We start from the raw sequence: 56775 nt of genomic DNA on the forward strand, positions 1-56775 counted from the left end.
AGCAAGCGTGACGTCGGCGCCATCCGCACCACAGGGCGGGGCCCCAACGGCAGATCTGCTGCGCAATGGCGGCAATTTTCAACCTCACATAACAGGGTTTCCAAAGCACCTGCCATCAGGTCAGCGTTCCCAAAAGTTCATCGACAAATTGCGGCACCAGCATGCTGGCCGGGCCATAACGACGTTCCGTGAACAAACTCGCGCCCTCCGACGGCTCCAGGTTGATTTCAACCGTGTCCGCCAGGCCCTGATCCCGGACCAGGGCGGCAAAGCCCGCCGCCGGATAAACCGCGCCCGATGTGCCGATCGAGACAAACAGGCCGCAGCGGCTCAAATGTTCCAGGATCCTGTCCATCGCGTAAGGGATTTCACCGAACCAGACCACATCCGGCCTCAACCCGCCCTTATACCCGCAAAAGGGGCATAGGATCCCAATGCCCAGATCTTCTTTCCAACCGGTGCCCTCACCACATAATTCGCAGCGAATTTTCATCAATTCCCCATGCATATGGATCAGGTTGCGGCTGCCCGCCCGTTCATGCAGATCATCCACATTCTGGGTGACCAACAGCACCTCGCCAGGCCAGCCCTGTTCCAGCCTGGCCAGCGCCTCATGGGCACCATTGGGCCGGATGTCCGGTTCCTGCAACCCGCGTCGGCGGTGATTGTAAAACTCATGCACCCTGTCAGGATTCCTCTGGAAGGCTTCTGGTGTTGCCACCTCCTCCAGATCCACTTTGGCCCAGACCCCGTCAGGATCGCGGAACGTGGAGAGCCCCGATTCCTTGGAAATACCTGCCCCGGTCAGAATGACCAATAGCGCATTATGATCCGGCATTTTCATTTCGTTATCATCATCTTTCGGGGATCTGTTACCGGTTTTCCCGGACCGGCCCCTATGCTACCAGTGGTGCATCCGTCCTTTCAAACCCCGGGGAGAATTAAAAAAATGATCCGGATCCTTTTTGTCTGTACCGGGAATATCTGCCGATCACCCACGGGAGAGGGGGTTTTCCGCCATTTGCTTGCCGAAGCCGGCCTCTCAGACCGGATTGAGACGGATTCCTGCGGTATGGGTGCCTGGCATGTGGGCGAGGCCCCGGATCCGCGCACCGTGAAGGCGGCCCGGGCCCGGGGCATTGATCTTTCCGATTTGCGTGCGCGCAAGATCCGCGCGGCCGACTTTCATGATTTCGATTATCTGCTGGCCATGGACCGGGGCCATTACGATGAAATGGTGGCGCAGGCCCCCGTCGGCACAGAGGCTAAGATCCGGATGTTCCTGGAACCGGTCGCAAAGGGCAGCGCAAACGCCGATGTACCGGACCCCTATTATGGCGGGGCGGATGGGTTTGAGCTGGTATTGGATCTGATCGACGAGGCAAGCCGGGCCTGGATCGATCAATTGAAACAGGTCCGGTAATCTATGCATCCGGGCCATCGGCAAAGGATTGAACAAGCCTGCGCCAGGGGCATGGCCAGGGCGGATTTTCTGCCCGGCGGCTGTGTCGGCGAGGTCTGGAAAATCACTTTTGACGATGGCAGCCATGCGGTTGCCAAGACGGCGGCCGGTGACAGCACCCTTGATATCGAAGCCTATATGTTGCGCTACCTGGCAGATCATTCCGATCTGCCGGTCCCGGGTGTGATCGAAGGGGCCAAAGACCTTCTGGTGATCGATTATGTTGAAAATTCCAGCGGCATGGGGCCATCGGCCCAGGAACATGCCGCAGACCTGCTGGCGGCCTTACATCAGGTGACCGCCCCCCGTTATGGCCATGAACGCGATACCTTGATCGGGCCGCTGCGCCAGCCCAATCCCTGGACCGAGCGCTGGCACGATTTCTACCGGGAACAGCGCCTATTCTATATGGGCCGTGAAGCGCTTGAAACCGGCGGCATCGGCATGGAAACCTATGAGAGGATCGAGCGACTGGGAGCCAGGCTGGCGGAGTTTCTGCCCGAAGGCCGCCCGGCCAGCCTGCTGCATGGCGATTGCTGGGGCGGCAACGTCCTGACCCGGGGCAATCGGATCGCCGCCTTTATCGATCCCGCCATTTATCATGGGGATGCCGAGGAAGAGCTCGCCTATACCACACTCTTCAATACTTTCGGGCCGCGTTTCTTTGACCGCTATCGCGAGCATAATCCGCTGGAACCAGGCTTTTTTGAAACAAGGGTGCCGCTTTATACGCTCTATTCCCTACTGGTGCATGCCAGGCTGTTTGGCGGCGGCTATGGTACGCAGGCCGATACAATCCTGCGCCGTTATGTGGGATAACTTGCCTAGCGGGGCCTCGAAAAAATAGACAAACGCCCAAAGATTTGAGAAGCTTAAGCAATACCGGGCGCTTCGGCACCGGCCCGTCGCCCGGGGGAAACGGGTGCTTGGGCGCAACTCCCATACGGCTGACGGCATCAGGGGATGCCTGCCAGACGACCCGTCTCCGTCGAAACATGGTTTCTAGCGAAAGGGGTATCTCCATGCGGGTAGCGTCTCTTCTTACCACCAAGGGTTCGGACATTATTTCGCTTCGCGATGACGCGACCATCAATGACGCGGTGAAGCTGTTGTGCGAGCGGAAGATCGGCGCAACCATTGTCCTTGGCCCCGAAGGAAAATTGGCGGGTATCCTATCGGAACGCGATATCATCCGCGGCATGGGGGTTTCCGGCGGGGCCGGGATCGGCGACAAGCCGGTTTCCAGCCTGATGACCACGTCCGTCGAATGCTGTCATCCGGATGATACGGTGGACAGCATCATGCAGCGCATGACCATGGGCCGGTTCCGGCATATGCCGGTCATGGAAGAGGGCAAGCTGGTCGGGGTGATTTCCATCGGTGACGTGGTTAAAAACCGGATTTCCGATCTGGAACTGGAAGCCAACGCCATGCGCGATTACATCGCCGGTGCCTGAGACCTTTCGATCCCCAGGTCATTTCGATCATCGGGCCATTTCGATTCCTTAGGCTGATTTCAGCCGCCAATCGCCACCGGCGCCGGAAAATTCAGGCTTTCCTGGCAATAGGGACATAATGCCCCCAGGCTACCATCCTGGATCATCGCCTTAAGCGCCTGTATCAGGCCCGGTATCAGATTCGCGTGTTTTTTATGCAGGCAAAGGTAAACCGGCACCCGTTCCAACGGCGGCTGATGAATGACTAACCCGGTGATACCGGCCTTTTCCATGGTGGCCCGCGCAATGGCAAAATCCGAGAGCGCCACATCGACCCGGCCCCTCTGTAACATTTCCAAAAGAGAAAGGGGATTTGGCACCCGGATCGCCTCCTCGAGACCGTGATCTGAGAGCGTATAGGCCTGCTCGCCCAGCCAATAACCCACCGTCCGTCCCTTGAGATCGCGCCAATGCCGGATCGCCGGATAGGCTTCCCGCGTGACCGCCATCCGGGTCGCATTGGCGATGGCTTCCGGTACATAAACCAGGTTCGGATAAGCGTCGATCACCCTTATTGCCCGCAGATAATGGCCATCCCGCTGTCCCGCATCGGTGAGCGCGATGCCACGTTTCGGCGGCAGGATCTCAATTTCCACCGCGCGCCCGATCCTCCGGAAGGCTTCAACCACGACCTGGTCCAGCATACCGCTGCCATCCTTGGCGGTCAGCTCCGCCGGCAGGCCGGAATTAACCTGCAAGGGCGGTTCCGCCAGACCGGCGGCGGTAAAAAAAACTGAAAAAACCCAGGAAAGGAAAAGCGTCCTCATACCATCCTGTCTCATCATTGCCCCTTAGGTTTCGAAGTGTCCCATGGTGGCCTTAAGGATTGGTGAAGGAAAAAGAAAAACGGGCCTGCATGAACAGACCCGTTTTGCTTTGGCTGGGGCGGCTGGATTCGAACCAACGATCACGGGATCAAAACCCGATGCCTTACCGCTTGGCTACGCCCCACCATGCGGTGCGGCGCACTTTATGAAAAAACATCTGAAAGCTCAAGCACCGATTTCATTGTTTTTTACGCTTTTATGATGGTCGGCCCGACAGCCGTTCTTTCAGCGGATATTTGAGGCCTGCAGCCAAAGGTCCGGCCACGCATTTCCAAGGCTTTCCGCCGCTTTTTCCGCCGCTGCCTGATCTTCGTAGAGCGCAAAACAGGTGGCCCCGCTGCCCGACATGCGCGCAAGCAAGCAATGATCGGTGCGGCCAAGGGCCACCAACAGGTCTCCAACCTCCGGCACAAGAGACACTGCCGGCTCCGACAGATCATTGTTCCGTGTGGAAAGCGCGTTGATAAAATCCGTCCTGGTGGCAAGTTCCCCCGGGGTCAATCGGGCATTGTCGGAAAAGCTGCTGGTGCGGGCCTTAAATACCGCCGGGGTCGAGAGGCCAATCCCGGGATTGGCCAATAAAATACCCAGTTTCGGTATATCAGGGGCTGCGGTCAGATCCTCGCCAATCCCGCCCATATAGGCCGATCGGCTTTCCAGGCATACCGGCACATCGGCGCCTAATGCCAAGGCGAGTGCTTCCAGCCTGCCCTGCTCCAGGGTCAACTCCCACAAGCGCATCAGTGTTTTGAGCACCGCGGCGGCATCCGCCGATCCGCCGCCGACACCGGCGGCGACCGGAATGAATTTTTCCAGATGAATCGCGGCGCCCGCAGTGACACCGGCTGCCTGTTGCAGGGCGCGGGCCGCCCGCAGCACCAGATTATCCCCGCCATTCGGGATGGCCGCTGCAAAAGGCCCGCCCACCGACAGGGTTAGATCCGGTGCAGGGGAAACCGTGACCCGATCCCCGAATTCTGTGAAGACCACCAGGGAATCCAACAGGTGATACCCGTCGTCACGACGGCCGGTCACATGCAGATAAAGATTGACCTTGGCCGGAGCGACCGCCGTCACGCGTTCTTGTTTCATCGGATGTTTCAGCCGCCGTTCGACAGACCATATTCCAGTTTGCGTGCGACCTCGTCCGCGCTGACTTCTTCATTGCCTTCAAGGTCGAGGCCCAAAACACGTTCCCACTGGAAGCGGGCTTCCCGATAGCGGCCCACCTTCCAATAAGCATCGCCCAGATGATCATTGATCACCGGTTCCATGGGTTCCTGGAAAACCGCGCGCTCCAGTTCTTCGACAGCATCCTCATAGCGGCCAAGGCGGTAATAGGCCCAGCCCAGGCTGTCGATGATATAGCCGGTGCGGCGCAGTTCCACCGCCCGGTGCAGCATGCCCAGTGCCTTGTCGAGATTGATATTCTGATCAACCCAGCTATAGCCGAGATAATTCAACACATCCGGCTGATCGGGGCTGAGTTTGAGCGCATGCAGGAAATCCTGTTCCGCATCATTCCAGCGATCCAGGCTGGAGAGGGCGATACCGCGCCGATGGTAATAGTTCCAATGGCCGGGCTGATCGGTCTTCAACCGGTCCACCAGGCGATCCAAAGCCGAAAGCATCAAATCATATTTCGCTTCGGAATGGTGGATCCGGCTCAGCGCATCCAGCGGCCCCAATTGTCCGGGGCGTTCCAAAGCCATCTCTTCCAGATCATCAATCGCATCGATTTTTTCGCCCATATTAAAACGGCTGAGCGCGGTTTGGATCCGGGACTGCCATTGCCGGTAATCCGTTTCCGGAACCCGTTCATACATGGCGATGGCCTGGGCATAATGGCCGCTATTGTCGAGCAACTGGCCAACGGTGAGTATGCCATTGACCTGCGTCGGATCCAAGCTTACCGCAAGCCGGGCCAGATCCATCTTCACGGCCCAGTCATTATGGCCCTGCGCGATCAACAAAGTGCCTTCGGCCACTGCCTGCAACGGGGTTTCCGTCAGCGGCTCCAGGTTTTTGTCCCGCATCAGGCGGGCCATGTCATCTTCCAGTTCCACCGCATTCGGATTACGCGCCAGCATATCACTTAAAAGGCTGCGTGCCTCGTCAAAGCGATCCTGGCGCAGATAGGTTCGGACCAAGGCACGCTGGGTACCGGAATAGAGGGTCATGGGGTCGGTGGCCCCGCCCAAATAGGCTTTTTCCGCGGCAGCCCAATCGCCGTAATATTCGTGGAGCTTGCCTTCCATGATATCGGCAATCGGCTTTGCGACAGAACGAAGACGGCTCAACGCCTCAAAGGATTCTTCGCGTTTATCCTGCACCGCCATCAGCCAAGCATTGGCCATCGGCAGGATCACATGGCTCAACGGATCCCGCTGGGCTTTGGTCAAAAGCTGGTCGGCTAGCGCATATTCGCCTTCCTTCAGCGCTTCCAACCCCAAAAACAAGGGTGCAAGACCTGTCGTACGGCCAGTCTCCGCCACAAGAATAGCCGCCAGTTCACGGGCCCTGTCCAGGTTGCCCGCCCGCCAGTTGCTTTGAAAGGCCAATAGCGAAATTTGCGCGTTATCGGGGCTCTCGCGCAGGGCAGCATCCAAGTAGACGCTTGCGGTTGCATAATCAGAAGAACGCAACGCATGAAGGCCGGAAAGATAATTGCCATAGGGATTATCAGCCAGCTCCGGCTCCGCGGAGAGCCCGTTGCCCGAAACGGCCAGGCATCCGCTGAGCAACCCCGCTGTCAGCAGGGATCGCATCAAGGTCCGAAATCGAGGCCTGTTGGAAAAGACTGTCACGGGCATCACCATTCCTGATTTTTTTGATCTTGTTTCTACCGGGCGTATCCTGCCAGCCTATCCTCGGCTGTTCAACTGCCGCCTTGCCGATCGATAATTTCACGGATATGCGGGGCAAATTCCCGCACCACCTGGTCGTAGGTATCGCGCTTGAATGGCACAATCTGCCGGCTCAGTTCCATTAAGGGGGTCCATTGCCATTCGGAGAATTCCGGATGATGGGCATCCAGGCGCACATCGCCATCCTCACCTTCAAACAACAGCAGGAACCATTTTTGGGTCTGGCCCCGATACCGGCCCTTCCAGATCTTGCGGGACAGCTCTCGCGGCAAATCATAGGAAAGCCAGTTTTCGGATTCAGCAAGAATGCGGGCCTTGTCCGTGCCAATCTCTTCCGCCAGTTCCCGCAAAGCCGCCTCAGCCGGTGTCTCACCCTCATCAATACCGCCCTGCGGCATCTGCCAATGATCACCGGGAGTATCAATCCGGTTGCCGACGAAAACATCGCCAGCCCGGTTGATCAGCATCAGCCCGACACAGGGCCGATAAGGCCGGTTATCCGTATCCGCACTCATCCGTCAGTCCTGCTCCCTCAAAACAATAATGTCCGCCGCCATGAATCTAATCGCCTCAGCTGCCGCCCGCGGTTTTTTCAAGGCCGGACGCCAACACCGCGGACAGGGGGATCAACGCAATCCCTTTTTCCGCCAGGTCCCGGCTCCAGCTTTCCAACCGATCAATACCATTTGGATGATTGTAGGCAAGTCCAATGGCATAGCCCTGTGTCTTTGCCCGGGATTCCAAGCGCGCAAGATTGGTCAAAAGCTGACCGGTCCCAGATGGTCCGTCCAGCACGATATCCACGCTCAGTGAAGGCACCTCCATTTCACCGGACAATTCCGGTACGATGCTGACCACTGCTTCAGATGTCTCGAGATACATCAGGCCGCGTCGCTGCAATTCCGCAAAGACCGGACGCAGGATGTCCTTGCTGGAATTGAATTTCGAACCGAGGAAATTCACCATCCCGATGTAGCCGGTGGCCCGGCTCATGATCCAATGTAGTTTTTCGACATTTTCCTCACCGTCAAGCGAAGTCATCAAGGCATAGGGACCTGGATCGCTCATCGGAAAATCATGGGGTTCCATCGGCAGGGTCAACAGCACCTCGTGGCCTGCTCCGCGCGCTTTATCAATCCACTCACTGATTTTCCGGGAATAGGGCGCAAAGGCCAGCGTCATGGCCCCCGGTAATTCTATCGCTTTGTCGGTCACCTGATCGGAGAGGCCCAGATTGGTCACAACAATCGCTATACGTGGCCGTGTTTCCAACGGATTAAAGGGTCTGGAATAAACCCGCCAGGGCAGCCGGCCGTCCACCGCGATCATCGGCAATGGTCCCACATCGGACTCTTCCACAAGGTTGGGATCCGGATGAGGAATGAGCGCACCGCCATAGGGATCTTCCCCGCTCCCTGTTCCTGGCGGGACTTCCTGCGGTTGTTCAACAGCTGCGGTGTTTGTGCCATCCCCCGTTTCGGTCCCCGCCCTATTGTCAGTTTCCTCGGCAGGCTTATCCGCATCGGACAGTTGTTCACCCGATCCAGCCGTATCCTCTGCCATTTGCGGATCCGTCTCTTCCCCATCAGCCTCATTTCGCCCTGGCATCAGGGCAAGCAGGGGGTTTTCCGCTTCGGCGGGGGCCGATTGATCATCCCCATCGGACGCCTCAACCCGGCGGGTTTCCCGGATGGTTATCGGTTCCAGGGCAATCATCGGCCGCTTGGCCCGCATTTCGGCCGCAATTTCATCTTCGTGGGAAGTGAGATAGATGGCCGTACCGGCAACACCGCCCACCAGGATCAGATAGGCAATGCCCACCGACATCCATGGAAAAATCTTCTGGAACCGGGTTTTTTCCAGGTAATCCAGATCATCTTCATCCGCCGCATCCGCGCCATCCTTCCCTTTAAGGAAGGACAGGTTGACCTTGGGTATCTTGGCTTTCAGATCCAGCGCAAACCGTTCCCCGTCGGACATCCGACGACGTTATTCGTTACCGATACGGGATGTGCATGGTTTTCCACGCACATCCCCTTGAAGTTTACAGTTTATCTGTTCAACGGGTATCCGTCATCCCGCTATAAAGAGAAATGGCCTTGATCAGATCCACCGCCCGGGAAAGCTGATAGTCAGCCGGTGTGGTTTCACCGGTTTCAGCTTCAGCCTCTTCGGTATTTTCCGCAGGGGCATTTTCACTATCCAGTGCGCCGCGCAGATCTGCTTCGGAACGGAAATTGTTATTCAGGACTTCCAGACGCGCCTGCTCAACAACAATATCCGGCTGAATGCCTTTCGCCTGAATGGAGCGACCATTGGGCGTATAATAACGCTGAGTGGTCAGCTTGATCGCATCGGTACGGTTCAGCGGCAAGATGGTCTGGACCGATCCTTTGCCGAATGTATCGGTGCCAACCAGAATTGCCCGGCGATGATCCTGCAACGCACCTGCCACAATTTCAGAGGCACTGGCGGACCCGCCATTAATCAGGATCACCACAGGCAGACCTTTGGCGGAATCGCCTTTGCTGGCTCGGAAATCCTGGGCATTCTGACGGTCGCGGCCGCGGGTCGAGACAATCAACCCCTGTTCCAGGAACGTATCTGAGACCGAAATGGCCTGATCCAACAGGCCGCCCGGATTGTTTCGGAGATCCAGCACATAGCCCGCCAAGCCGTTCTCGGTTTCTTCGTTCAGGCGCTTGATCGCCTGGTCTAGGCCGGGCTGGGTCTGTTCGTTGAAGCGCGAAATCCGGATATAACCGACATTGCCGTCTTCAACCCGATAGCGCACAGAACGGATCTTGATCTTGTCACGGGTGATGGTGACGTCAAACGGATCAACCCCCTCGCGGGCGATCGTCAGTTTGATATCTTCGCCCACCAGGCCACGCATCCGCTCGACCGCCTGGTCCAGGCTCAACCCCTGCACGGATTCACCATCAAGATGCGTGATATAATCGCCCGCCTTGATGCCCGCCCGATAGGCCGGCGTTTCATCAATCGGCGACACCACCTTGACCCAGCCGTTTTCCATGGTGACTTCGATGCCCAGGCCGCCAAATTCGCCCTTGGTATCGGTCCTGAGATCCTCATATTCCTTCGCGGAGAAATAGCTGGAATGTGGGTCAAGTGAACTGAGCATGCCCTGAATGGCAGCTTCAATCAGTTCTTTCTCACTGACATCTTCCACATAGTCTTCCCGGACCTTCTCAAAGGCTTTGGAGAAAAGCTCCAGGGATTTGTATGTTTCTTGATCATCTGCATTGGCAACGGTGAAACCGCTGGCCACACCAACGCCGAACATCACGCCAAAACCCAGGGCCATCGCCCGCCGATTTATGATCATCCGTGCACCTTGATATTTCCGGCCGTAAACCAATTGAGCGGATTCACGGGTCGGCCTTCACGCCGCAATTCCACATAAAGCTCTGGACTTCCGCCGGCGGATGGCGTGCCCATGGCTCCGACGGGCTCCCCCGCGATCAACCATTGGCCTGTCACCACATCAACATGCTCAAATCCAGCTAATACAGTATGATATCCACCAGGATGTTCAATAATCAAAATGAGTCCGTGATCACGAAAAGGCCCGGAAAAGACAATTTGACCATCATGGGGCGCTACAATCTGGGCCTTTGCCCGGGTTCGCACCGTGACTCCTTTTGCCGTTTGACCATAGCCCAGATCCTGCCCATAACGCTGAACCACCCGACCGACCACCGGTGATTTGACGGGTCCCTTGCTTGGGAAGGTGCGCACGACATCCGGCCTCACCAGCCGGATATCCTGTTCTGGCTCTGGGTCAGGACCTCCTGCCGCTTCCGGTTTAGGTTTCGGTCGCGCCTTGTTCAACTTTGAGATCAAATCCTTCAGGGATTTTGCCTTAGAGACCAGATCAGCAATCTTTTTCTGGCTTTTTTCCTGTTTCTTCTGGGCGCTGTCCGCCAGTTTGGTTTTTTGCGCCAGCAGGGAGGCCATCCGGGCCCGTTCCAAGGCCAGGGTATCTTCCGCCTGCTTCAGCTGGCCCAACTTATCGGTAATATCATGTTCAACCGCAGTCAGCGCATCCAGCTCTTCGCGCAGGATATCCGCCCGGTTCCGCAGGGCCGGCACGGCAGCCTGCAACAGCATGGCACTTCGGACCGCCTGCTCCGGATCGCCCGGATAGAGGAAAAACACCCGTTCCGGCGAAACCGGCATGCGGCTGAGCGCGCCCAATGTACTGCTCAGCTGGGCCCGCTGGGCCTTCAGGCCGGATCGTCTTTGCGCCCGTTCATCCCGCAATTCGATCAACTGTAATTCCAATGTCGAGACCAGGGATTCCCGTTCCTGCATCTGCCGGGCCACCGAAACAGTCTCTTCGCGCAGGCGGCGCACTTCCCGGGCCAATTCACGGGCCTTAGCCTCCAGGGCACGCTGGCGCTTTTTCTCACTGGCCAGGCGCTCCTGAACCGTGTCGAGTTTTTTAGAGGCATCTTGCGCCGCCAGGGGACCCGCCCACAGCAGCAGTCCGGCCATAAGACCGGCAGATAAGACATGAACGACAATGCCTCGCTTATACAAGACCCTGTTGTCTCCTATTCCGCCGCCGATTGCTGGGCCTGTGCCACCAGGCTTTCCCCCGTCATCTCGGCAGGTTTTTCCAACCCCATCAGATCAAGCAAAGTGGGTGCCACATCGGCCAGACGCCCGGATCGAAGAGACATACCCTCCAGGCCGGTTCCCACCAACAGCAGCGGCACCGGGTTAAGCGTGTGCGCCGTATGGGCCTGCCCGGTTTCCAGATTGATCATCTGTTCGGCATTGCCATGATCCGCCGTTACCAGCATGGCCCCGCCGGCCTTTTCCAAGGCATCCGCCAGGCGGCCAAGACAACCGTCCACCGCTTCAACCGCCTTGATCGCCGCTTCCAGATTACCGGTATGGCCGACCATATCCGTATTGGCGAAATTCACCACGATCAGGGCAAAAGCATCACTTTCAATTGCCGCAACCAACTTATCCGTCACTTCGGGCGCGGACATTTCGGGCTGCAGGTCATAGGTTGCAACCTTGGGCGAGGGCACCAAAATGCGTTCTTCACCGTCAAAGACCGCTTCCTCGCCGCCATTGAAGAAGAATGTCACATGAGCATATTTTTCCGTTTCGGCGATCCGAAGCTGTTTCAGCCCCTTGGCCGAAACGACCGCGCCAAGGGTGTTTTCCAACTGTTCCGCCGGGAACAGGGTTTCAAGGAAAGCGTTATGAGCACTGGAATATTCCACCATGCCAAGCGTGGCGGCAAATTCAATGTCAGCTTGCTCAAACCCATCAAACGCCGGATCCAGCAACGCGCTTAAAATCTCCCGGGCCCGGTCGGCGCGGAAGTTTGCCATGATCACGCCATCACCCGCCTTCATGCCGTCATATCCGTCCAAAACCACCGGCAGGACAAATTCATCGTTCTTGCCGTCGGCATAGGATGCTTCCACCGCGGCAACAGGATCACCGGCCGCCAGCCCCTCGGCCTGAACCATTGCCCGGTAGGCCCCTTCGACCCGGTCCCAGTTCTTGTCCCGATCCATGGCATAATAGCGGCCGCTCAAGGTGGCAATCTCCGCGTTCGGCGCGGCTTCCATGAAGGTATTTAGATAAGGAATGGCACTTTTCGGTGCGGTGTCACGACCGTCAAGGATGGCATGCACCTTCACCGGAACACCCGCCTCGATCAGCAGATTGGCCAGTTTTGCCATATGATCCTGATGGGAATGCACCCCGCCCGGAGATAGCAGCCCCAGCAGATGGGCCGCCCCGCCGGTCGCTTTCAATTTGGTGACAAAAGCCGCCATATTCGGATTATCCGCGACCACGCCACGCTCAAAGGCATCATCGATGCGGGGCAAATCCTGCAGAACAACGCGTCCGGCCCCCAAATTCATATGACCCACCTCGGAATTGCCCATCTGCCCCTTGGGCAGGCCGACAAAGGTTTCAGAGGCCTGCAACTGCGCCTTGGGACAATGAGCGGCCAGACGGTCCCAATTAGGGGTATTGGCCAGCGCCACCGCATTATTGTGCCTATCCTGTCGGTCACCCCAACCATCCAGAATGCACAGCATAACAGGGCGGGGGGCGGCGGAGATGTTCTTTTCGGTCATGACGGCGTCGAACTCTTCTGCAATGAAAGGAAGCAGGCGCTTGATATTATATAACTTTTCCCACCCTTTTCCATGCAGGATACCATCATGGGATCGATCCGGCAGGCCAGGGGCGGAATTCACGCCTTATATAGGACAGTATCCCCGCAAAGACCAGAGGATGTCCCCACCCGGACGGGCAGTTTTCTTCACTTTTCCGTAGAGCCTGCGCAAACCTCCCGCGGGTAGTCTTGCACCAGCCGAATGCCTGCCTAGAATATGGATCAGTATCTCAATGCCGTCAGGAAAGTCATGCATCCCACAACCGACCCGCCCAACGCCTATCCGAAACTGGACGAAGCCGTGCGCGCGCACATGAAGCGTGAATTGCTTGCCACCCTGCCGACCGACCGGGATATCTGGGTTTTCGGCTATGGGTCCCTGATGTGGAACCCGGGTTTCGATCATACGGAAGCCTGCCCTGCCTTCCTGCCCGGTTGGAAAAGATCCTTTTGCGTTTATTCGCACCGCTATCGCGGCACACCGGAAATCCCCGGGCTGGTCCTCGGCCTGGACCGGGGCGGCGAATGCCACGGCATGGCCTTCCGGGTGACACCGGACCAATCCCAAACCGCCATGGACTATCTGTGGGAGCGCGAGATGGTAACCGGCGTTTATGAGCCGATGGAAGTCACCGCCGAGATCAATGGCAAAAACCAGGTCTGTCACACATTCGTGGTCGATCGCGCCCATCCGCAATATGCCGGCGACCTGCCGCAGGACGAATGCCTGGACTTGATCGCCAAGGCCCATGGCAGCGCCGGGCCCAACACAGAATATCTCATGAATACGGTGGCCCGCCTCGACGCCCTGGGGATCGAGGATGATGCCCTGCACAGCCTCGTGCGCCTTCTTGAGAAAAGCGGAGGGTAGAGCCATGATCTTGGGTCCGCGATTTGACCGGGCCCTGGCTCTGGCCCATGACCTGCACCGCGATCAGACCCGCAAAGGCGGGAACATCCCCTATATCAGCCATCTGCTGGCGGTTTGCGGCCTGGTTCTGGAAGATGGCGGCACCGAGGATGAAGCCATCGCCGCCCTTTTGCATGACGCGGTCGAGGATCAGGGCGGGCAGGAAACATTGGACCGGATCCGGGATCTTTTCGGGGATCACGTCGCCGGGATCGTTCTGGAATGCACCGACAAGATCGAGCGCCGCCCGGCAGATGACAGCCCAAAGGGATGGCGTCGGCGCAAAGAAGCCGATCTGGCAAAAATCGCCAGCCTTTCCCAAGGGGCGCTTCGTGTTAAAACCGCGGACAGGCTACACAATCTCAGAAGCCTGATTACTGATTATCATATCGATGGCGAAATGTTATGGCGACGGTTTAACGGCGGCCGGGCAGGGACCTTGTGGTTTAACCGCGCTAGCGCGGAAGCCCTGATGACAACACGTCCTGACAACATCTTATGTCAGGAATTAATAAGGGCCTGTAATAGTCTGGAAAATTTATTGAAATTTGATCTGGAAACAGACAGTTCTCAGTGAACCCCATCCATTTTCTGCTGACGGGTTTGTGCGAGTTCCAGCATATCAATGCCTTCGCGTTTTTCGTTCTGACGCCGCCCGTATTTTTCCCATTCAATCTCTATGGCGGACAAAAGCAACGAGGCAATATCTTCTTTTTTTTGGCTGCAGGCCATCAGATGCGCCTCAGCAAGAGCATCAATCATCCGGTAATACATGCTGCCCATTGCGGCCTCCAATACATGTGTCACAAACTCAGGGGCGTCTTCTGCCGCCTGTTATTAGATCATCGCCTATTTATATTAAGAAAGGCTGAATAAGCCCTGCATTAGCCGGATAGAGGCAAAGTCAGGATGGCGCGCAGACCGCCGACAACCCGGTTTTCCATTACGATGTCACCGCCATGTCCACGGGCGATCATGCGGGCAATCGCCAAGCCCATCCCGATCCCGCCGGTATCCCGACTGCGCGATTCCTCCAGGCGGACAAAGGGCTGGAAAATATCTTCCAGTTTTTCCTCCGGAATGCCGGGGCCGTCATCTTCCACCAGCACCGCAATCTGGCCTTCCTGTGCTTCGATGGAGACAGCTGCGCCATCGCCATATTTATCCGCATTCTCAATCAGGTTGCGCAGGGCCCGCTTTAGGGCAACAGGACGGCACTGCACCAGAGGACGGCCGGTGATTTCCTTGAGCATCACTGTCTTTCCCTGGTCGGCAAGATCATCACAAACCGTTTCCAATAACGCCGCGAAATCCGTAAGCCGGGTATGTTCCGTGGCCGTATCCTCCCGGACAAAGCTCAAGGTCACCTCGGTCATCTCCGCAATTTCATCGATGGTTTCCAGGACTTTCTCCCGGTTTTCCTCATCCTCAATGAATTCCGCCCGCAGGCGCAGGGTGGTGATCGGCGTGCGCAAATCATGGGAAAGCGCCGCCAGGATCGCCAGCCGATCCTTCATGAAGCGTTTCAAGCGCATATTCATGTCATTAAAGGCCCGGGTCGCATGCCGTATTTCCGCGGCCCCGGTTTCCTGAATCACCGGCACATCAGCCCCCCGCCCCAAAGCATCAGATGCGTCGGCCAGGGTACGCACGGGCCTGGTGATCCGCCGGATCATCACAATCACCATCAGGATCAGGGCTGTCGCCGACCCAAATAGCGTCAGGAACTCCGCCAAAGCCCAGATATAAGGCCTTGGCGGTAGATGATGGGACACGTTCAGCCAGCGCCCATCTGCCAGTTGCAGGGAAAGCTCAAACAAACCGCCCCGCAGTTGATCCCTGTTGGGATGCCGCCAGCGATCCCGGTCATGCCCGTCCCTATCGCGATCCCACCGCTCGCCCCGCTTTGGCAGATCCAAACGATGCCAGGGCGGCAAGTCCAGCTCCACCATGCGCACCCGTATATCCAGAACCCCCATTTCCTCCAGACGCCCACGATACAGCATCTGGAATCGCGGAATTTCCAGGGCGTCAGACTCGGTGATCTGACTGATCCCGTCCAGGGAAAAACGGATCCGGCCATCAGACGCCGCTACTGTCACCTTGTCATGCAGCGACTGCGGTGTTTCCTGCAACAGGCGCAACACGGATTCAATCCGTTCCGCGGTCACGTCCCGGCCCATGGCCCGCAAAGCCGCCTTGCGCTCGTCCGCCAAAAACCAGAAACCGAAAACCTGTGCCAGGATCAACACCAGCAGCATCAGCAGGATCATCTGACCGGCCAGGCTGCGCGGCCAGGGACGGAACCGGGACATGAGCTTGACCATGATCACCTCATCCCTTCGAGATGCTGGCGGAGAACATATAGCCACCGCCCCAGACCGTTTTGATCAATTCCGGGTTCTTGGGATCCTTCTCGACCTTTTTGCGCAGGCGGCTCACCTGGTTATCGATGGACCGGTCAAAAACATCGGCCGACCGGCCCTGGGTCAGGTCCAACAGCTGGTCTCGGCTGAGCACCATTTTCGGGTGATTGAGGAATGCGGTGAGCAGCGCAAATTCCGCCGTGCTGAGCGGCACCGCCACGCCGTTTTCATCCTCCAGCTCGCGGCGGCTGACATTGAGCGTCCAATTGGCAAAGCGCTGTATTTCTGCGGCAGGCGCTGGATTTTTGTCATAGGGAAGGCTGGATGAGCGGCGCAATACCGCCTTGATCCGGGCCATCATCTCGCGCGGATTGAACGGTTTGGTCATATAGTCATCCGCGCCCATTTCCAGCCCGATGATCCGGTCGGTTTCTTCGCCCATGGCGGTCAGAAATATCACGGGAATCGCACTATTTTCCCGGAGGTGGCGGCACAGGCTGAGACCATCCTCACCCGGCATCATGACATCCAGCACCACCAAATCCACCCCCGAGGCCTTCAAGAAACGTCTTGCGGCATCGGCGCTTTCCGCCAGGGAGGTCCGGAAACCGTGCTGGTCGAGATATTTTCCCAACAGTTGGCGGATTTCCCGGTTGTCATCAACGATCAGGATATGGGGTTCATCAGACATAGCTTGGTCCAAGATTACAAATAGCAAAGCTTCTTCATTGCACTATACCCGGCCAAACCGCAGCTTGGAGCGGAAAAATGTAACAAAGTTTGCCAATCCCGCAGACTGACAAGAAGCCTTACAAAAGATGGGGGGCGGCGACACACTTTTCCGGGATTTTGGTGGTTTAACAGGGACATCGGAGGCCAATGCCCAGCGCATAGGCCGGCCGCCAAAACGAAACGACAATCAAGACCCTGTTTAACTTTCTGGAGGAAGATCCATGAAAAAAGGAATGAAAATCGCAATTGTTTCCGGCCTGATCCTGGCCGGTGTCAGCAGCTATGGCATGAATGCCTATGCGGATAAGGACGGTGATGACTGCGGCTGGAAACGCGGCGGCCAGCATAGTGCTATGATGCGCGGCGGCCATTTTGGCGGCCCCATGGGGTTCTTCGGCATGATGCGCGGCGAGGACCGGAACTATTCCACGGAAGAAATCCGCATCTTGGCGCAGGCCTTCCTGCTGCGTCTGGGCAACGACAATCTGCAGGTTGGCGACATCACCGTCAAATCCGATGAAAGCTACATGGTCCGGGTTGAAACCAAGGACGGTTCCCTGGTCAAGGAAGTAGAGGTTTCCAAGAAAAACGGCATGCCGAGCGAGATGATGAAACGCCAGGCCCGCTTCCATAAAGCAGACCAGACGGCAGATTAAGACCTAAGTCTTAAAACACACTCTCCTCCGACATCGACTATATAGGACCAATCGGCTTTGGATTTATACCAAAGCCGATTGGCGACCATCATTCACAATAACCCGGGATCTATAAGAAAACTGGGGCTTGCAGTTCTTCTTCCGTCTGGATCCTGAGATTCCTCATTTGGGATAGCAGTGTCTTCGCCTGACCGACGGCCATGCCCACCCATGCCTGATTGGATTCCCCAACCGGTGGTACAAGGCTATCTGGCTGTACCATCTTCGTGTGATTATTGCAGAACGTTTCCGGGATATCCCATCCCAACACGCGTCCGCCCGACCTGAGACAATAATAAATACCAAGGGTTTCCGGGCAATCAGAAGGATCCCGATAGCATGGACGCGTCACCGCCTCTCCCAGAGGTAGCAACAGACCGTGTGCAGCAATTTCGCCCGCGGTAAGGCTATGGGCTTCAGCTGCCTGTTCCAAGAAGGTACCGACGCACATGCGCCCCATATTGGCATCTATCAGATAGGCTCTGTCTTTGTTCAAAATGAACTCACAATGGAAATATCCATTCTCGAATCCTGCGCGCCAAGTCAGGCGTTGGATACAGTCACGGCATTGCTGATGTATGGAAGTCGAAAACTGTCGATCTACGGGATAACTGTTCCGGACCTCGGTAAATTTTAATCGTCCGCGCTTGGATACACCAAGGCAGGTGACTTTTCCTCCTTCGACAAATCCTTCAAAACTGAACAACCGCCCGGGGATGGCTTCCTGCAAAATCCACTCACGCCGGGTCGCCTCATGGATTTTCGAGCTATTCAGCGCTTTGGTCACCGTCTCGATCAACGACTGTCCCTGAACCGGATCTATAAATTGATTTCCCACCGCGCCGGAGGATATCGGTAATTTGAGGATATACGCCTTGCTGTCATCCAAATGGGACAATTTGTGTATCAATCCGGGGTCACTCAGATTGATCGCTGTCGTCTGCGGGCTGTATTCTGGCACCAACCGGGCCACAAAGTCCTTATCGGATAGTTTTGCAAACACCGTAGGCGGACCGGAAAGGTTAAACCGCTCTTTAACCTCCGCCACTAGATTGAAGACATCATCATAGCAGCTGGTCACATAATCGGCGCGTTCCACGATGTCCGGATGCCGCTCCAAAAAATCTATCACGGACACAGGATCCCCAATGTCAGCGATATGGCACTCGCTAAGCCCAATTTCATCGCCTGAACCACAGGTATCTCTATTGGAATCCAACAGGATAATTGAGTTATATCCCATTTTTTTCAATTGAACCGGCAAGTATTTTCCCGCCGCTATGTTCAGGCCTATAATTAGGATCGTCTTCATATAAATTACCCTTCACCTAAATCTTACCGCTGTTACTATCGGCAACCGTTTCTTCGTGACGACCAAATCATATGGAAACACGATAGGAAGCGCGGCCCGCTGCCATGGGTTCTAGCCACGCCTGTCTCGCAGAATGTGACGAGAAGCGGTTGTGGCCTTTTTCTGAAAGCGGAGTGTAGCGTTACAGGAAATCAACCGTTTTCTAGGCTTTCCCGCTAATGGGATCGTTCGAATAACCGGGCTCGGTAAAACGGATCGTTCTAAAAAACCCGATATTTTTGTTCCCGCACGAAGATCAATTCCTGCCGGGCAAGAGGGGCGGTCCTTGCAATTCAGATATGGTGGCAGACGATGTGATGCCGGTTCCATATTGAGCTCCTCGCGCAAAACAATACAACCAATATGATAGCTGGTTAGAATACTGCCGTTTTAACGAAAGTTACCGGCAGTGTCTGTTGTCAGATTGGGCAAGAATAGTGTGGGGAGGAGTCTTAAATCTGGCTGAATATTTTGTAGTTTCAATATTTTAAAGAGAATTTTCCAAAAAATAACGCCCCATCAAACAGAATTGATGGGGCGTTATCACATTATCGGCGCGGCTTATACGTCGATCAGCAGGCGGGCCGGGTCTTCCAGGCAATCCTTCAGTCGCACCAGGAAGGTAACCGCCTCACGGCCGTCAATGATCCGGTGGTCATAGGAATGGGCCAGATACATCATGTTGCCCACCTTGATCTCACCCTTGTCATCGCAGATCGGGCGTTTCTGGATCTTATGCATGCCCAGAATGCCGGATTGCGGCGGGTTGATGATCGGGGTGGAGAGCAGGGAACCGAACACACCGCCATTGGTGATGGTAAAGGTGCCGCCCATCATTTCCGCCATGGTCAGCTTGCCGGCGCGGGCCCGCATGCCAAAGTCAGCGATGGCCGCTTCGATCTCGGCGAAGGAAAGCTTGTCCGCATCACGCAGAACCGGCACTACCAGACCCTGCGGCGTGCCGACAGCAATGCCGATGTCGTAATAGTTTTTATAGATGATCTCATCGCCGTAGATCTCCGCATTGACCGCAGGCAATTCCTTGAGCGCGATCACCGCCGCTTTGACGAAGAAGCTCATGAAGCCCAGCTTCACATCATGCTTTTTCTGGAACTGTTCCTTATATTCGGACCGCAGCGCCATCAGGGCCGTCATATCCACCTCGTTGAAGGTGGTCAGCATGGCCGCCGTGTTCTGCGCATCCTTCAAACGGGTTGCGATCACCTTGCGCAGCTTGGACATCTTGGTCCGCTCTTCACCTCTAGGGTCCATCGGACGTTCGCCCAGCGTGTCATAGCTGGGGGCCGCCGGTTTTGCCGGACCGGCCGGGGCCGCGGCTTTGGCCGGTGCCTTGGCCGCATTGGCGATGAAATTCTGCACATCTTCGCGGGTCAGGTTGCCCTTCGGCCCCGTTGCCGGGATTTTCGACGCATCCAGGTTGAACTCTGCCACCAGCTTGGCAACGGACGGCGAGAGATCCAAGTTGGTCGCCGGTGCCGCAGGCGCAGCGGCCGGTGCCGATGCTGCCGGGGCAGGGGCGGCTTTTTCGGGTGCCGGGGCGGCTTCCTTCTCGGGCGTGGCCTCTTCCTTCGCCGGTGCCGCCGCTTCACCGGCAGCCCCTTCGGTCACGCGGCAGAGCAGGCTGCCCACTTCCACATCAACCCCTTCATCCGCAATAATCTCAGAGAGGGCACCCGCCACGGGCGAGGGCACCTCGATGGTGACTTTGTCGGTTTCCAGCTCTACCAGCGGCTCGTCCAGGGCGACGGACTCGCCAACTGATTTAAACCATTTGATGATGCTTGCTTCTGAGACAGATTCCCCAAGCGCGGGGACGATTACATCCGTTGTCATACCTTTAGGCTCCTACCTGAGCTTTCTCTTTCATGCCAAAACTGGCGAAACGGTGGTTGACGGCGGGCCAGACCAGCCCGCCGCCCTTGTTACTTCTTGCGGGCTGCGGTTTTCTTGGCCGCCGCTTTTTTAGCGGTCGCCTTCTTGGCCGCAGTTTTCTTCGCCGGGGATTTCTTGGCCGGTTTTTTGGCGCCATCCACACTCAACGCATCCCGGACCAACGCCTGCTGTTCCAGGATATGCTTCTTCGCACTGCCGGTTGCCGGCGAAGCCGAGGCGGGCCGGCCCGCATAAACCGGACGGCTGCAAACCTTATTGCCGGATTCCCCGATCACTTTTTCCAGACGGCGGTCGACAAAGAACCAGGCACCGTTGTTTTCCGGCTCTTCCTGGCACCAGACCACATCCGCATTCGGGAACCGCTTCAATTCCTGCTTCAACGGGTAATCCGGGAAGGGATAAAGCTGTTCCAGACGCAGGATATAGACATCGTCAATGCCCATGCGCTCGCGCTCTTCATACAGGTCGAAATAGACCTTGCCGGAGCAGAGCACCACGCGCTTGATGTCCTTGTCCGCCTTCAGGCCGCCTTCATGCTGTTTCAAGTCCCAGAGAACACGGTGGAAGGTGGAGCCTTCCACAAAATCCTCAATCGGGCTGACACAGCGCTTGTGACGCAGCAGGGATTTCGGCGACATCTGGATCAGGGGCTTACGGAAATTCCGTCGCACCTGACGGCGCAGGGCATGGAAATAGTTGGCCGGCGAGGTGATATTGCAAACCTGCCAGTTATCTTCCGCCGAGAGCTGCAGATAGCGTTCCAGACGTGCGGAGGAATGTTCCGGACCCTGGCCTTCATACCCATGCGGCAATAGCATCACCAGGCCGCACATGCGCAGCCATTTGCTCTCACCGGACGCAATAAACTGGTCAATGATCACCTGTGCGCCGTTGGCAAAATCGCCAAACTGGGCTTCCCACAGCACCAGGGCCTGCGGTTCGGCACTGGCATAGCCATATTCAAAACCCAGCAGACCAAATTCCGACAGCGGACTGTCAATCACCTCGTAAGGGGCCTGACCCAGCCGGATATTGTTCAACGGCACATAATTCTCTTCCGTCTTCTGGTCCACCAGGACCGAATGGCGGTGCGAGAAGGTGCCGCGCTGGCTGTCCTCACCGGAAAGCCGGATCGATGTGGATTCACAAAGAAGCGTACCGAAGGCAAGTGCCTCCGCTGTGCCCCAGTCGATCCCTTCACCGGTTTCCAGCGCTTTTCTCTTGGCGTCCAGCTGTTTCAGGATTTTGGAGTTCACATTGAAGTTTTGCGGTGCGCGGGAAATGGCATCACCAACCTCACGCAGCAGGTCAATATCAACACCGGTTTCGCCACGCCGGGCCGTACCGCTGGCCTGGCCGAGACCGGACCATTTGCCTTCCAGCCAGTCGGCCTTGTTGGGTTTGAACGACCGCCCGGCTTCAAACTCCTCATCCAGTTTGGCGGTGAAATCCTGGACCAGCTGATCGCCGGTGCCCGGCGGAATGACGCCGTTTTCTTCCAACCGCTTTGCGTATACTTCCCGTGCGCGCGGATGTTCGCCGATGCGTTCATACATCAGCGGCTGAGTGAATTTCGGCTCATCCCCTTCGTTATGACCATGGCGACGATAGCACCACATATCGATCACAACATCCTTCTTGAATTTCTGACGATATTCCATGGCCATGCGCGCCACATGCACACAAGCCTCCGGATCGTCGCCATTTACATGGAAGACCGGCGCATCAATGGTTTTCGCCATATCGGAACAATAGGGCGAGGACCGGGAGTCGCTGGGCGAGGTGGTAAAGCCGATCTGGTTATTGATCGCGATATGGATCGTGCCACCGGTTTTGTAGCCATCGAGCTGTGAAAGCAGGAAGGTTTCCGCAACGATACCCTGGCCGATGAAGGCGGCATCCCCATGCAACAACAGACCCATCACCTTTTCACGTTCCTGGTCACCACGCTGGCGCTGCTTAGCGCGCACCTTGCCAAGAACCACCGTGTTCACCGCCTCCAGATGGGACGGGTTCGCGGTCAGGCTGAGATGGATATTCTTGCCGTCGAATTCACGGTCGGCGGAGGTGCCCAGATGGTATTTCACATCGCCCGAGCCCTGAATATCGTCAAAGGTATTGGTCAGGCCTTCGAATTCCGCAAAAATCTGGCGGTAGGGCTTGGTCATGGTATTGGCCAAAACATTCAACCGGCCCCTGTGGGCCATGCCCAGAACCACCTCTTCCAGGCCCAGCTGCACGCCACGCTTGAAGATCTGTTCCATCATCGGAACCAGGCTCTCGCCGCCATCCAGGCCAAATCGCTTGGTGCCCCGGTATTTCTTGTCGAGATAGGTCTCGAACACATCCGCCTGAGTCAGCCGTTCCAGGATGGTTTTCCGGCCAAGGTCGGTGAAATCCTTGCGGTTCAGCGTGCTTTCAATCCGCTCCTGGATCCAGGCTTTTTCGTCCGGGTCCTGGATATGGAGGAATTCCACGCCAATATTGCCGCAATAGGTCTGTTCACAGATGCGGACAATCTCACGCAGGGAAGCGCTTTCAAGCCCCAGCACATAATTGATGAAGATCGGGCGGTCCCAATCGGCATCACTGAAACCGTAAGTCGCCGGATCCAACTCCGGGTGGTCTTCACGCTGAACCAGGCCCAGCGGATCCAGCTTTGCATGCAGATGCCCGCGGATCCGGTAAGCCCGGATCACCATCAACGCCCGGATGGAATCCAGGGTCGCCTGGCGGATCTGGTCCGCGCTGGCACCGGGGCCCGCCGCCTGGCGCAGCTGCGCCATCAGGGCCTCATAAGGATTGTCATATTGTTTGGCATCCGCCAGCGCATCCGACATGGAGATGCTGCTGCCATCACCGCCCACCACCTTTGAATGGCCGGAGGCCCAGCTGGCGCCGGGATCTTTCACTGCGATGGTTTGGATGTCTTCGCCCAGGGCTTCGAAGAATGCCGCCCAGCTCTGGTCGACGGATTTCGGATCGTCCCGGTAACGGGCATAAAGTTCTTCAACGTAAGTCTCGTTCGCTTGGAACAGCGGTGAAGTATCACCGATATACGTCATGGATCGTCTCCTTGACAGCGCGTCCGCTTCCCTCTTCACATGAGGGTATTTTCAAATAGTTACATGGAACAAAAAGGAAGGGGAGAGTTTTTTCACTCTCCCCTGGTCTTCACTTTTCAGCCCTTCATCACTTTCAGCATCGTAGAGCCAAGAGCCGATGGACTGTCAGCCACCTCGATACCGGCAGAGCGCATAGCATCCTGTTTGGATTCCGCCGTGCCCTGTCCGCCAGAGATGATCGCGCCTGCATGGCCCATCCGTTTGCCCGGAGGGGCGGTCACACCCGCGATGAAACCAACCATCGGTTTCTTAATCTTGGACTGTTTGATGAACTCGGCCGCTTCCTCTTCCGCGGTGCCGCCGATTTCGCCGATCATGATGATGCCTTCGGTCTCGTCATCGTCCAGGAACATTTCCAGGCAGTCGATGAAGTTGGTGCCGTTGACCGGATCACCGCCAATACCAATACAGGTGGTCTGGCCCAGGCCAACCGCCGTGGTCTGACCGACCGCCTCATAGGTCAGCGTGCCGGAGCGGGACACAACACCGATCTTGCCGGGTTTATGGATATGGCCCGGCATGATGCCGATCTTGCACTGTTCCGGCGTGATCACGCCGGGACAGTTCGGGCCGACCAGGCGGGTCTTGGAGCCCTCAAGGGCACGCTTGACCTTGACCATGTCCATGACCGGAATACCTTCGGTGATGCAGACCGCCAGTTCCATTTCAGCTTCAATCGCTTCCAGGATGGCATCAGCCGCGAACGGCGGCGGAACATAGATGACGCTGGCATTGGCACCGGTACGGTCCTTGGCTTCTGCAACGGTATCATAGACCGGCAGATCAAGATGAGTGCCGCCGCCCTTGCCGGGGGTCACACCACCAACCATTTTGGTGCCATAAGCAATGGCCTGCTCGGAATGGAAGGTGCCCTGCGCGCCGGTGAAGCCCTGGCAGATCACCTTGGTGTCGCGATTAATGAGAACAGCCATCAGCTTGCCTCCTTCACAGCGGCAACCACTTTTTCGGCTGCATCTTCCAGATTGTCGGCGGAAATGATCGGCAGGCCGCTTTCGGCCATAATTTCCTTGCCGCGCTCCACGTTGGTGCCTTCCAGGCGCACAACGAGGGGTACATGAAGTGATACTTCGCGCGCCGCCGCAACCACGCCCTCGGCAATCACATCACAACGCATGATACCGCCAAAGATATTGACCAGGATGCCTTCGACATTGGCGTCACTCAGGATGATCTTGAATGCTTTGGTCACACGTTCGGTGGTCGCACCACCGCCCACATCCAGGAAGTTGGCGGGTTCGCCCCCCTTTAGCTTGATGATATCCATGGTCGCCATGGCCAGACCTGCGCCATTGACCATGCAGCCGATGGAACCGTCGAGCTTGATATAGTTCAGCTCATGTTTGGCAGCTTCCAACTCAGCCGGATCCTCTTCATCCTCGTCCCGCATGTCGGAAACGTCGGAATGACGGAACAGCGCGTTGTCGTCAAAATTCATCTTGGCATCCAGCGCGATCACTTCGCCGGCACCGGTCACGACCAGCGGGTTGACCTCAACCATGCTGGCATCCATCTCGACAAACGCCTTATACATTGCGGTCAGGAATTTGGTGGCGGATTTAACCTGGCCGCCTTCAAGACCCAAACCAAAGGCGATCTTGCGGCAGTGGAACGGCGCAATGCCGGTTGCCGGGTCAATTGCGACCTTGATGATTTTCTCAGGGGTCGCTTCGGCGACTTCCTCAATCTCCATCCCGCCTTCGGTGGAAGCCATGATGGTGACCTGACTGGTCGCACGGTCGATGAGTAGGCTCAGATAGAGTTCGCGCGCGATGTCACAGCCTTCTTCAATGTAGAGCCGCTTGACTTCCTTGCCATCGGGGCCGGTCTGCTTGGTGACCAGAACCTGGCCCAGCATGGCCTTGGCATCGGTGCGGACATCATCGATGGATTTGGCCAGCCGAACGCCGCCCTTTTCCGGATCCCCGCCCTTGAAGCGACCGGCGCCGCGGCCACCGGCATGAATTTGTGATTTGACGACCCAGATCGGACCGCCCAACTCGTTGGCCGCCTGTACCGCTTCATCAACGGTATAAGCCACCTTGCCGTTCGGCACGGCGACACCGAACTTCCGCAGAAGTTCCTTCGCCTGATACTCGTGGATATTCATGTTTCCCTGGCTTCCCTTGGGTTACCCATGGTGCATTTGAGCAGTTTTGCTCTTCTCTGATGGTTGGGGCTTTGTTCACAACCTCCCCATGTCGCAAGCAACGCCTTGGCTGTCGCTTACACCTAAATGTACCAGTGTTACAAGGCTTAGCAACAGCCGATCGTCAAAAAATTTTGCGCCGCATCAATTGTACATTCCTTCAACAGGAATAAACTAGCCATCTATTCATTAGCTGAGCTCACCAGTTGCCTCCCAGCAGTGTTTTTGCCAGGCATCCCTATAGGCGGCCTCCATCGAGTGGGCGAATGCCGGCCCATCACAAAGGGGGGAAGCCAATAATCTGGGCCGCGTGCCCGCACGCATCTGGGCCAACCCGACCGGATCCGCGGCAAGCGCTGAGGCTTTTTCAACAAGCTCCTGTTTCGTATCCGAAATTAAATTGGAATATCCTAACCGCGTCAACAGGCTGGCACTGACCCTTGCGGCATGCCGGTCACCCGCCAAGGCCAAAACCGGCAGGCCCATATAAAGCGCTTCACAGGTTGTCGTGGTGCCGTTATAGGGAAAAGTATCAAGGGCGATATCCGCCTGGTTATAAAGGTTGAGATGATCCCAGGCTCCGGGCAAACGCCCTTTGAGATCCAGCCTCTCCGGCGCGATCCCCTCCGTCGCGAACCATTTCAAATAGCGCGCCCGGGTTCCGGGGTCATCCAGGGAACGGGCCTTGATAATCAATTTCGATCCCGGAACTTTATGCAGGATCTCGGACCAGAGACCAACCACTTGCCGGGTCACCTTGGCCAGATTATTGAAAGACGCAAAGGTGCAATAGCCATTCTCAAGCATCGGCAGCGGTGCCACATCAGGCGCGCCATCAGGCGGCGTGAAGCATAAAAACCCGTTTTCCAGCCGTATAAGGCGCTCCGAGTGAAAAGCCTCCGCGCCCGGCGGGTCGGTCACCGCATCGACGATCCGGTAGTCAATCTGCGGCAAACCGGTGCTGTTGGGATAGCCCAACCATGTCATTTGCAACGGCGCCGGCTTCCTGGCCATTACCGTTAATCGGTTGTTGCCCGTATGGCCGGCCAGATCCACCAGAATGTCGATCTTCTCCTTGCGGATCAGATCCACCAATGCCTGGTCATCCAATTGATCAATCCTGTGCCAACCATCAGCCAGGCCTTTAACAAGGTCGGTTTTTTCATCTTCGCGGCCCAGGTTTGACAAACAGGTGACCCGGACCTTCTGCCGGTCATGAAACCGGATCAGCGCATGAAAGAACCAGATCACCGGGTGATTACGGAAATCCGGTGACAGATAGGCAACATGCAGACGCCGGTCCGGGTCGGCGTCAAAATCCGGCGCAGCAGGGGTTGGAAAGGCACGGCCCCAGGCTTTATGCGCGTCGGCGATTTCCTGAACCGTGCAATCAGCCCGGTAATTCATATTCATCAAACGATTGCTCTGGGCCATCTGCAGATCCGGTGCCTTGGCAATCACGTCATCATAAAGCCTGGCTGCCTCTTCATGGCGACCCTGGGCAGTCAGCACAGACGCCAGGTTGGATTGAACACCGGTTAAATCAGGTGAAGCCCGCAAAACGGCTTTATACTGATCGGCCGCTTCCTCCAGCAGGCCTTGATCCTTCAATCTGTTTCCAAGGGTAATCCGCGCAGCTTCGTGATCCGGATCGAGAAGCAGAGTGCGCCGGATCGCATTTTCACCGGCCTCATGATCGCCCATTCCCAGCAACAAAGCCCCCAATTGGAAACAGTAACCGGCATGATCCGGATAAGCGGCAACCAGACGGTTCATATATTGTAAGGACAGGTCATGACGGCCCACCGCATAGGCCAGTTCCGCAAGTTTATGCAGGGCCGCCTCATGGGAAGGGTCCTTGGCCAGCACGGCATTCAACCGATTGAGTGCAACCGCGCCGTCATTGCGCGCGATTGCTGCCTCTGCTGCCGCCATCAAGGCCGATATTTCCGTTTCGTCCGACATGGCATGAGATTAGTGAAAAAGGTCCAAGCCCGTCAAAGACTTGTTGCATGAAGACCACCCTCAATACCAGCCGCTGATCGCATAACCCGAGAGATTTACCTTGAGATAGGTTTGAAGTTCCTGGGTCAGCAGAAACTGTGCACCCGCGGTCGGCGCATGGAAAACCGTCCCGCCGATAACACGGTCCACCTTGCCCTCGGATGCGGAAACCGGCAGGCACAACCGTTCAAATTCCGCCGCTTCTGTTGAAGCCAGTTCAAAGCTTCCCGCCGCATAAAGCATCGCGGGCATGGTCAGGCTTTCATGCAGGAAATCCCGGATGAAACTATAGTCATCACCGGAATAGACATCGCTCAGCAATTGACCACGCGGATACTGACCCATGGCCTCCGCAATCCGGTTGCCCACCAGACGAAACCGGTATTCCCCGACCTGATCATCAAATTCCAGATACCATACACAATTGAGCGCCTTGGGAAAAACCACAGGATCCAAGGCATGGCTTGAGGGAATGCCGCCGCCAATCAGGAACCGATCCACCCAGGACAAAGCCAGCTGGCGCAACCCCTCATCTTTGATCGCATCCGGAAAATCCCGGATCCTGGCTGTTTCCTCACCAATCAGATCGGAAAGCGGATTGGGCAGGCCATCCGACATTTTTCACCCGTCAATTCAGCCGGATCATCAGGCAATCTCCCCGAATTGCCTGCCGACTTGCCCCAAGTTGTGACTTATCTCCCGTGAGAGTAGGCGCAATAGATTCAGCTTTCAAGGATGATAAAGCGTTATGGGACCTGTCAGAGAGAAAGAGAAAAGGGTGCGATCCGCAACCGCACCCTTTTTCTCTATATAAAACAATGCCATCCGGCCATGATCGGAGAAAGGCCGATGGTTCAGCGAAGGATCAGGCGCCTTCGGCTTCCATCTTGGCAACCACATCATTAAGATCCTGAACCGCTTTAACGGAATGATCCAGCATCGCCTGCTCGTCATCATTCAGCTTGATTTCCACGACTTTCTCGACGCCGTTTTCACCGATGATAACCGGCACGCCGACATAAAGGCCGTCCAGGCCATAAGCACCATCCACATAAGCCGCACAGGGCAGAAGCTTGCGTTTGTCCTTCAGATAGCTGTCAGCCATCTCAATGGCACTGCTGGCCGGAGCATAGAAAGCAGAACCGGTTTTCAACAGACCGACGATTTCAGCGCCGCCATCCCGGGTGCGCTGGACAATCTGGTCGATTTTGTCCTGCGTGGACCAACCCATTTCGATCAGGTCCGGCACCGGAATACCGGCAACAGCGGAATAACGCACCAGCGGCACCATAGTATCGCCATGGCCGCCCAGGACAAACGCGGTCACATCTTCCACGGAAACATTGAATTCCTCGGCCAGGAAATAACGGAAACGCGCACTGTCCAGAACACCGGCCATGCCCACCACCTTGTTGGTCGGCAGACCGGCAGCACGCTGAAGAACGCCAACCATGACATCAAGCGGGTTGGTGATGCAGATCACAAAAGCGTTCGGGCAGTTGTTTTTGATGCCTTCGCCCACGGATTTCATAACTTTGGTATTGATACCGATCAGGTCATCGCGGCTCATGCCGGGCTTGCGCGCGACACCAGCGGTCACGATCACGACATCCGCATCCTTGATCGCAGCATAATCATTGGATCCGACCATGCGGGCATCAAACCCTTCAACCGGCGAGGCTTCGGCGATATCCAGCGCCTTGCCCTGAGGCGTACCTTCGGCAATATCGAACAGAACCACATCGCCCAGTTCCTTCAGCCCTGCCAGCATCGCCAGCGTGCCGCCAATATTACCTGCGCCAACCAGCGCAATCTTGTTGCGTGCCATGGTCTTCACTCCCTTATGTGAAAATGGTGACTTTCCCGATTTTTGTGCAACTGCACAATATTTGCCGAACTTCGTAGCGGATCGGGCGCAAAAAGACAAGAAGAAGCCTCATTGCCGACACTCTTGTGCGACCGTTAACCATTCTTCTGGCCATTCTGGCAATCCGCGCCGCCGTTTTTTACGTAACGAAACTGTGAAGCTCCTCTTGTAACTATGGGGAAGGGCCCCATATCCAGGGTCAGTCAGGATTACACCATAGGTAAACAAAAAGGCACAAACATCATGTTTGGGTTGAAAAAACTGAAATCCGCCCAAAGAACGGCTTGCGGCATAGCCGCAGGATTACTGCTTTGGGTTGCGACCATGGGTTTTATGCTGACCGATCCGGCCATGGAATCCCGCAATCCCGGTGTCTTTGAAACAAGCCCGCTTTTTGTGCCCGATATTGATCCGGAAACCGGTGAACGGGTCAACAAGCCTCGTTTTCTGCCGCTCTGACAGACAATCCCGCTGCTGAACCGGTTTTTGGAATGGCGCTTTGCCTCTGATGTAAGACCGTTCTATAGTGCCCGGGCTATCATTTGATGCGTTCCAGTACCTTTTTAAGGTCCAGGCATTCCCGCCCAGGACCCAAACCCGATGAGGTATGTGCGATGTCCAGGCTGCTTTTAGTCGCGGTATGCTGTTTTGGTGCCCTTTTTCCCATCAGCGGTTTTTCAGAAAACCCGGAAACCAGCTTGAAAGAAGTCCGGTTTCAGGCGGCACCGATCCCGCCAACCCCGTTCCAAATCAGGCGCGCCAAGGCCAAAGGGCTGGTTGCCAAACCCAAGGAGGGGCTCACCCTGACCGGTTTCCTTGGCAAACCGGATGACCCAGACAACCGGAAACGGCCCGCGATCATCATCATGCCGAGCGGGGATGGCGTCCAGAATAACCACAGGCAATGGGCGCTAAAACTGGTATCCCAGGGATATGTCACCTTGTTGGTGGATCCGTTCGGATCCCGCGGCCTAAAGGGTTTTAAGGACGGTCACATAGAAATTCTCGGGGATGCGGTGACGGCCTTTGACTATATGGTCACCAGGCCCGATGTGGATCAAGACCGCATCGGCATTCTGGGTTTTTCCGTCGGCGGCTCCAGTGTTTTCAGAGCCTTGGCCCGCAATGCCGAAAGCCGGCCCGATAATGTTCACTTCAGAGCTGGCGTCTCCGTTTATCCGCAATGCGAACCCTATGAGGAATTTCTGGCCCCCCTGCTGGTCCTGGCCGGGGATGGCGACAAGCTGATCAATGTGCCAGCCTGTGAAAAGATGTTAAAAGCCGGCAAGGAAAATGTCTCGGTGGTGATGTATCCCGGGATTACCCATTTCTTTGACAATGTCGCCTATGCGAAAGACGCCGCTTTGCGCCCGGACAACTGGGTCAAACCGGATTGGTTCGAAGGCAACGAGTATAATCAGGCGGCCTATATCGATGCGGAAAAACGGGTGTTGGGTTTTTTTAACAGCCATCTGCAGCAATAGGCATTAACCATATGCGGACATGCCGGCTAGACCACCATGCCATAGAAGAAACTTGGCATAATTGGCGAAAGGGCCTAAGTAAATTCGGTTCGTTTCAACCCTGTTTCCAACCCTTTCCCGATTGGCCCCCGCATGAATCCTTTTACCCCGCTGCGCCGTCTCTATGACTGGACCCTGGAACTGGCCGCCCATCCCCATGCCATATGGTGGCTGGCGCTGATTGCCTTTGCGGAAAGCTCCTTCTTTCCGATCCCGCAGGATATCATGATGATCCCAATGATTCTGGCCGCGCGGGAAAAAGCTTTCCAGATCGCGTTTGTCGCAACTGTTGCCTCGGTCGCCGGCGGCGTTGCGGGCTATCTGATCGGGGCCGGCCTTTTTGAAACCGTCGGGCAACAGATCATCGCTTTTTATGGCGCTGCGGAAAAATATGAGACCTTCCAGCAATGGTATCTGGACTATGGCGGCTGGATTGTGGCGGGTGGAGCCTTTACCCCAATCCCCTATAAGGTGATCACCATTGCCAGTGGTGCCATGGGCATGGATCTGGCCTCCTTCACCGGCATATCCATTGTCGGGCGCGGCGGGCGCTTTTTCCTTCTGGCGCTGGCGCTCTATTATTTTGGTGCGCCGATCCGCCGGTTGATCGAGGAACGGTTTGGCCTGATGACCACGGCTGTTTTCACCCTGCTGGTTGGTGGTTTCCTGGCCATAAAATTTGTCGGATAACGGACATATGATGCGCTCTTTCTTCATACCTGCCAATGCCATTCTGGTCACCCTTGCTGTGGCAATCGCGGTCTTAGGGGGGGCCTATATTTTCCAATATGGTTTCGGCTACCACCCCTGCGAACTATGTCTTTATCAACGCCTGCCCTGGTGGATTGTCATTGCCATCGGCTGCGCTGCCTTCTGGTCGGGCAAACGCCTGCCGGGCCTGTCAAACATGTTGCTGATCCTGATGGGCATTACCCTGCTGGTCAGCACGGGCCTTGCCGGCCTTCATGCCGGGGTGGAATTTAAGTGGTGGCAAGGCCCAACGGACTGCAGTTCGGGCCCCCTGGATTTTGACAATCTGGATGATCTGGCGGCAGCCATCAACGCCATGCCCGACATACGCTGCGACGAAGTGCCATGGTCCCTGTTCGGCATTTCCATGGCAGGGTACAATTTCCTGATCTCCGCGGCGCTCGGCCTCTATGCCCTGATCGTGCCGATCCGCAACCGTTGATAAAGTCCGAGGTTCCGCTATGAGCAGCCACCCCCGAAAAGGCCCCAGCCATCTGCCAGGCGATCCGCGCCCCAACCGCCAGTTGGAACGCGCCATCCGGGTCAATCATGCCGGTGAATATGGTGCCAAACGCATATATGCCGGCCAGATTGCGGTTCTTGGAAATGAGGAATGCGGGGATACCCTGCGCCATATGGCGGAACAGGAACAGGTGCATCTGGATGCCTTTTCCAAGGAATTGAACGAACGGCGCATCCGCCCCTCCGCCCTGTCACCGCTGTGGCATGTGATGGGCTATGCATTGGGGGCCGGCACCGCCATGATCAGCGAAAAGGCCGCCATGGCCTGCACCGTGGCGGTCGAGGAAGTGATTGACGAACATTACGCGCAACAGCGCGACTGGCTGGCGGGCGAGGGGAAAGAGCCGGAACTGGTCGAGATGATTGAGCGTTTCCGCCAGGAAGAAGTGGAGCATCGCGACATCGGCTATGAAAACGGGGCCGAAGACGCACCCGCCTATCCGCTGCTGACCGGAGCCATCAAAAAAGGCTCAAAACTGGCCATATGGCTGGCGGAGCGGGTTTAGGCCACTCTCTTATCGCTGCACTGCGTATCGTGGAAAGATGGATGCCCGGATCAAGTCCGGGCATGACGCTCAAGAATTGATAAATCCTGGCCACTATATGGTCATTTCCGGGCGTGCCCCGGCAATCCACCAAGATCATCCCACATGCGGCGCTGAGGCCAATTTCAAAAACACCCGGTCCTCTTTCAGGATGAACCGTTCCTTCTTGGCAAACTCATAATTCTCCCGGCCCAGCGGATCGGCCGCCAACCTGGCCCGGTAGGCCTCATACTCCGCGAGGTTTTCGATATTATAGACCCCGTAGGCGGTGGTCAGCGATCCTTCATGGGGCGCAAAATAGCCAATCAAATCGGCCCCGGCGCGCGGGATCGCCTGGCCCCAGTTTCTGGCATATTGCTCGAACTGGTCGCGCTTGAAGGGATCGATCTCATATTTGATGAAACAGGTAAGCATGGCCGCTCTCATTCGTTGATAACGGCGGCAGATTACCGCGATCAGTCGTCAGATGTTTCGGCGCGGATCGAACTGTTGCCTTTTTGAAAGGACGGCGTTAGGGTCGCGCCACTTCAAACTGGAGATTTTATGTCCCGCTAAGACAGGGTGCCGATCCAGGCCCCCAACCAGGCCCAACCTTCCGGCTCTCCGGACTCGGCCTGTTTAACACCTAAGACATGAATAACCGGCCCTGATAGCCCAGGGTCCGGACCTTTTGGAGTGATCACATTGATCCGCAAATATAGAACAACCGATACGGACGCGATCGTCCGTGCCTATTACAATGCCAGCAAACTGGCCCATCCCTTTCTCACGGAAGAGTTCCTGCAAAAAGTGATGTGCGATATCCCGGAACTGTATCTTCCCAATACGGAAACCTGGATTGCGGAAGAAGAGGGCGCTGTCGCCGGCTTTCTTTCGCTCATGGGCAATGAAGTGGCGGCGCTCTTCCTGGAGCCTGACTATCACGGCAAAGGCATCGGCCGCGCCCTGATGGACAAGGCCGTCCTTGAAAAAGGCGATCTGGAAGTGGTGGTCTTTAAGGAAAACGCCATCGGGCGCGCCTTCTATGACCGCTATGGCTTTAAGAAGATTGACGAATTTCCATTCGAGGAAACCGGCGATCTTTGTTTCAGAATGGCCTTCAAGGCCGCCTGATCCAAAAACAGCATGGGCCGGAGAAATCCGGCCCATGTTTTCTTATTTTGTCTGATTTTCTGCTTTCAAATACCGGGCATTCATACCAAACAGATGCCTTTTCAGCGTCAAATCACTGCCCGGCAGCAGGGAAAGTACTTCCAGATGTTTTTCTGGCGCATCACAACGGCTTTCAGCCCCCGCCGTTACCAGGCATTCATAATCCCGGCTGAGATCTTTCCCGGTCATCCGGTCGCGAAACCGCTGATCCAGCAATTGGATCCCATCTTCATCACCCAGGATTTTTAAGGCTGCCATCCACCCCAGCACCAAATCCCGCTGAATTGCATCGAGGTCACCCTCTTCCAAAACCGGCTCCAGCATGACGCCAAGCTGACGGGCAAGCCCGGTAAGATCTTTCTGCTTCAGGGCGATCTCGAGCCGGAGTGAGTCAAAGGCCTTTCCTTCAATACCGGCGATAGTCAGACTGGCTTTCCCATAATCACCCTTATCAAAATGAGCTTTAGCTTTGACCCAAAGGCGATCCTGGAGAAGATCTGGTGCGAGTTCCGGAAAACTGGTCTGCCCGAGTGCCTGCAAGGCCTGCTCTGGACGGCGATCTAGCAACAGCATCAAGGCCAGATCCCGCCCGGCACGGGCTTTTTCTACTCCGACCACACGAAAATTATTTCGATCATTAGATAGCTGTTCAGCAAGCCGTATCTCATCTACTGCCAACAGGCGGCCGATGACCATTTCCAGAATTGCGTCGCCTTCGGGACCTGAGGGAGTCAATTCTCGAAAACTATAGTACATGTACAATAGTTTGGCATTCTCAGTCCAGGTTAGCGGTCTATCATGCATCTCCTGCTGAAAAACCGCGACCATTTTCAAAATGATCTCAGGAACTATCTGATCGTCTCTCAAATGCCTCACAGCAACCCGCCAGGTCCATAACGCCCAATAAGGGTCATCGCGGCTGAGATAAAAATCACCCAACCGGTCCAGGTAGGTCGCTTCATATTCATGAAGCCGCCATTGGCGTCTTTCATCCTTGGGGAAGGCCGCCGCGCATTCCGCCGCCGCATAGCCCGTTTCCATGCAATATTGCGGATAGACCCGGCGGATCACCATATCGCAATCACCCTGGCCATCGCGGCCCAAGCATTGTCGCAATTCTTTCCGATAGGGATCGGTGCGGTAGTCCCAATCCACCGCCTTTGCCGCCGGCATCCCTGCCAACAGAATGATCACCCCGAACAAAAACTGACGCATAAACTTTCCCCGCCTGAGCCGCTGACCGTCATAATCCGACGCTTCTCATAGGCGATCCAGCCGGGCCTGTCACCGGAAATGGATAGGATAGGACTGATCTTGGATGAGTCAGTTTTCCAGCTCGGTATCCCAATAGAGGAAATCGCCCCAGCTTTCATGCAGGAAGTTGGGCGGAAAACCGCGGCCGTTTTCCTGCAATTCCCAGGGGGTCGGCTGGCGCGGATGCTTCAAGAGCGGCATATCCGCTTCCTTGGGCGTGCGCCCGCCTTTTTTCAGGTTGCACGGGCTGCAGCTGGCGACCACATTCTCCCAGCTGGTGCCGCCGCCATAGGTGCGCGGCACCACATGGTCGAAAGTGAGGCTCTGCGCGGTGAAAGGCTCACCGCAATATTGGCAGGTCAATTTATCACGCAGGAAAACATTGAACCGGGTAAAGGCCGGCCGGTCGGTCGGTTTCACATATTCCTTCAGCGAAATCACACTGGGCAGGGCCATGGTGAAGCTGGGGCTGTGCACTTTTTCCGGATATTCGGCGACGATATTGACCCGGTCGGACAATACCGCCTTGACCGCATCCTGCCAGGACCACAGGGATAGCGGGAAATAACTGAGCGGTCTGAAATCCGCGTTTAGTACTAAAGACGGGCATGCACTGAGCATGGCGGACATGGGTTTCACTCCCGGTCTTTGGTTACATTTAAATACTACTCCACTTCCAAATCGACCACAAGATTTAGTATAGAATTGATCGCCAATATCATTTTGTTGTTACTGATCTGACTTTGAACTGAAACAATCCTTCAAAAATAAAAGACCTGAAATCAGTCCCGTCTGGTCTATGCTATGGCCCAGCCCTTCACATTTGATTAACTGGGTACTGACGTTTAGTTCCGCTAGTCTTGCCGCCGCCTGTTCCGAACAGTCATAGGGCACCACATCATCTTGCGTGCCATGGACCAGCATCACCGGCGGGGCCTCGGCCTGGATCGTGCCCTCCCCCAGCAGACGCCCGGAATAGCCCAGAATACCCGCCAGTGGTTTTGAGCGCGCCAAACCAACCGCCAGCGACAGCATCGTGCCCTGGCTGAAACCGACCAGGGCGATGTCCCGGTCCTGCAAGCCGAACCGGTCACGCTGTTCATCGATGAACCGGTCCACCAAAGGACCTGCCGCCGCAACACCCGCCTGCATCTGGGCAGGTGAGCGGTCCAGCAACGAGAACCACTGATAGCCAAAGGGCGAGATCTCGCACCTATCCGGCGCATCCGGCGCTATGAAATGCGTATCCGGCAGGCTCTGGGAAAAGGGATGGGCCAGGTCAATCAGATCCCGCCCGTTGGAGCCATAGCCATGCAAAAGGATCACCAGTTTCTTGGGGGGCACGCCATTATGGGGCGCGATCTCGGGGCCTGAAAGGGGGGACAAGGGATCATTCCTTTGCTGCCGGTTTGACAAGGGCTTCATTCTTCGCTACCCGCAAAGCATGACAGATTTCGCGCAAATGACCACTACCCGTTTTGCCCCGAGCCCGTCGGGCCTGTTGCATCTGGGCCATGCCTTTTCCGCGCTGTTTGCGCAGGCCCAGGCGAAAGCTTTGGGCGGCCGGTTCCTGCTCAGGATAGAGGATATCGACATCACCCGGTGCCGCCCGGAATTTGAAGATGGGATTTTTGAGGATCTGGCCTGGCTGGGGCTGGAATGGGATCCAAAACTGGTCTTCCGCCAGTCCGATTGCCTGGCACGCTATGACCAGTTCCTGCATCTGCTCGAAGAAAGCGATCTCATATATCCCTGTTTCTGCACCCGCAAAGAGATCCAGGAAGAGGTCGCCAATGCGCCACGCGCCCCGCACGGGCCGGACGGAGTGCTGTATCCAGGCATCTGCAAACAATTAAGCCCGGAAGAACGGCAAGAAAAGATCGAGGCCGGCCGGCCCCATGCGCTGCGCATCCATATGGACCGTGCCGCGAAACTGACCGGGCCGCTTTCCTTCCATGATCAGGAGCTGGGCCGGATCGCGGTATTGCCGCAAAGCTGCGGCGATATCGTGCTGGCACGCAAAGATATCCGCACCAGCTATCATCTGTCCGTCACCATTGATGATGCGCTCAGCCAGGTGAATCTAATCACCCGGGGCGAGGATCTTTTGCATGCCACCCATGTTCACCGGGTGTTACAGGCACTGTTCGGCTTTCCCGAACCGCGCTATTTCCATCACCCGCTGTTGACCGATGAAAACGGCAAACGTTTTGCCAAACGGGACAAAGCCCTAACGTTAAAGGCGTTGCGGGAGGCAGGCACCGATCCCAGTGCGTTACGGGCGCGATTGGGCTTTTCCTGATCAGCGGTGTTTCATGGATGCCCGGATCAGATCCGGTATGACGGCGGCAAAGACATCCCCCTTATTCATCTTTCCCCATCGCCTGGCGCAGCAGGTAATAGAGCTTACCCACGTCCGAGGTCAGGACCGTTGATTGCATCAGGCCTTCCGGGTCGGACTTGCCGCATTCGGTTATCAAAGCATCCATTTGACTGACATAGCGCGCAATGTAATTCCGGGCTTCGCTGTCATCACGCATGCGTGCCTGCAGTTTTTCCACCAGATCCGCCGGTTTCTGACGCAAAAGATTTCTGGCAAACACCCCGCGGTCGCCCTTCAAATAGCGTTTCCAATCGGTTTCCGGCACGTCTGCATTAATGATCCGGGTCAGATCAATGGCCGTGCTGTTCAGGTCTTCCAGGATGAAACGGGTGGCGCGGATGAAACTGTCGCGGGTGCGCGCCTGTTCACGCACCTTGGTTTCGTCGGCCTGCTTGGCCGCACTTCCGGCGGCCTCCACCAGTTTGGTGGTGGCATCTTCAAATGTGGCGGATACATTGCCGGCTTCCTGCGCCGCCTTTTTCACCACCCCGATCAGATTTTGCGCGGTGCCATGGGCACGGGTGGAGGCCTGATGCAGCGCATTGGATGCCATGTCAGATGCCTGCAGAAGAGTGCCGGTCTTTTCTTCCAGCGCGCTGGTCATGCTGGAAATCTTGTTGGTTGCCAGATCACCTGCCGCGCGCATTTCTCCGGATTGGGATTTGAACAGTTCGGCGATAGAGGTCAGCTTTTCCCGGATTGTATCGGCTTCGCCCGACATCTGACCGGTTTCCCGGCCAATGGCCTGGCTCAGCTGTTCCAATACCTGGGCCGCATCCGCCGAGGCCTGCGCCAGCCCCTTGGTGAGATTTTCCAAGGCTTGCTTATTATCGGACATCTGCATGCCCGCCTGGACCGACGCCGTGGTTAGTTTTTCCTGCTGCTGGGCAAAGCGCGTACCGACATCCTCCATAAGCTTGAGCGTTTCCGCCACCGTTTCCTTGAAGGCACCGGCCTCGCCCCGGAACACACCGCCTGCCTGGGTCAGCCGGTTATCCACCTGGTCGGCGGTATCGCGCATGGACTGGATCTGGCTTTCCAGGGCCGCCTGGACCTCATGGGCCTTATCGGCGGTATCCGTAGAGGCCTTGATCAATGTCTCCGCCTGCTTGCCAACGGATTTCCCGATCGCCTCTTCCTGTTCGGCAAGATGCACCGACAGGCCACGCAGGGTTTCCGTTCCCTCCTGCAGGTGATTGCGGATATCGCCCGCTTTGCCGGAGGCATGATCGGCCGCTTCCTGCAATTCCTCCGTATGGACGCGCATAATATCGCGCAATTCCTTGATTTTTTCTCCGGCTGTACCCGCCGCATCCTTAAGGTCGCGATTTTGTTTTTGCAGGATTTCGCCGATGGTCATGGCCTGATCCGCGGACCAATCCGCCGCCTCACGCAGCCCATGGCTCTGCTGGCGTAAATCATCCACGAGGCTGCGCGCCTGTTCCAATGCAGGATCAACCGCATCCCCCACTGTTTTCAGCCCGGTATCAAGGGTCTCACTGAAGGCCACAATCCGTTTCTCCAGGCTGCCCTCGATTTCCAGGGCACGGGCATTGGCCTGGGCAGAGGCTTCGTTCAAAGCATCGGACTGCTGGCGCATGGCATCACGCAGACCTTCCGCCCGCGCTGCGGAAACATCGGTGGCCCGTCCAACCGCTTCGCTCTGCATGCGCAGAGCCGCGGAAAGCTTTTGTATCTGTCCCAGGGTTTCATCGGAAAAACGGGCCAGAGCGGCTTTTTGACCATCAACAGAGCTGTCCAACTGCGCGCTGTGGCTGCTCAACTGGCTGACCAGATCAGTCAGATCCGCCATCTGGTCTTCCATATTGGTCCGAATGCTGGCCGACCGGACGGAGGACTGATCCACCGCATGGGACAGATCACGCACCTGTTGGCGCATGGAAAGGGTGATTTCCTGGACCATATCATGGCTCTGTGCGATCACGTCGCGCATTTTGCCCGACTGTTGGCCCAGCACCTCTTCCAGGCGTTCATTCATCTGATCGCCCTGATCCATCAGGCTGTTGCCCAGTTGGCCGACACGCCCCCCCGCCTGATCAAACAGACGGTTCAACTCGCCTTCCATCTGGCTGAAACTGTCACGGATCCGGGTGTTGGTCAGTTCGGTCTGCTCCCGCAGCGCCCTGGTCAACCCGTCTAAGCGTTCGCCTGCGGAATCAGCAAAATTATTCAATGCCTGTTTCTGCTGGTCATAGGCCGCGTTCAAGCGGGTCTCCATCTGATCAACCTGTTGGCGCAGCAGTTGTGAGGCATCCGCTGTCTTGCCACTGATCCTTTCCGAAAGGTCATCCAGGCGATCGGCGCTGTTGCTGAAGGATTCCTCAATCTTACCGGCTTTTCCCACGGCCTGGTCGGCCCCTTCACCGAGACGTTCCATGTAACTGTCAAACAGCTGTCCCATATCCTGTGCCATGCAAACCGACTGTTCGGTGGCCGCCGTCAGATCGGCTGCCTGCAGTTTCAGGCCCGCCCCGACTTGTTCGCTAGTCTCCAGCGCCCGGTCACTGGCACTTTGCAGAACCTGGGTCTGGCGGGTGATGGTTTCTTCCAGTTGCCGCCGCTGGCCGCTCATGCGTTCGGTCAGATCTTCCATACGGTCTGCCTGCTCGGAGAGCATGCGGCGGGCCTCGCCGGTATCTTCGCGCATCTTGCCGGACGCTTCCATGATCGCACCGGTTTTCACCGACAGGGTTTCCGTCACCTGACTGGATGCTTCCATCGCTTCATCCGCCGCCCGGCGCAGCTCGCCCGCTTGGTCGCGCAACGCATCAGCAACGATCCGCACCCGGTCCTGCGCCTGTTCGGCCGGATAAGTCAGTAATTCCAGATGGTTTTTCAGCATCTCCGTATGATCCCGGATCGCCTGACCCCGGCGCCAGAAAAGCGCCAGCAACCACAGGAAGGCAACAGGGGAGAAAACCCCGCTCAGGATAGCCGCCTGTTCATGGGGCAACATCTGACCCAATAGCGGCCACCCGACCTGGCGGTCCACATACCAGCCACACAGCCCCAGCCATCCGCCCGTAAAAACGATTGCCAAGAAGGTCAGCAAAAACCGCTGTCGTGCGGCCGTGGCTGATGCCTTCCTGATCTGATCGGGCATCGGCTCCGACAAGGGACGGTTGGCGGCTGGCAGTTTGGTGATTTCTGCGGTCATGATGTGATAATTCCCTGTTCCAGAGGGAAAATGTATCAGACCGTCAGGTCTTTGCAGCAAAAAACAGGCATTAATTCGTGCAAAATGCCGCTCTCGCCTTCGGCCAATCTTGGCGGATGGCGCCTTTATCGTTATGGTAGGGCAGCAAAGGGGCGGACATGCCCCTGCCGGGGCGAGGGGATCAACCAGTATATTTCCCGGCATTCACAGATAACAACAAAACGACTAAGCGGTTTAAGCCATGCAAAGCCATCCCGACTTTCCGAGTCTGCATATTGTCGACCACCCGTTGGTCCAGCATAAATTGACCATCATGCGGGAGAAGGACACACCGACCTCCCATTTCCGGCAGCTCCTGCGCGAAATCGCGCTGCTGATGGGGTATGAAATCACCCGTCATATCCCGCTGACCACCAAGAAAATCGAAACCCCGTTGATGGAAATGGAAGCCCCGACCCTGGCCGGCCGCAAACCGGCCATCATCTCGATCCTGCGCGCAGGGCAGGGCATGGTGGAAGGCCTGCGCGAATTGATGCCGGGCGCACGTGAGGGCCATGTCGGCCTATATCGCGACCCGGAAACAAAACGACCGCACGAATATTATGTGAAACTGCCGGAAGCCGGCGGGCGCCTGTTCATCCTCTGTGACCCGATGATGGCCACAGGCCATTCCGCGGTCCATGCCATGGATGTGTTATTACGCCATGGTGTTGAAGAGCATAACATCCGCTTCCTCGCCCTGGTGGCTGCGCCGGAAGGCATACGGGTATTCCAGGAACATCACCCGAATGTGCATATCTATACCGCCTCGCTCGACGAGAAGCTGAATGAAAAAGCTTATATCGTACCGGGCCTGGGTGATGCGGGCGATCGCTTGTTCGGCACCAAATAACCGACATTTTCCGGGAGCATGATATATTTGATACCGGAAAACAGTCAGAAATCACCCCCTTGGATTCCCCCTATCGGCCATGCGCCGCAGGGACCAGTTCCAAGGGGGTTTTCTTGTTCCAGCCCCAATGATGCCACAGTTGTCCTTTAGCCAGGAATGGTTGGGAGATGGACCAGCCTCCGGGCATCGCCCCACAATCCGGTAACTTTTTGTTTCGGTATCGAAATATAAATACTGACATCCGTCGGATTGAAACCTGCCAAACCCATGATGGTAATCATGACTTTGCCATTCCAGCAGTGCAGGTTACGATATTGCAGAGGCCTGAATATATTTGTGATGTAACATTCAAAATTCCCTATATATAATTGAAATAATTATATTTTGATTTATGGAGCTTTAACGAAGTGGGTATAAAAAAAGCGATCTTCCTGACAGTGGCGGGGCTGTTTGCAATTGCGCTTTCCCAATTCCCGGAATTCCAGCAACAATATAAACAGCGTCTCGGCGGCACACTTGATGAATTGAACCGCCAGGTAGCCGCATTGGACATCCGGGCCAGTGATGCGGGAATGGAACGGTATGATTATATCCGGCATTTTCTGGATAATTCCGATATGGTGATACAAAGCGAAGGCCAAAATCTTTCCAACATGCTTGGCCGCCGGGTCAGTGTGCAAAAGGCGATTGATGAAATGGACAATGCCAGGGCCCATGAGTTGCTTTTCACCATGCTGTTGAGACTGGATACCGCCACCGCCCAGGCCACCCTTGAAAACTACCGGCCCGCCATTCCCGTAACGGTGAGTGGTTTTGTCCATGCGCTATTCGGATTTGTCGTTGGATATCTGCTGATCGGCTATGTCAGCCTGCTTGTCCCACGCCGACGGGTCCAGTCCAGTTGGTCCGGTCAGGACAATTAGGCCACGACAAACCGCTGTCGATACCGATCAATCTGATTTCTTGACCGCTTCGAGAAATGAGCGCACCTCGCGATTGAGCGACCCCGCCTGTTCGGTCAGATCATCCACAGCGGATCGTACTTTTTGCGCCGCGCCTCCGGTCGCGTCACAGGCCTGGGAAATATCATTCATGGCTTCGGTTACCTGTCCTGTACCAACCGATGCCTGATTGACATTTTCAGCAATTTCCCGCGTTGCGGCGGATTGTTCTTCCACAGCAGCGGCAATACCGCTCGCGATTTCGGTAATTTCCGAGATGATGTCCGCCACCCGTTCAATTGCCTTCACCGAATGGCCTGTTGTGGATTGGATACCCGTCACCTGTGATGAGATTTCATCCGTCGCCTTAGCAGTTTGGGTCGCAAGATTCTTCACTTCGTTGGCAACCACGGCAAATCCCTTGCCGGCATCGCCCGCGCGCGCCGCCTCAATGGTCGCATTCAGGGCCAAGAGGTTGGTCTGTTCGGCAATATCAGTGATCAATGCCACCACTTCACCAATGCGGTTCGCGCTCACCTCAAGCGCGCGCACCGTATTGCGGGTCTCCTTGGCCACATCGGATGCTTCATGGGCAACATTGGAAGACTTGCTGGCCTGGGCGGATATCTCCTGAATTGAGGCCAGTAATTCCTCGGTGGCCGCCGCGACGGTCTCGACATTGCTGGAGGCCTCATTTGCCGAAGAGACAACAATCACGGATTTTTCCTGGGTATCCGAGGCAATCGCCTGCATCTCGCTGGCACTGCCGCTCATGATGTCGTTGGCCGCCTCCACGCGGGACAGCACTTCGCCAACCCGCCCATCAAAATCATTCGTAAGGTTTTCCAGCCGCCTGCCAGCCTCCAACTGTGCGGCTTGCGCGCGCTGCTGTTCAGCGGCCAGTTCATCGGCCCGGACCATATTATCCCGGAAAACCTGCACCGCCCGGCCCATATCACCAATCTCATCGCGCCGCTTGGTATGCGGGATTTCTACATCCATGGTGCGATCGGCAAGTGCGCGCATTGTCCCGGTGATGGTCATGATCGGCCGGCCGATAGAGCGACTTAGCAGGATCGCCGTTACAATAGACAGCGCCACCGCTGCAATGGTCGAAATCAGCGCCACAAGATCATTCTGGCGATAAGCCGCCTGGGTCGCGGATCGTTTCTGCGCCAGCAGCTCTGCCTGGCGCTCCGTCGCCTTGCCGACATTATTCAGGACTTTTTCAATGAAGGGCCAGCTTTCGCCTTTGATCTCCATTTCCCGTGCCTGCGCCTGTCGTGCCGGATCCAGCATCATCTCCAGCTGTTTGCTGTAAACATTATTGCGCAGATCCGTTACGGTTTTCTTGAGGTCCCTGGCAATCGCCTGGCCCTCCGGATCCCCCTCATAAAGCTGAATCAGGATCTCAATATCACGGTCAAATGCCATGGAAACATTATCATATATTCCAATCAGATAGTCATTGCCGGTTACCAATACCCCACGCACCAACGAGGACATATCCAGCAATTCCACCTGGACTTCGCGCAGCTTTACCGTGGTTTCATAAGCCTTCGCGCTTTCTTTGGCGACCGCTTCCACATGCCGGTTCTGCAAAAAGGTAAACAGGGAAAAAAGCAGCAATACCAGCAACAGGATGCCCAAACCGACCGCGAGCTTGCGGGTGATTTTGAGATTTCTAAACCACGGCATGGACCTAACCCCCGAAATTATCCTGATAATCCAATTCATTAAAACCATTTTACGGGAAGATGGTCAGTCTAATGCCACTAAATTAACGAAACATAAAGAAACCCGGTCGCGGCCCCGGGTTCCAACCCACTCTTGTTGGCCGGGCAATGAGACGGTATAAGGCGGCAACCGAGTTTTTCACCGTTTTGGTCTTATAGAGTTAGGGAAGGGTAGCCTTCATGGATATTTCCAAGATTCCTGCCGGCAAAAATCCGCCGGAAGATATCAATGTTGTGATCGAAGTCCCCATGGGCGTGCCGATCAAATATGAGCTGGACAAAGAGTCCGGTGCGGTTTTTGTGGACCGTTTCATCGCCACCCCGATGTATTATCCGGCCAATTACGGTTTCATTCCGGGCACCCTTTCCGACGATGGCGATCCGGCGGACGTTCTGGTCGTAGGCCAGTTGCCGCTGCAGCCGGGCTGTGTGATCCGCTGCCGCCCGATCGGGGTTTTGATCATGGAAGATGAAGCTGGCATGGATGAAAAGATCCTGGCCGTGCCCCATGAGAAAATGACCCCCTATTACAATGACATCCAGGAAGCCACCGACCTGCCGCAGCGCCTGCTGGACCAGATCAAGCATTTCTTCGAGCATTATAAAGATCTGGAGCCGGGTAAATGGGTCAAGCTGAAAGACTGGGCCCCTGCTGCCGATGCCAAACGCATCATCCAGGAATCCGTTGACCGCGCCTAAGCCGGTTACACCGACGCCCGGAAAACGCCTGGCCAATGCGCCGGGCGTTTTCTTTATGGACTCACATCAATCAGCCGCTGCCGGCAAGTTGACATGGAATGTGCTGCCTTGCCCCGGTTCACTGACAAAGGTGATCTGTCCGGACATCTGTTCCATCAGTTCCTGACACAGATGCAGCCCCAACCCCGTACCTGCTTCACCATGTGTTCCTTTGGTGCTGAGACCCGGCTGAAACTGAAATAACCGGGCCTGTTGCTCTGGCGCGATTCCCTGCCCCTGATCTCTGATCGAAAGTTTTATCCTAGAATCCATCTGCGTTGCTGACAGGGTAATCACAGTATGATCCGGACTGAATTTAATGGCATTGCTGATCAAATTGCGCAGCACGGTATCCAGCATATTGATATCTGCCAGCACTTCGAGCCCATCTTCCAATTGGCTGTCGATCCGAATGTTTTTTAGCCGCGCCAAAGGGTCATATCGAGCCAGGTTCGTGAGGATTAAATCATCCAAGTCTAGAGGACTGATGTCCGCTTGATATCCGCCCAGCTGCAATCGGGACCATTCCAACATATCTTCCAAGAGCTTATATGCCTCCAAAGAGGCTTGGCGGATAATGGAAATATAGTCGCGGATATGCGTTTTGGAAAACTGGCCCCAGTTTTTATCCAGCACATCCGTGCATCCCAGCAAGGCGTTGAAGGGGGTTTTCAAATCATGCGCAACCACCGTCATAAAACGGTCTTTCTGTTGATTCAGTTCCGCCAAATCTGCCAGCGCGCGTTCCCGCTCGGTCATATCCGTATAGGTGACAACCAACCCGCCCGTTTCCGTGCGCTTGCACAAGACCTCATAGGCGCGGTCACCGGCAATAGTAATATTGGTACGGACTTCACCCGGAGTCCAGATCAGCTCGACCCGCTCCCTGGCTAACAGGTCCGGATCCCCGGGACCGAATGTGCCCTTTTTGGCAAGATAAAGGGCCATTTCATAATTCGAGAGCCCAGGTTTCAGAAAACCGTCCGGAAACTGCAGAATTTGCTGGTATTGACGGTTCCAAACTTCCAGGTTTTGTGCTGCGTCAAACATGACCACACCCTGGATAATATTTTCAAGCACCAGATCCAATGTGGAAATTTGTCCGGTCATAAATACCCCTTATAATCCGTACAGCGACCGCGTTCCTGGCCCCTTCCATTATCAACCAACCCTTACCACAGTAGTATATATAGTACTATCATTATATCCGGTGAAAAATCGGATTTGGCCACAGCGCAAGCCATTGCAGCAAACCAACGTGCAATTGTGTGAATAATCGCAAAAAATTCACGAAAAGCTCAGCCTGTTAGGTTGTCCCGCAATTGCACTGACTGGGTCGTTGGTCTATACCCTGATGCGGGAGATATCACCGGATCCGGCCCTGGCTTGCCCAGGGATCGCGGTCCCGGTTCTAAAAACTTGTCATTTTTCGAACAGAGGCAAAACCATGAGTTTGAAACTGAAACCGGGTGTCGTTTACGGGGATGATTATCTCGCCCTGATCAATCACTGTAAGGAAGGCAAATTTGCCCTTCCCGCCGTCAATATCGTCGGCACCAACTCCATCAACGCCGTTATGGAAGCCGCCGCAGAGCATGGCTCTGATGTGATCATCCAGCTGTCCAACGGCGGTGCACAATTCTATGCCGGTGCCGGCCTGAAAGACGGCCTGAAAGCCAAGGTTCTGGGCGCAGTGTCGGCGGCCCATCACGTGCATCTTCTGGCCGAGCATTACGGCATCTGCGCAGTCCTGCATACCGACCATGCCAACCGCAAGCTGCTGCCCTGGATCGACGGGCTGCTGGATGCGGGCGAAGCCTATTATGAAAAACATGGCCGTCCGCTTTTCTCCTCCCATATGATCGATCTTTCGGAAGATCCGATTGAGGATAACCTGGGCACCTGTGCCGATGCCCTGGGCCGGATGGCGAAACTGGATATGAGCTTGGAAATTGAACTGGGCGTCACCGGCGGCGAAGAAGACGGCGTCGGCCATGAGCTGGATGAAGTGGATAATGACAAGCTATATACCCAGCCGGAAGACGTGCTGGCCGCTTATGAGCGCCTGAGCCCGATCGGCCATTTCACCCTGGCCGCCAGCTTCGGCAACGTGCATGGCGTCTACAAGCCCGGCAATGTGAAGCTGCGTCCCGAAATCCTGAAAAACTCCCAGGCTTTGGTCCAGGAAAAGCACAATCTTGCTGCCAACCCGCTGGACCTGGTGTTCCATGGCGGCTCCGGCTCTGAAAAAGACAAGATCCGCGAAGCAATCGACTATGGTGTCTTCAAGATGAATATCGACACCGACACCCAGTTCGCTTTCGCCAACGAGATCGGCAAATATGTGGATGCGCATCACAATGCCTTCCATCATCAGATCGACCCCGAGACCGAAGAGCCGCTGAAAAAGCACTATGACCCGCGCAAATGGCTGCGCGAGGCGGAAAAAGGCATGGTTGAGCGCCTGAAGGAAGCCTGCGAGGATCTGGGCTCCGTTGGGAAATCGGTTGCCAGCTAAACGAAAACAGACGGAAGAAAAGGCCGTTTCAATTTTGAAACGGCCTTTTTATTTAGACTTCCCTCAATGAAGCGGGAATTGCGCCCGTTCAGGTTCTAAATCAGCAAGGGTCAATCCGCTCTTGCGCAGAATGTAATCTTCGGGATCAGGGACTGGACCAGCCCAATAAAGAGGCTCAGGAGACCCTGGCTGTTCCCGGGAAACCAGGTAGCCGTCCCGCCGCAGTTCCATTCCCTGTGCACGAATACAATCCAGAACACGCACCGTTGTGCCGTCTTCTCTTAACAGCAATGTTCCTGCACGGATTTCTGATTCAACGAGTTCCCTATTCTGCCGATCAACAAGCATAAGAACCTTTACCATTACATCTTCCAAACTACCGACCGGGCAGTTTGTCGCTGCTCGCAGTGATGTTCCATCTTCAGAAATCACAATTCCATCATTTTTTATAATATCGATCAGCGGCAGAAAAACAGGATCGCTTCCAGCACTCTCACACAAGGTCAAATGATCCGGCGTGACCAATGTGCCATGAAAATCAATAACCAGTTTATTGTGATTGATATGCCTATGGGTCACCGTTCGGGGAACCAATTGACCTTTTCCGGCGGAATCTTGTGCGTCAAACGACAGCACCTTGTCGCCAACTTCAATTTTTTCAATCGGTTTGACAGTGCCGTCAGCCATAGAAACCGGTGTGCCAGCCGCAAAACAGTGCTTGCCTAAAATGAGACTTTTACCCTTTATCTCCGAACGCACGAACTCGGCCACGCCTTCAACCGACGCCTGTTCCGGTGGTGCTGCACCGGTGTCAGAATTGACCCGCGTTCCATCCGGCAGAATTTTTGAACCATTTTGAAAAACCTGAGTACCGTCGGGTCTGAAAAGCAAGACCTCGGTATGGAAAGCTTCCTGCGGTGTTTGCGGCTGATAATCCTCTTCACCGAGGATTGGCCGCATTATGCCGTTTACACTTTCGAACCTGCCGCTATCCGCATTAAACTGCCGATAATCCAGATGGTTGAGATTTCTTGTCACCACAATCAGATCCGGATACTGGACGTGTAACGGTGTCCGGTCATGCACCCAGGTGTAACCAAACTCGGTGCCAAAACCCGCATTCAACTCAGCGGTAAAATAGACGGAAGTCCCTTCTGGCGCTTTATTGGCCAGCGTATCAACAAACTCGCCTTCTCCGCTATTCACCGCCTCCCAGAATGCGCTCAACGCTTGCGTTCCGTTGGTCGTGGGAATTGTCACGCCGATCCCGGGACCCCATCCGGCTTCAACCTGCGTCGCAAATCCTTCAAATGATTCTGGAGGTCCTTTAATCAAGTGAAATTCCATGCCAACAGTAGCAGGCAGCCCGGACAGTCCATAAGTCCCGGCAACGGAAGTATAGTGCCGATCCATCCCATCAGGCGTGATCATCACGCCATGCGCACCTTCAAATCCGACAAGGATCGGACCCCATTCCCCAACAAAATTGATCCCAAGCGTATAACCCGTAGGTATCATAGGCCTCAGTCGCGCAAGCACATCATTCGGAACCACATGAGCCCCGTCTTTAAGTAAGCTGATATTTTTTTGAATTTCGTATTTAAGTTTTAAGAGCTGGTCTTCTAAAGCCATCCTCATATCCCCCCCATGAAGTTTCTCATACTGAGTTTACATACAATCAACCAATGACAAGCCCCAAGACAAATATCGCCAAAATCACCCCAGCGGAGATTTTGCAGCAGCGCCTAAACCTTTTATGAAGTTCTCTTACCCCTTCATTCTCCGCTGATATTTCTTTTCTGATGAACGGCCAATGTCTGAATGACTCAGCGAACTCCAGATTTCTCTGTGGTTCATCCGGAAAACAATGCCGGGCCTTTTTCTTAAATTTGTATGAGAGATAGTAGATCCCCATAAGCCTGAATAAGGCGGAAAAGATCGCGGTCAAAAGCAGATAGTCGCCGAAGCTGAAATTTTGAGGTTCCACCGGATCTCTACCTTCACATATTCATTGGTCCCCATGGACCATTGCAATCATAGCTTTCAGATAAGAGGAATTAATCGGTCTATTCCAGATTTTTCTTGCGCGGAAAATCAAATGGCTTTATCACCCGCGCTCACATCCGGCGGGCCGGCCTGCCGGATGTTTTATTATTTGGACTTCAGGGTTGCCGGGCGGGTTTACCCTGGGAAAACCGACAGTTCGCTGTCATCTACTGGTGGAGGGGACGATGCCGCAAGACATGTCTCTCGTCCAACTGGGGAAGACGCAAACGGGGCAGATGCAACCGGGCACAAACCAGACGGAAGAGAATACTCTAATCGAAAACCATGGGGTGGCCCCCATGAAACATGCCGCACATGACACGCTGACCATTCCGGTCGCCAATGATGCGGATAACCGACTGGATCATTTCATCGAACAGGACGGCGTCCATTTCGCCGGCACCCATCTGATCGTGGATCTGTGGGAGGCTGATCGCCTGGACGAAATCGACCATATCGAAGAAACCTTCAAACAATGTATCGAAGAGGCGGGTGCAACGCTCCTTCATATGCATTTCCATCATTTCACCCCCAATGGCGGCGTGAGCGGCGTTGCCGTCCTGGCCGAGAGCCATATCTCCATCCATACCTGGCCGGAATGCGGTTATGCGGCGCTGGATATTTTCATGTGTGGCGATGCCAAACCGCATAAGGCAGTGCCGATTTTGAAACGGGCCTTTAACAGTGGCCGGGTACAGTTAGGCGACCATAAACGGGGTATGATCGGATGAGTGAGCAAATGGAATATTTCACCGAAATGCTGCATGACGAGATCGGCCAGCGCCTGAAGGTTGATAACGTCCTCTATCATGACAAGACCGAGCATCAGGATCTGATCATCTTTGAAAATGGCCGGTTTGGCCGGGTCATGGCGCTTGATGGTGTCGTTCAGACCACCGAGGGTGACGAATATATCTATCATGAGATGCTGACCCATGTGCCGATCCTGGCCCATGGGGCGGCCAAGCGCGTGCTGATCATCGGCGGCGGTGACGGCGGTATGGCGCGGGAAGCCCTCAAACATCAGGATATTGAGGTCACCATGGTCGAGATCGACCGCGGTGTTGTGGATTTTTGCGCCAAATACCTGCCGAACCATAATGCCGGTGCCTTTGAGAATCCGCGCTTCAATCTGGTGATCACCGATGGCTGCAAATTCGTGAAGGAAACGGATGAGCGCTGGGATGTGATTATTGTCGATTCCACCGATCCAATCGGACCGGGCGAGGTGTTGTTCACCCAGGAGTTTTACGGTGACTGCAAACGCTGTCTGACCGATGGCGGGATCATCGTGACCCAGAATGGCGTCCCGGCCGTGCAGCCGCAGGAAGTGACCCACAGCTTCAACCGCTTGGGTGCGCATTTTGCCGACGTGAGTTTTTATCTGGCAACCGTGCCCACCTATCAGGGCGGGCCGATGGCCTTTGGCTGGGCCAGTGACAATGCGGATCTGCGCCAGCAGGCAGCCGCGACCATTCAGGCACGGCTGGAAAAAGCCGGTCTGACCCTGCGTTATTACACGCCGGATGTCCATGTAGCAGCCTTCGCCCTGCCGGGTGATGTCCGCAAGCTACTGGTCTGACGAAGCGGACTATTTTTTCGTAGTTAAGAGATGGCGGCGGTCTTATGCCGCCGCCATTTCTGTGAACGCCTGGCAGATTTCCATCACGACCGGCTTCCAATCCCCCGGCTTTTTCTGCCGGAACAACCGGACAGATGAGTACCATTCGGTTTCAGCCCCTTCCGTCCCCCAGCGGAAATCAGGCACATAGGGAAGCATCAACCAACAGGGCTTGTTCAGAGAGCCCGCAAGATGCGCCAGTGCACTATCCACCGTAATAATCACATCCATTTTTTGCATGGTTGCCGCGACGGCGTCCAAATCGAGCTTACGCTGGCCAAGTGGAACCACGTGCGGCTGCTCATTGAGTATGGCCTGACCCCCCGGTTTCAGATCCTTCTGAAAGCTGTAAAGACCGACTGTCGGATCCTCTGCGGCCCGAAGCAATAACGGCATCAAATTCTGCAAACCGATTGAGCGATTTAGATCATTCCGGTGACTAGGATTGCCAGCCCAGCTCAAGCCGACTTTCTACCTATGTTCCCCCAGATCCGCGGCCCGCGTCGGCTCCGGAGACAACGGCCGATATTCCGCCAGGGGATTGTCGGGAAATACCCGGCCGGGAAGCGCCATCAAGGGGCAATGGCAATCAAATTCAGGCAATCGCCCGCCCAGACTACCAATCTCTGCAACATCCGAATAGATATCCAGCAGTTTCACCAGTTCCGGCTGCACCCGAACAATAAGCCTGGCCCCTGATGACACGGCAAGAGGGATATAGCGGGCGAACTGCAGGCTGTCGCCAAGGCCTTGCTCGGCATGCAACAGCAACGTCTTGCCCTGTAACGGACTGCCATCCCAAAGCGGCTTGTCCATACCCGCAATTTCGGAAGGCCGGGTTCCGAGCCTCCAGCGGCTTTCCAACTGTCGCCAACCTTCCCGGTAGCGACCGAGCAAGAGCAGGAGATGAGCGATGTTACGGTTAACTTCATAGTCATCCGGCTGCATTGACAAGGCAGATTGATACAGAATCTCAGCCTCGCGGTAATGCCCCTGCTTTTTCATAGTGCTCGCCAAGCCCGATACATGCCCCGCATCACCGGGGTCTAACCGCATCGCTGTGCGATAGGATTTTTCCGCTTCTTTCCAAAGAGACTGACCGGCCAGGACATTCCCGAGATTTGCATGGAAATGAGCCTGGTTCGGCTCAAGTTTGACCGCCTTACGAAACAGGAGTTTTGCTTGTTTCAGGTCATGTCTAAGAAAAAACACCCCGCCCAGGCGATTACAAACCTCGGCGTTGCGCGGGTTTTGCGCCAAAAGATCCGAAAGGATCTTCTCTGCTTGGTCCAGCTTGCCACGCCGCGTTAAATCGCTTGCCTGCGCAAGCAACAACGCCCCCGCCCGGCCAGGAGCACGAAATGAAGAAAGCATCGATTTATTCTTAAAGGTTTAGATACAGCCAATCTTTCTCTTTATAGATCCCTTCCTGTCGTGTGACAATCTTTCCAAAACTTACAACTTGATTATTTGGGAAGGCTTGGCCCTGCGGTATTGGCGTTGAAAGGTCTATTCAATTTGATAACCTTGCCCCATCATAACCAGAGTAAAATTCCATGATCTTCCAGCTGTTACTCGGATCCGTGATAGTCGTTCTCACCATCCTGGTCGAGGCGGTCTTCATCATTGCCGGGGTGCAGGCATTGCGCAAACTGTCCCACTGGCTGGAACGGTCTTATCGGCTGCAAAAGGCTGTCGCCTGCCTGGCGGCAGTGACAACCTGGCTGATGGCGGCGCACACAATCGCGGTATGGATCTGGGCAGCGGTCTTTATGGAACTAGGGGCTTTCGACGCCCTTGAACCAGCGGTCTATTTTTCCGTGGTTACTTTCACGACCCTTGGATTTGGCGATGTGATTTTAGGGCCAGAATGGCGTCTCTTGGGCGGTATCGCGGCGGCGAACGGTTTGTTGATCTTTGCCATGAGCGCGGCATTCCTGGTGGAATTTATCAGCCGGATGCTCAAGATGGAACGCCTCGAATAGGCAGCTTAAGCCTTAAAAAAGGAAAGCGCGACCAAAGTAAGCTGGCCGCACTCTCCCCTCTCTGCAGGTAACTTCAACGCTGTTGGCAACCATCGCTAATGCAGATGGCGGATCAACACACCTTTGTTATTTTTAACGGAGTAAAATCCTTTGGGTTTCAAGACCGTATTGACCTTGTCCATGAATTCAGGTGTCACATAGCCCTGATCAAGGCCAATGACCGTGTAAAACCTCTCCCATGGCAGAATCACATCTTCACCGTTTGCCGCCTCCACAGCAGCCAGCAGTTCCTGGCCGACAGATGTTGGACCATTCATAGCCGCCCCCTATCCGTTTGCCAGACCTTACCATGATTAGATTACTAATTTAATAACGGACAATCCGCTTAGTCCCGTTCCAAGCTGTCCACCAGCGCGCGGGCACTTCTCACCGCCGCCTTTCCATAATGCGCGGGCAGGGCAAGAGGCGTCATTGCCTCATGGCTGAAATAGATGCTGGCCAACCCATAAGCCACCGCCCAGCATCGGGCCTGGTCACGTTCAGGATAGCAATCATGCAGCACCTGGCCCATGGTGCCGACAAACTGATCCAGCCACCCGCTAAAGAGTTGGCGAATAGTGTCATTTCCGATCGACGCATTGGTCAGTGCCTCAGCGACCGCCAGGGACTGAATATTGGTTTTTTCCACATCATGGAACAGAAAATCAACCAGCGCCCGGCCGCGGCCGCATCTGGGCAGATGCCGGATCAGTTCTTCTGTCTCGTCACGGTATCGCTCGATTACCCGCCGGGCGAGGGCTTCGAGAATTTCATCCCGGTTGCCGATATAGTGACGCAGGATGGAACGTTTCATGCCGGCTTCTTCGGCTATGGCCTCCAGCGAACTACCCGCCAAGCCGACCCGCAGAATGCATCGCTCGAACGCATTGAGAATTTCGTCGGTTCGCTGATCTTTTAGACTGGGGCGAGGCATTTTTACCGGTTTCTCACGAAAATGGAACTGTCGGTATCTTTGGTATTGTTAATTTTCTTTATTGACAATCTATATTTTTAGCCACATGTAAATTGTCATCTTTGACAATTTATGGATACTCCCGCATGCAACCCTCTTTTGAGTCCTGGATGTATCAATTGGAGACTGTTGATTTGACGATCGCAGCCGCGATCTTAAGCATCGAACTGGTCCGGGATCTGCTGACCCGTCGCATCAGTTGGAATGGATTGGGGGATATCCTGGCCAGCCTCAGCACCCAAATCCCTTTTTTCCTGGTTTCCAGCCTGACCGTCGGTGGCGCCATCCTCCTCTATTACACACTTTGGTACGTGACACCGGTGCATCTACCCAACAACATCTGGACCATCGCTGCAGCGATCCTGGTTGCTGATTTTGCCTATTACTGGGAGCATCGGGCGGCCCATCGGGTGCGGATCTTCTGGTTTTCACATGCGGTGCATCACAGCGCGCCCAAAATGAATGTGGCTGTCGCCTATCGGTTTGGACCGTTTGAACCCTTGATGTCGGTCCCTTTTCATGCCCCCATGGTCTTGCTGGGCTTTGATCCGCTGCTGGTGATATTTGCAGAACTTATGGTACTGTCCTACCAAACTTGGTTACATACGGAGCTGATCGGAAAGCTCGGTTTTCTCGATCGAATTTTCAATACCCCCTCCAATCACAGGGTCCATCACGGCAGCAACGATGCCTATCTGGACAAAAATTATGGCGGCATCCTGATCCTCTGGGACAGATTGTTTGGCACTTATGCCGCCGAAGAAGAAAAAGTCGTTTACGGCCTCACCACACAGATAGAGACAGTCAACCCGATCAAGGTTTGGTTTTCAGAACTGCCGGGCCTATGGCGGGATTTGATCCGTGCACGCACCGCAGGCGACGTGGCAGGCTATCTTTTTCGACCACCGGGCTGGGAGCCTTCCGGAGAAAAAGGGCAGGGAAAAAATGTAACGATTCCAAATGGGTAAAAGCGACATCAGCATCGCCTGGATCATCCGGCATTATCCGGGCACGATGATGGTAACCTGGGGACTAATCCTGTTGGAAGCCGGTCTGATCGTCAGCTTTCCCTTACTGATCGGTGCTGCGATTGACGATCTTGGGCAAATGAAGCTGACTGGCCTGGCGGCGCTGACCGGGTTATGCGTGACGGTTCTGGCGGCCGGGGCGGGCCGGCGTTTTTTTGATACCAGAGCCTATGCCCGACTGTATCAGGATCTGGCAAAATCCATTCATATCAAAAATATGAAGGCAGCAACCACCCTCAGCCGGACCAGCGCCAGGATCGGCATGCTGGATGAGGTTATTGCCTATTTTGAGCAGGATCTTCCCGCTTTCATCGACAGTCTGGTCAGCTTCACCGGCATTCTCGTTATCCTATGGGTCGTGAATCTCCCGCTTGCCATTACCGCCTGCCTATCCACAACAGCGATCCTGCTGATATACGTTCTGGCCGAACGGCCGATCCGGCGGCTGAACCGTGGCCAGAATATTGAACTGGAACGACAGCTTGGCGCCCTGGCTTCTAACCGCGAAACCAGCGCCGCAGATCATTTCCGCAGGCTGTCAAAATGGCGCATCAGGCTCTCGGATCTGGAAACGGTGAATTATTCTTCCGTTTGGCTCATTCTCACCCTGTTGATCATCGCCGGACTGTGGGTTATTGGGCGGGATAGGGACATGACAGACGGAGAGAAACTGGCCGCCATAATGTATATTTTTCAGTATATTGAAGGGGTTATGGCATTTCCCTTGCTATATCAGCAATTTCTCCGGATCAGCGAGATCACCCAGAGATTATCCCCAACCAAGATAATTTCGACACCGAAATAATTATTGATCCGGGCCTGCCGCAGCCGTCAGGATCGACCCGTACAGGGTCTCGGCCCGCTCGCGATTCAAGGCACCAAGGTCAGTCGGCGGGGTCAGCCGGTCCAGCATGGTCTGGATTTCATCATTGCTGACCGGGTTTTTGGCCGCAATGGCCGCCACCACCGCCGCAAGGCCCAGGGTCG

Annotated in this window: 56 protein-coding genes and 1 tRNA gene (2 of these 57 running past the window's edge); 22 read left to right on the forward strand and 35 right to left on the reverse strand. The window is 55.6% G+C overall.

Going from position 1 to position 56775, the window contains the following annotated elements:
* On the reverse strand, positions 1-116 hold the 5' end (the start) of the coding sequence (locus DFP90_RS09120) for a uracil-DNA glycosylase family protein (RefSeq protein ID WP_115936167.1). Its footprint begins 481 nt before the window's first position; only the first 116 of its 597 coding nucleotides appear in the window; the start codon lies at positions 114-116; the stop codon falls past the left edge of the window.
* Positions 116-844, reverse strand: coding sequence for an NAD-dependent deacylase (locus DFP90_RS09125; protein ID WP_115936168.1), 729 nt, complete (start codon positions 842-844; stop codon positions 116-118). Before DFP90_RS09125 ends, DFP90_RS09120 begins: the two co-directional genes overlap by 1 nt.
* A gap of 105 nt (positions 845-949) precedes the next feature.
* On the opposite strand from DFP90_RS09125, the gene DFP90_RS09130 reads away from it, so the two are divergent.
* The 3 genes from DFP90_RS09130 (at position 950) to DFP90_RS09140 (ending at position 2919) form a co-directional block, all read left to right on the forward strand.
* Positions 950-1423 (forward strand): low molecular weight protein-tyrosine-phosphatase, encoded by a 474-nt coding sequence (locus DFP90_RS09130; protein WP_115936169.1) that lies wholly within the window; start codon positions 950-952, stop codon positions 1421-1423.
* Between the two features lie 51 nt (positions 1424-1474).
* The gene (locus tag DFP90_RS09135; protein ID WP_181905272.1) at positions 1475-2281 is read left to right on the forward strand and encodes a fructosamine kinase family protein; all 807 of its coding nucleotides are present in this window, start codon (positions 1475-1477) and stop codon (positions 2279-2281) included.
* Positions 2282-2484: 203 nt separating this feature from the next.
* Entirely contained in the window at positions 2485-2919 is a 435-nt protein-coding gene (locus DFP90_RS09140; protein WP_115936171.1) for a CBS domain-containing protein, read from the forward strand.
* A gap of 59 nt (positions 2920-2978) precedes the next feature.
* Here DFP90_RS09140 and DFP90_RS09145 read toward each other — a convergent pair whose 3' ends face one another.
* The 9 genes from DFP90_RS09145 to gpmI all read right to left on the reverse strand — a co-directional run bounded on the left by DFP90_RS09145 (position 2979) and on the right by gpmI (position 12792).
* Positions 2979-3725 carry a substrate-binding periplasmic protein gene (locus DFP90_RS09145; protein WP_181905273.1) on the reverse strand — a complete coding sequence of 249 codons (747 nt, stop codon included), beginning with the start codon at positions 3723-3725 and terminating at the stop codon, positions 2979-2981.
* A 110-nt stretch (positions 3726-3835) separates the two neighbouring features.
* Positions 3836-3909: transfer RNA gene (locus DFP90_RS09150), tRNA-Gln, on the reverse strand.
* A 101-nt stretch (positions 3910-4010) separates the two neighbouring features.
* A complete protein-coding gene (locus tag DFP90_RS09155) occupies positions 4011-4877 on the reverse strand; it encodes a 4-(cytidine 5'-diphospho)-2-C-methyl-D-erythritol kinase (protein ID WP_115936173.1) in 867 nt (288 codons plus the stop codon).
* Positions 4878-4885: 8 nt separating this feature from the next.
* Positions 4886-6598 (reverse strand): tetratricopeptide repeat protein, encoded by a 1713-nt coding sequence (locus DFP90_RS09160; RefSeq protein ID WP_181905274.1) that lies wholly within the window; start codon positions 6596-6598, stop codon positions 4886-4888.
* Between the two features lie 65 nt (positions 6599-6663).
* Positions 6664-7167 (reverse strand): RNA pyrophosphohydrolase, encoded by a 504-nt coding sequence (locus tag DFP90_RS09165; protein ID WP_115936175.1) that lies wholly within the window; start codon positions 7165-7167, stop codon positions 6664-6666.
* 55 nt (positions 7168-7222) lie between these two features.
* The gene (locus DFP90_RS09170; RefSeq protein ID WP_115936176.1) at positions 7223-8632 is read right to left on the reverse strand and encodes a divergent polysaccharide deacetylase family protein; all 1410 of its coding nucleotides are present in this window, start codon (positions 8630-8632) and stop codon (positions 7223-7225) included.
* Positions 8633-8711: 79 nt separating this feature from the next.
* Complete coding sequence (locus tag DFP90_RS09175) at positions 8712-10001, reverse strand: S41 family peptidase (protein ID WP_218044629.1); 1290 nt, start codon at positions 9999-10001, stop codon at positions 8712-8714.
* Positions 9998-11218: a murein hydrolase activator EnvC family protein gene (locus tag DFP90_RS09180; protein ID WP_147300982.1), complete on the reverse strand. Its 1221-nt coding sequence runs from the start codon at positions 11216-11218 to the stop codon at positions 9998-10000. The genes DFP90_RS09175 and DFP90_RS09180 overlap by 4 nt, the downstream gene beginning before the upstream one ends.
* A gap of 14 nt (positions 11219-11232) precedes the next feature.
* Positions 11233-12792 carry a 2,3-bisphosphoglycerate-independent phosphoglycerate mutase gene (gene gpmI / locus DFP90_RS09185; RefSeq protein WP_115936495.1) on the reverse strand — a complete coding sequence of 520 codons (1560 nt, stop codon included), beginning with the start codon at positions 12790-12792 and terminating at the stop codon, positions 11233-11235.
* A gap of 291 nt (positions 12793-13083) precedes the next feature.
* Between gpmI and DFP90_RS09190 the strand changes: the two genes are divergently transcribed.
* The gene (locus DFP90_RS09190) at positions 13084-13704 is read left to right on the forward strand and encodes a gamma-glutamylcyclotransferase (RefSeq protein ID WP_245957014.1); all 621 of its coding nucleotides are present in this window, start codon (positions 13084-13086) and stop codon (positions 13702-13704) included.
* A 4-nt stretch (positions 13705-13708) separates the two neighbouring features.
* Positions 13709-14320 carry an HD domain-containing protein gene (locus tag DFP90_RS09195; RefSeq protein ID WP_115936178.1) on the forward strand — a complete coding sequence of 204 codons (612 nt, stop codon included), beginning with the start codon at positions 13709-13711 and terminating at the stop codon, positions 14318-14320.
* Here the strand turns inward: DFP90_RS09195 and DFP90_RS09200 are convergent.
* The 3 genes from DFP90_RS09200 to DFP90_RS09210 form a co-directional block, all read right to left on the reverse strand.
* The gene (locus DFP90_RS09200) at positions 14314-14526 is read right to left on the reverse strand and encodes a hypothetical protein (protein ID WP_115936179.1); all 213 of its coding nucleotides are present in this window, start codon (positions 14524-14526) and stop codon (positions 14314-14316) included. The genes DFP90_RS09195 and DFP90_RS09200 overlap by 7 nt on opposite strands.
* Positions 14527-14627: 101 nt before the next feature.
* Entirely contained in the window at positions 14628-16070 is a 1443-nt protein-coding gene (locus tag DFP90_RS09205; RefSeq protein ID WP_115936180.1) for an ATP-binding protein, read from the reverse strand.
* Positions 16071-16077: 7 nt separating this feature from the next.
* The gene (locus DFP90_RS09210; protein WP_115936181.1) at positions 16078-16800 is read right to left on the reverse strand and encodes a response regulator; all 723 of its coding nucleotides are present in this window, start codon (positions 16798-16800) and stop codon (positions 16078-16080) included.
* A gap of 274 nt (positions 16801-17074) precedes the next feature.
* Here DFP90_RS09210 and DFP90_RS09215 point away from each other — a divergent pair, with 274 nt between their 5' ends.
* Entirely contained in the window at positions 17075-17497 is a 423-nt protein-coding gene (locus DFP90_RS09215; RefSeq protein ID WP_147300983.1) for a hypothetical protein, read from the forward strand.
* Positions 17498-17606: 109 nt separating this feature from the next.
* On the opposite strand, the gene DFP90_RS09220 is transcribed toward DFP90_RS09215, so the two are convergent.
* The 8 genes from DFP90_RS09220 to mdh all read right to left on the reverse strand — a co-directional run bounded on the left by DFP90_RS09220 (position 17607) and on the right by mdh (position 29925).
* Positions 17607-18848, reverse strand: coding sequence for an ATP-grasp domain-containing protein (locus DFP90_RS09220; RefSeq protein ID WP_115936183.1), 1242 nt, complete (start codon positions 18846-18848; stop codon positions 17607-17609).
* Positions 18849-19448: 600 nt separating this feature from the next.
* Entirely contained in the window at positions 19449-20741 is a 1293-nt protein-coding gene (odhB, locus tag DFP90_RS09225; protein ID WP_115936184.1) for a 2-oxoglutarate dehydrogenase complex dihydrolipoyllysine-residue succinyltransferase, read from the reverse strand.
* A gap of 89 nt (positions 20742-20830) precedes the next feature.
* Positions 20831-23866 carry a 2-oxoglutarate dehydrogenase E1 component gene (locus DFP90_RS09230; RefSeq protein WP_115936185.1) on the reverse strand — a complete coding sequence of 1012 codons (3036 nt, stop codon included), beginning with the start codon at positions 23864-23866 and terminating at the stop codon, positions 20831-20833.
* Positions 23867-23982: 116 nt separating this feature from the next.
* Positions 23983-24858: a succinate--CoA ligase subunit alpha gene (gene sucD / locus DFP90_RS09235; RefSeq protein ID WP_115936186.1), complete on the reverse strand. Its 876-nt coding sequence runs from the start codon at positions 24856-24858 to the stop codon at positions 23983-23985.
* Positions 24858-26054, reverse strand: coding sequence for an ADP-forming succinate--CoA ligase subunit beta (gene sucC, locus DFP90_RS09240; protein WP_115936187.1), 1197 nt, complete (start codon positions 26052-26054; stop codon positions 24858-24860). Before sucC ends, sucD begins: the two co-directional genes overlap by 1 nt.
* A 228-nt stretch (positions 26055-26282) precedes the next feature.
* Positions 26283-28058, reverse strand: coding sequence for an O-linked N-acetylglucosamine transferase, SPINDLY family protein (locus tag DFP90_RS09245; protein ID WP_115936188.1), 1776 nt, complete (start codon positions 28056-28058; stop codon positions 26283-26285).
* A gap of 60 nt (positions 28059-28118) precedes the next feature.
* Entirely contained in the window at positions 28119-28715 is a 597-nt protein-coding gene (locus tag DFP90_RS09250) for a PAS domain-containing protein (RefSeq protein ID WP_115936189.1), read from the reverse strand.
* A 247-nt stretch (positions 28716-28962) separates the two neighbouring features.
* Positions 28963-29925 (reverse strand): malate dehydrogenase, encoded by a 963-nt coding sequence (gene mdh / locus DFP90_RS09255; protein WP_115936190.1) that lies wholly within the window; start codon positions 29923-29925, stop codon positions 28963-28965.
* 282 nt (positions 29926-30207) lie between these two features.
* Between mdh and DFP90_RS09260 the strand changes: the two genes are divergently transcribed.
* The 5 genes from DFP90_RS09260 (at position 30208) to DFP90_RS09280 (ending at position 33265) form a co-directional block, all read left to right on the forward strand.
* A complete protein-coding gene (locus tag DFP90_RS09260; protein WP_115936191.1) occupies positions 30208-30423 on the forward strand; it encodes a hypothetical protein in 216 nt (71 codons plus the stop codon).
* Between the two features lie 155 nt (positions 30424-30578).
* Entirely contained in the window at positions 30579-31448 is an 870-nt protein-coding gene (locus DFP90_RS09265; RefSeq protein ID WP_181905275.1) for a dienelactone hydrolase family protein, read from the forward strand.
* Between the two features lie 132 nt (positions 31449-31580).
* A complete protein-coding gene (locus tag DFP90_RS09270) occupies positions 31581-32177 on the forward strand; it encodes a YqaA family protein (protein ID WP_115936193.1) in 597 nt (198 codons plus the stop codon).
* A 7-nt stretch (positions 32178-32184) separates the two neighbouring features.
* Positions 32185-32679 carry a disulfide bond formation protein B gene (locus tag DFP90_RS09275; RefSeq protein ID WP_245957015.1) on the forward strand — a complete coding sequence of 165 codons (495 nt, stop codon included), beginning with the start codon at positions 32185-32187 and terminating at the stop codon, positions 32677-32679.
* Between the two features lie 19 nt (positions 32680-32698).
* Entirely contained in the window at positions 32699-33265 is a 567-nt protein-coding gene (locus DFP90_RS09280; RefSeq protein ID WP_115936194.1) for a demethoxyubiquinone hydroxylase family protein, read from the forward strand.
* A gap of 135 nt (positions 33266-33400) precedes the next feature.
* Here the strand turns inward: DFP90_RS09280 and DFP90_RS09285 are convergent, their stop codons facing one another.
* Entirely contained in the window at positions 33401-33718 is a 318-nt protein-coding gene (locus tag DFP90_RS09285; protein ID WP_115936195.1) for an NIPSNAP family protein, read from the reverse strand.
* Positions 33719-33979: 261 nt separating this feature from the next.
* On the opposite strand from DFP90_RS09285, the gene DFP90_RS09290 reads away from it, so the two are divergent.
* A complete protein-coding gene (locus tag DFP90_RS09290) occupies positions 33980-34417 on the forward strand; it encodes a GNAT family N-acetyltransferase (RefSeq protein ID WP_115936196.1) in 438 nt (145 codons plus the stop codon).
* Positions 34418-34459: 42 nt separating this feature from the next.
* On the opposite strand, the gene DFP90_RS09295 is transcribed toward DFP90_RS09290, so the two are convergent.
* The 3 genes from DFP90_RS09295 to DFP90_RS09305 form a co-directional block, all read right to left on the reverse strand.
* The gene (locus tag DFP90_RS09295) at positions 34460-35671 is read right to left on the reverse strand and encodes a hypothetical protein (protein WP_115936197.1); all 1212 of its coding nucleotides are present in this window, start codon (positions 35669-35671) and stop codon (positions 34460-34462) included.
* 108 nt (positions 35672-35779) lie between these two features.
* Positions 35780-36340 (reverse strand): HNH endonuclease, encoded by a 561-nt coding sequence (locus DFP90_RS09300; protein WP_115936198.1) that lies wholly within the window; start codon positions 36338-36340, stop codon positions 35780-35782.
* Positions 36341-36439: 99 nt separating this feature from the next.
* Positions 36440-37096 carry an alpha/beta hydrolase gene (locus DFP90_RS09305; protein ID WP_245957016.1) on the reverse strand — a complete coding sequence of 219 codons (657 nt, stop codon included), beginning with the start codon at positions 37094-37096 and terminating at the stop codon, positions 36440-36442.
* A 76-nt stretch (positions 37097-37172) separates the two neighbouring features.
* Here DFP90_RS09305 and gluQRS point away from each other — a divergent pair, with 76 nt between their 5' ends.
* Positions 37173-38012 carry a tRNA glutamyl-Q(34) synthetase GluQRS gene (gluQRS, locus tag DFP90_RS09310; protein WP_115936498.1) on the forward strand — a complete coding sequence of 280 codons (840 nt, stop codon included), beginning with the start codon at positions 37173-37175 and terminating at the stop codon, positions 38010-38012.
* A gap of 61 nt (positions 38013-38073) precedes the next feature.
* Here the strand turns inward: gluQRS and DFP90_RS09315 are convergent, their stop codons facing one another.
* A complete protein-coding gene (locus tag DFP90_RS09315) occupies positions 38074-41271 on the reverse strand; it encodes a hypothetical protein (protein ID WP_115936200.1) in 3198 nt (1065 codons plus the stop codon).
* 241 nt (positions 41272-41512) lie between these two features.
* Between DFP90_RS09315 and upp the strand changes: the two genes are divergently transcribed.
* Positions 41513-42163 (forward strand): uracil phosphoribosyltransferase, encoded by a 651-nt coding sequence (gene upp / locus DFP90_RS09320; RefSeq protein ID WP_115936201.1) that lies wholly within the window; start codon positions 41513-41515, stop codon positions 42161-42163.
* Between the two features lie 407 nt (positions 42164-42570).
* Positions 42571-43086, forward strand: coding sequence for a DUF2937 family protein (locus DFP90_RS09325; RefSeq protein ID WP_115936202.1), 516 nt, complete (start codon positions 42571-42573; stop codon positions 43084-43086).
* 27 nt (positions 43087-43113) lie between these two features.
* Here the strand turns inward: DFP90_RS09325 and DFP90_RS09330 are convergent, their stop codons facing one another.
* The gene (locus tag DFP90_RS09330; RefSeq protein WP_181905276.1) at positions 43114-44802 is read right to left on the reverse strand and encodes a methyl-accepting chemotaxis protein; all 1689 of its coding nucleotides are present in this window, start codon (positions 44800-44802) and stop codon (positions 43114-43116) included.
* 218 nt (positions 44803-45020) lie between these two features.
* Here DFP90_RS09330 and ppa point away from each other — a divergent pair, with 218 nt between their 5' ends.
* Positions 45021-45539: an inorganic diphosphatase gene (ppa, locus tag DFP90_RS09335; RefSeq protein ID WP_115936204.1), complete on the forward strand. Its 519-nt coding sequence runs from the start codon at positions 45021-45023 to the stop codon at positions 45537-45539.
* 66 nt (positions 45540-45605) lie between these two features.
* Here the strand turns inward: ppa and DFP90_RS09340 are convergent, their stop codons facing one another.
* On the reverse strand, positions 45606-46688 hold the full coding sequence (locus DFP90_RS09340) for a sensor histidine kinase (protein ID WP_115936205.1): 1083 nt from the start codon (positions 46686-46688) through the stop codon (positions 45606-45608).
* A gap of 337 nt (positions 46689-47025) precedes the next feature.
* Here DFP90_RS09340 and fbaA point away from each other — a divergent pair, with 337 nt between their 5' ends.
* Positions 47026-48096 carry a class II fructose-bisphosphate aldolase gene (gene fbaA / locus DFP90_RS09345; protein WP_115936499.1) on the forward strand — a complete coding sequence of 357 codons (1071 nt, stop codon included), beginning with the start codon at positions 47026-47028 and terminating at the stop codon, positions 48094-48096.
* A 63-nt stretch (positions 48097-48159) separates the two neighbouring features.
* On the opposite strand, the gene DFP90_RS09350 is transcribed toward fbaA, so the two are convergent.
* The gene (locus DFP90_RS09350) at positions 48160-49728 is read right to left on the reverse strand and encodes a Hint domain-containing protein (protein ID WP_115936206.1); all 1569 of its coding nucleotides are present in this window, start codon (positions 49726-49728) and stop codon (positions 48160-48162) included.
* A 713-nt stretch (positions 49729-50441) separates the two neighbouring features.
* On the opposite strand from DFP90_RS09350, the gene speD reads away from it, so the two are divergent.
* Positions 50442-50873 (forward strand): adenosylmethionine decarboxylase, encoded by a 432-nt coding sequence (gene speD, locus DFP90_RS09360; protein WP_245957017.1) that lies wholly within the window; start codon positions 50442-50444, stop codon positions 50871-50873.
* The gene (gene speE / locus DFP90_RS09365; RefSeq protein WP_115936209.1) at positions 50870-51724 is read left to right on the forward strand and encodes a polyamine aminopropyltransferase; all 855 of its coding nucleotides are present in this window, start codon (positions 50870-50872) and stop codon (positions 51722-51724) included. Before speD ends, speE begins: the two co-directional genes overlap by 4 nt.
* Before the next feature lie 42 nt (positions 51725-51766).
* Here the strand turns inward: speE and DFP90_RS09370 are convergent, their stop codons facing one another.
* Positions 51767-52159, reverse strand: coding sequence for a glycosyltransferase family 9 protein (locus DFP90_RS09370; protein ID WP_115936210.1), 393 nt, complete (start codon positions 52157-52159; stop codon positions 51767-51769).
* Between the two features lie 75 nt (positions 52160-52234).
* Positions 52235-53137 (reverse strand): tetratricopeptide repeat protein, encoded by a 903-nt coding sequence (locus DFP90_RS09375; protein WP_115936211.1) that lies wholly within the window; start codon positions 53135-53137, stop codon positions 52235-52237.
* Positions 53138-53319: 182 nt separating this feature from the next.
* Between DFP90_RS09375 and DFP90_RS09380 the strand changes: the two genes are divergently transcribed.
* Positions 53320-53748 carry a potassium channel family protein gene (locus tag DFP90_RS09380; protein WP_115936212.1) on the forward strand — a complete coding sequence of 143 codons (429 nt, stop codon included), beginning with the start codon at positions 53320-53322 and terminating at the stop codon, positions 53746-53748.
* A gap of 95 nt (positions 53749-53843) precedes the next feature.
* On the opposite strand, the gene DFP90_RS09385 is transcribed toward DFP90_RS09380, so the two are convergent.
* Together DFP90_RS09385 and DFP90_RS09390 are read right to left on the reverse strand one after the other, a co-directional pair.
* Positions 53844-54065, reverse strand: coding sequence for a hypothetical protein (locus DFP90_RS09385; RefSeq protein ID WP_115936213.1), 222 nt, complete (start codon positions 54063-54065; stop codon positions 53844-53846).
* Positions 54066-54133: 68 nt separating this feature from the next.
* Positions 54134-54721, reverse strand: a complete 588-nt coding sequence (locus DFP90_RS09390) for a TetR/AcrR family transcriptional regulator (protein ID WP_115936214.1) — start codon at positions 54719-54721, stop codon at positions 54134-54136.
* Positions 54722-54846: 125 nt separating this feature from the next.
* On the opposite strand from DFP90_RS09390, the gene DFP90_RS09395 reads away from it, so the two are divergent.
* Both DFP90_RS09395 and DFP90_RS09400 read left to right on the forward strand, forming a co-directional pair.
* A complete protein-coding gene (locus DFP90_RS09395) occupies positions 54847-55728 on the forward strand; it encodes a sterol desaturase family protein (RefSeq protein ID WP_115936215.1) in 882 nt (293 codons plus the stop codon).
* On the forward strand, positions 55721-56593 hold the full coding sequence (locus DFP90_RS09400) for an ABC transporter six-transmembrane domain-containing protein (RefSeq protein WP_115936216.1): 873 nt from the start codon (positions 55721-55723) through the stop codon (positions 56591-56593). The genes DFP90_RS09395 and DFP90_RS09400 overlap by 8 nt, the downstream gene beginning before the upstream one ends.
* Here the strand turns inward: DFP90_RS09400 and DFP90_RS09405 are convergent, their stop codons facing one another.
* A protein-coding gene (locus DFP90_RS09405; protein WP_115936217.1) for a hypothetical protein crosses the window boundary here: on the reverse strand, positions 56594-56775 show its 3' portion. It continues 151 nt past the right edge of the window; only the last 182 of its 333 coding nucleotides appear in the window; its start codon lies beyond the right edge, outside the window — the gene reads right to left on this strand; its stop codon occupies positions 56594-56596.

The sequence above is a fragment of the Aestuariispira insulae genome, assembly GCF_003385955.1.
GTDB classification, from domain to species: Bacteria; Pseudomonadota; Alphaproteobacteria; order UBA8366; family Aestuariispiraceae; genus Aestuariispira; species Aestuariispira insulae.

Excerpts from the sequence above, each read along its gene's own strand:
- sucC (WP_115936187.1), bottom strand. The coding sequence starts at position 26,054 with ATGAATATCCACGAGTATCAGGCGAAGGAACTTCTGCGGAAGTTCGGT.
- DFP90_RS09265 (WP_181905275.1), top strand. The coding sequence starts at position 30,579 with ATGTCCAGGCTGCTTTTAGTCGCGGTATGCTGTTTTGGTGCCCTTTTT.
- DFP90_RS09145 (WP_181905273.1), bottom strand. The coding sequence starts at position 3,725 with ATGAGGACGCTTTTCCTTTCCTGGGTTTTTTCAGTTTTTTTTACCGCC.
- DFP90_RS09210 (WP_115936181.1), bottom strand. The coding sequence starts at position 16,800 with ATGTCTGATGAACCCCATATCCTGATCGTTGATGACAACCGGGAAATC.
- DFP90_RS09205 (WP_115936180.1), bottom strand. The coding sequence starts at position 16,070 with ATGGTCAAGCTCATGTCCCGGTTCCGTCCCTGGCCGCGCAGCCTGGCC.
- DFP90_RS09170 (WP_115936176.1), bottom strand. The coding sequence starts at position 8,632 with ATGTCCGACGGGGAACGGTTTGCGCTGGATCTGAAAGCCAAGATACCC.
- DFP90_RS09385 (WP_115936213.1), bottom strand. The coding sequence starts at position 54,065 with ATGAATGGTCCAACATCTGTCGGCCAGGAACTGCTGGCTGCTGTGGAG.
- DFP90_RS09285 (WP_115936195.1), bottom strand. The coding sequence starts at position 33,718 with ATGCTTACCTGTTTCATCAAATATGAGATCGATCCCTTCAAGCGCGAC.
- DFP90_RS09130 (WP_115936169.1), top strand. The coding sequence starts at position 950 with ATGATCCGGATCCTTTTTGTCTGTACCGGGAATATCTGCCGATCACCC.
- DFP90_RS09230 (WP_115936185.1), bottom strand. The coding sequence starts at position 23,866 with ATGACGTATATCGGTGATACTTCACCGCTGTTCCAAGCGAACGAGACT.
- DFP90_RS09280 (WP_115936194.1), top strand. The coding sequence starts at position 32,699 with ATGAGCAGCCACCCCCGAAAAGGCCCCAGCCATCTGCCAGGCGATCCG.
- DFP90_RS09155 (WP_115936173.1), bottom strand. The coding sequence starts at position 4,877 with ATGAAACAAGAACGCGTGACGGCGGTCGCTCCGGCCAAGGTCAATCTT.
- DFP90_RS09175 (WP_218044629.1), bottom strand. The coding sequence starts at position 10,001 with ATGATCATAAATCGGCGGGCGATGGCCCTGGGTTTTGGCGTGATGTTC.
- DFP90_RS09275 (WP_245957015.1), top strand. The coding sequence starts at position 32,185 with ATGATGCGCTCTTTCTTCATACCTGCCAATGCCATTCTGGTCACCCTT.
- DFP90_RS09330 (WP_181905276.1), bottom strand. The coding sequence starts at position 44,802 with ATGCCGTGGTTTAGAAATCTCAAAATCACCCGCAAGCTCGCGGTCGGT.
- DFP90_RS09160 (WP_181905274.1), bottom strand. The coding sequence starts at position 6,598 with ATGCCCGTGACAGTCTTTTCCAACAGGCCTCGATTTCGGACCTTGATG.
- DFP90_RS09215 (WP_147300983.1), top strand. The coding sequence starts at position 17,075 with ATGAAAATCGCAATTGTTTCCGGCCTGATCCTGGCCGGTGTCAGCAGC.
- DFP90_RS09375 (WP_115936211.1), bottom strand. The coding sequence starts at position 53,137 with ATGCTTTCTTCATTTCGTGCTCCTGGCCGGGCGGGGGCGTTGTTGCTT.
- DFP90_RS09350 (WP_115936206.1), bottom strand. The coding sequence starts at position 49,728 with ATGGCTTTAGAAGACCAGCTCTTAAAACTTAAATACGAAATTCAAAAA.
- gluQRS (WP_115936498.1), top strand. The coding sequence starts at position 37,173 with ATGACCACTACCCGTTTTGCCCCGAGCCCGTCGGGCCTGTTGCATCTG.
- DFP90_RS09200 (WP_115936179.1), bottom strand. The coding sequence starts at position 14,526 with ATGGGCAGCATGTATTACCGGATGATTGATGCTCTTGCTGAGGCGCAT.
- DFP90_RS09195 (WP_115936178.1), top strand. The coding sequence starts at position 13,709 with ATGATCTTGGGTCCGCGATTTGACCGGGCCCTGGCTCTGGCCCATGAC.
- DFP90_RS09380 (WP_115936212.1), top strand. The coding sequence starts at position 53,320 with ATGATCTTCCAGCTGTTACTCGGATCCGTGATAGTCGTTCTCACCATC.
- DFP90_RS09190 (WP_245957014.1), top strand. The coding sequence starts at position 13,084 with ATGCATCCCACAACCGACCCGCCCAACGCCTATCCGAAACTGGACGAA.
- DFP90_RS09135 (WP_181905272.1), top strand. The coding sequence starts at position 1,475 with ATGGCCAGGGCGGATTTTCTGCCCGGCGGCTGTGTCGGCGAGGTCTGG.
- speE (WP_115936209.1), top strand. The coding sequence starts at position 50,870 with ATGAGTGAGCAAATGGAATATTTCACCGAAATGCTGCATGACGAGATC.
- DFP90_RS09165 (WP_115936175.1), bottom strand. The coding sequence starts at position 7,167 with ATGAGTGCGGATACGGATAACCGGCCTTATCGGCCCTGTGTCGGGCTG.
- DFP90_RS09125 (WP_115936168.1), bottom strand. The coding sequence starts at position 844 with ATGAAAATGCCGGATCATAATGCGCTATTGGTCATTCTGACCGGGGCA.
- DFP90_RS09220 (WP_115936183.1), bottom strand. The coding sequence starts at position 18,848 with ATGAAGACGATCCTAATTATAGGCCTGAACATAGCGGCGGGAAAATAC.
- DFP90_RS09295 (WP_115936197.1), bottom strand. The coding sequence starts at position 35,671 with ATGCGTCAGTTTTTGTTCGGGGTGATCATTCTGTTGGCAGGGATGCCG.
- mdh (WP_115936190.1), bottom strand. The coding sequence starts at position 29,925 with ATGGCACGCAACAAGATTGCGCTGGTTGGCGCAGGTAATATTGGCGGC.
- DFP90_RS09260 (WP_115936191.1), top strand. The coding sequence starts at position 30,208 with ATGTTTGGGTTGAAAAAACTGAAATCCGCCCAAAGAACGGCTTGCGGC.
- sucD (WP_115936186.1), bottom strand. The coding sequence starts at position 24,858 with ATGGCTGTTCTCATTAATCGCGACACCAAGGTGATCTGCCAGGGCTTC.
- DFP90_RS09245 (WP_115936188.1), bottom strand. The coding sequence starts at position 28,058 with ATGTCGGACGAAACGGAAATATCGGCCTTGATGGCGGCAGCAGAGGCA.
- DFP90_RS09300 (WP_115936198.1), bottom strand. The coding sequence starts at position 36,340 with ATGTCCGCCATGCTCAGTGCATGCCCGTCTTTAGTACTAAACGCGGAT.
- upp (WP_115936201.1), top strand. The coding sequence starts at position 41,513 with ATGCAAAGCCATCCCGACTTTCCGAGTCTGCATATTGTCGACCACCCG.
- DFP90_RS09400 (WP_115936216.1), top strand. The coding sequence starts at position 55,721 with ATGGGTAAAAGCGACATCAGCATCGCCTGGATCATCCGGCATTATCCG.
- DFP90_RS09370 (WP_115936210.1), bottom strand. The coding sequence starts at position 52,159 with ATGCCGTTATTGCTTCGGGCCGCAGAGGATCCGACAGTCGGTCTTTAC.
- DFP90_RS09390 (WP_115936214.1), bottom strand. The coding sequence starts at position 54,721 with ATGCCTCGCCCCAGTCTAAAAGATCAGCGAACCGACGAAATTCTCAAT.
- DFP90_RS09395 (WP_115936215.1), top strand. The coding sequence starts at position 54,847 with ATGCAACCCTCTTTTGAGTCCTGGATGTATCAATTGGAGACTGTTGAT.
- gpmI (WP_115936495.1), bottom strand. The coding sequence starts at position 12,792 with ATGACCGAAAAGAACATCTCCGCCGCCCCCCGCCCTGTTATGCTGTGC.
- DFP90_RS09250 (WP_115936189.1), bottom strand. The coding sequence starts at position 28,715 with ATGTCGGATGGCCTGCCCAATCCGCTTTCCGATCTGATTGGTGAGGAA.
- odhB (WP_115936184.1), bottom strand. The coding sequence starts at position 20,741 with ATGACAACGGATGTAATCGTCCCCGCGCTTGGGGAATCTGTCTCAGAA.
- ppa (WP_115936204.1), top strand. The coding sequence starts at position 45,021 with ATGGATATTTCCAAGATTCCTGCCGGCAAAAATCCGCCGGAAGATATC.
- fbaA (WP_115936499.1), top strand. The coding sequence starts at position 47,026 with ATGAGTTTGAAACTGAAACCGGGTGTCGTTTACGGGGATGATTATCTC.
- DFP90_RS09315 (WP_115936200.1), bottom strand. The coding sequence starts at position 41,271 with ATGACCGCAGAAATCACCAAACTGCCAGCCGCCAACCGTCCCTTGTCG.
- DFP90_RS09270 (WP_115936193.1), top strand. The coding sequence starts at position 31,581 with ATGAATCCTTTTACCCCGCTGCGCCGTCTCTATGACTGGACCCTGGAA.
- DFP90_RS09140 (WP_115936171.1), top strand. The coding sequence starts at position 2,485 with ATGCGGGTAGCGTCTCTTCTTACCACCAAGGGTTCGGACATTATTTCG.
- DFP90_RS09340 (WP_115936205.1), bottom strand. The coding sequence starts at position 46,688 with ATGACCGGACAAATTTCCACATTGGATCTGGTGCTTGAAAATATTATC.
- speD (WP_245957017.1), top strand. The coding sequence starts at position 50,442 with ATGAAACATGCCGCACATGACACGCTGACCATTCCGGTCGCCAATGAT.